Source organism: Cupriavidus malaysiensis (assembly GCF_001854325.1).
GTDB lineage: Bacteria > Pseudomonadota > Gammaproteobacteria > Burkholderiales > Burkholderiaceae > Cupriavidus > Cupriavidus malaysiensis.
The window spans coordinates 2,495,654-2,552,837 of record NZ_CP017754.1 but is presented as its reverse complement, the minus strand read 5'-3'; the positions used below and the strand labels follow the sequence as shown (position 1 = coordinate 2,552,837).

46 protein-coding genes and 3 rRNA genes (2 of these 49 cut by a window edge) are annotated in these 57,184 nt (G+C 68.4%); 28 read left to right on the top strand and 21 right to left on the bottom strand.

Annotation, left to right across the window (positions count from 1 at the left end; translation table 11 throughout):
- The 7 genes from mltG to BKK80_RS11225 all read left to right on the top strand — a co-directional run.
- Window positions 1-991: the 3' portion of an endolytic transglycosylase MltG gene (gene mltG / locus BKK80_RS11255; protein WP_071012801.1), read on the top strand. Its footprint begins 11 nt before the window's first position; the window shows 991 of its 1,002 coding nt (coding positions 12-1,002); its start codon lies off the left edge, out of view; the stop codon is at window positions 989-991.
- Between the two features lie 10 nt (window positions 992-1,001).
- Window positions 1,002-1,616, top strand: coding sequence for a dTMP kinase (gene tmk, locus BKK80_RS11250; protein WP_071012800.1), 615 nt, complete (start codon window positions 1,002-1,004; stop codon window positions 1,614-1,616).
- 151 nt (window positions 1,617-1,767) lie between these two features.
- On the top strand, window positions 1,768-2,772 hold the full coding sequence (locus BKK80_RS11245; protein ID WP_071069441.1) for a DNA polymerase III subunit delta': 1,005 nt from the start codon (window positions 1,768-1,770) through the stop codon (window positions 2,770-2,772).
- Between the two features lie 42 nt (window positions 2,773-2,814).
- The gene (locus tag BKK80_RS11240; RefSeq protein WP_071012796.1) at window positions 2,815-3,258 is read left to right on the top strand and encodes a PilZ domain-containing protein; all 444 of its coding nucleotides are present in this window, start codon (window positions 2,815-2,817) and stop codon (window positions 3,256-3,258) included.
- Between the two features lie 90 nt (window positions 3,259-3,348).
- Window positions 3,349-3,555 (top strand): GNAT family N-acetyltransferase, encoded by a 207-nt coding sequence (locus BKK80_RS37890; protein WP_335582950.1) that lies wholly within the window; start codon window positions 3,349-3,351, stop codon window positions 3,553-3,555.
- 16 nt (window positions 3,556-3,571) lie between these two features.
- Window positions 3,572-4,366, top strand: a complete 795-nt coding sequence (locus tag BKK80_RS11230) for a TatD family hydrolase (RefSeq protein ID WP_071012793.1) — start codon at window positions 3,572-3,574, stop codon at window positions 4,364-4,366.
- Window positions 4,359-5,063 (top strand): ankyrin repeat domain-containing protein, encoded by a 705-nt coding sequence (locus BKK80_RS11225; protein ID WP_084084394.1) that lies wholly within the window; start codon window positions 4,359-4,361, stop codon window positions 5,061-5,063. Before BKK80_RS11230 ends, BKK80_RS11225 begins: the two co-directional genes overlap by 8 nt.
- A gap of 25 nt (window positions 5,064-5,088) precedes the next feature.
- Here the strand turns inward: BKK80_RS11225 and egtB are convergent, their stop codons facing one another.
- Both egtB and BKK80_RS11215 read right to left on the bottom strand, forming a co-directional pair.
- Entirely contained in the window at window positions 5,089-6,378 is a 1,290-nt protein-coding gene (egtB, locus tag BKK80_RS11220) for an ergothioneine biosynthesis protein EgtB (protein WP_071069437.1), read from the bottom strand.
- 320 nt (window positions 6,379-6,698) lie between these two features.
- The gene (locus BKK80_RS11215; RefSeq protein ID WP_071012790.1) at window positions 6,699-7,319 is read right to left on the bottom strand and encodes an FMN-dependent NADH-azoreductase; all 621 of its coding nucleotides are present in this window, start codon (window positions 7,317-7,319) and stop codon (window positions 6,699-6,701) included.
- A 160-nt stretch (window positions 7,320-7,479) separates the two neighbouring features.
- Between BKK80_RS11215 and BKK80_RS11210 the strand changes: the two genes are divergently transcribed.
- Together BKK80_RS11210 and BKK80_RS11205 are read left to right on the top strand one after the other, a co-directional pair.
- Window positions 7,480-8,436: a LysR family transcriptional regulator gene (locus BKK80_RS11210; protein ID WP_071012789.1), complete on the top strand. Its 957-nt coding sequence runs from the start codon at window positions 7,480-7,482 to the stop codon at window positions 8,434-8,436.
- Window positions 8,437-8,605: 169 nt separating this feature from the next.
- The gene (locus BKK80_RS11205) at window positions 8,606-9,019 is read left to right on the top strand and encodes a DoxX family protein (RefSeq protein WP_071012787.1); all 414 of its coding nucleotides are present in this window, start codon (window positions 8,606-8,608) and stop codon (window positions 9,017-9,019) included.
- A 207-nt stretch (window positions 9,020-9,226) separates the two neighbouring features.
- Here the strand turns inward: BKK80_RS11205 and BKK80_RS37185 are convergent, their stop codons facing one another.
- Window positions 9,227-9,382: a hypothetical protein gene (locus BKK80_RS37185; RefSeq protein WP_197523909.1), complete on the bottom strand. Its 156-nt coding sequence runs from the start codon at window positions 9,380-9,382 to the stop codon at window positions 9,227-9,229.
- A 262-nt stretch (window positions 9,383-9,644) separates the two neighbouring features.
- Between BKK80_RS37185 and BKK80_RS11200 the strand changes: the two genes are divergently transcribed.
- Entirely contained in the window at window positions 9,645-10,688 is a 1,044-nt protein-coding gene (locus BKK80_RS11200; RefSeq protein ID WP_231907908.1) for an AraC family transcriptional regulator, read from the top strand.
- Between the two features lie 107 nt (window positions 10,689-10,795).
- Here the strand turns inward: BKK80_RS11200 and BKK80_RS11195 are convergent, their stop codons facing one another.
- The 3 genes from BKK80_RS11195 to BKK80_RS11185 form a co-directional block, all read right to left on the bottom strand.
- Window positions 10,796-11,785, bottom strand: coding sequence for an alpha/beta fold hydrolase (locus BKK80_RS11195; protein ID WP_083384220.1), 990 nt, complete (start codon window positions 11,783-11,785; stop codon window positions 10,796-10,798).
- Window positions 11,786-11,894: 109 nt separating this feature from the next.
- A complete protein-coding gene (locus BKK80_RS11190; RefSeq protein WP_071012785.1) occupies window positions 11,895-12,581 on the bottom strand; it encodes a hydrolase in 687 nt (228 codons plus the stop codon).
- A gap of 363 nt (window positions 12,582-12,944) precedes the next feature.
- Complete coding sequence (locus BKK80_RS11185) at window positions 12,945-14,153, bottom strand: EAL domain-containing response regulator (protein WP_071012783.1); 1,209 nt, start codon at window positions 14,151-14,153, stop codon at window positions 12,945-12,947.
- 163 nt (window positions 14,154-14,316) lie between these two features.
- Between BKK80_RS11185 and BKK80_RS35520 the strand changes: the two genes are divergently transcribed.
- Together BKK80_RS35520 and BKK80_RS11175 are read left to right on the top strand one after the other, a co-directional pair.
- Complete coding sequence (locus BKK80_RS35520; protein ID WP_084545556.1) at window positions 14,317-18,330, top strand: DNA translocase FtsK 4TM domain-containing protein; 4,014 nt, start codon at window positions 14,317-14,319, stop codon at window positions 18,328-18,330.
- Between the two features lie 55 nt (window positions 18,331-18,385).
- Window positions 18,386-18,721: a cupin domain-containing protein gene (locus BKK80_RS11175; protein WP_071012782.1), complete on the top strand. Its 336-nt coding sequence runs from the start codon at window positions 18,386-18,388 to the stop codon at window positions 18,719-18,721.
- Window positions 18,722-18,734: 13 nt separating this feature from the next.
- Here BKK80_RS11175 and sigJ read toward each other — a convergent pair whose 3' ends face one another.
- The 11 genes from sigJ to BKK80_RS11120 all read right to left on the bottom strand — a co-directional run bounded on the left by sigJ (window position 18,735) and on the right by BKK80_RS11120 (window position 31,703).
- Complete coding sequence (gene sigJ, locus BKK80_RS11170; protein WP_071069435.1) at window positions 18,735-19,664, bottom strand: RNA polymerase sigma factor SigJ; 930 nt, start codon at window positions 19,662-19,664, stop codon at window positions 18,735-18,737.
- On the bottom strand, window positions 19,661-20,734 hold the full coding sequence (locus BKK80_RS11165) for an alpha/beta fold hydrolase (protein WP_157903205.1): 1,074 nt from the start codon (window positions 20,732-20,734) through the stop codon (window positions 19,661-19,663). The genes sigJ and BKK80_RS11165 overlap by 4 nt, the downstream gene beginning before the upstream one ends.
- Window positions 20,735-20,929: 195 nt before the next feature.
- On the bottom strand, window positions 20,930-22,096 hold the full coding sequence (locus tag BKK80_RS35515) for a CMD domain protein (RefSeq protein WP_084545554.1): 1,167 nt from the start codon (window positions 22,094-22,096) through the stop codon (window positions 20,930-20,932).
- Window positions 22,097-22,152: 56 nt separating this feature from the next.
- On the bottom strand, window positions 22,153-23,496 hold the full coding sequence (locus BKK80_RS11155; RefSeq protein ID WP_071069432.1) for an acyl-CoA thioesterase/bile acid-CoA:amino acid N-acyltransferase family protein: 1,344 nt from the start codon (window positions 23,494-23,496) through the stop codon (window positions 22,153-22,155).
- Window positions 23,493-25,082, bottom strand: coding sequence for an ABC transporter substrate-binding protein (locus BKK80_RS11150; RefSeq protein ID WP_071069430.1), 1,590 nt, complete (start codon window positions 25,080-25,082; stop codon window positions 23,493-23,495). Before BKK80_RS11150 ends, BKK80_RS11155 begins: the two co-directional genes overlap by 4 nt.
- A gap of 68 nt (window positions 25,083-25,150) precedes the next feature.
- Window positions 25,151-26,197, bottom strand: a complete 1,047-nt coding sequence (locus tag BKK80_RS11145) for an ABC transporter ATP-binding protein (protein WP_071038386.1) — start codon at window positions 26,195-26,197, stop codon at window positions 25,151-25,153.
- Window positions 26,198-26,253: 56 nt separating this feature from the next.
- A complete protein-coding gene (locus BKK80_RS11140) occupies window positions 26,254-27,291 on the bottom strand; it encodes an ABC transporter ATP-binding protein (protein ID WP_232346251.1) in 1,038 nt (345 codons plus the stop codon).
- Window positions 27,288-28,226 carry an ABC transporter permease gene (locus BKK80_RS11135; protein ID WP_071012773.1) on the bottom strand — a complete coding sequence of 313 codons (939 nt, stop codon included), beginning with the start codon at window positions 28,224-28,226 and terminating at the stop codon, window positions 27,288-27,290. The genes BKK80_RS11140 and BKK80_RS11135 overlap by 4 nt, the downstream gene beginning before the upstream one ends.
- On the bottom strand, window positions 28,223-29,197 hold the full coding sequence (locus BKK80_RS11130) for an ABC transporter permease (protein WP_071070791.1): 975 nt from the start codon (window positions 29,195-29,197) through the stop codon (window positions 28,223-28,225). Before BKK80_RS11130 ends, BKK80_RS11135 begins: the two co-directional genes overlap by 4 nt.
- A complete protein-coding gene (locus tag BKK80_RS11125) occupies window positions 29,194-30,690 on the bottom strand; it encodes a flavin-containing monooxygenase (RefSeq protein ID WP_071069428.1) in 1,497 nt (498 codons plus the stop codon). Before BKK80_RS11125 ends, BKK80_RS11130 begins: the two co-directional genes overlap by 4 nt.
- Window positions 30,687-31,703: a LysR family transcriptional regulator gene (locus BKK80_RS11120; protein ID WP_071012770.1), complete on the bottom strand. Its 1,017-nt coding sequence runs from the start codon at window positions 31,701-31,703 to the stop codon at window positions 30,687-30,689. Before BKK80_RS11120 ends, BKK80_RS11125 begins: the two co-directional genes overlap by 4 nt.
- A 232-nt stretch (window positions 31,704-31,935) precedes the next feature.
- Here BKK80_RS11120 and BKK80_RS11115 point away from each other — a divergent pair, with 232 nt between their 5' ends.
- Window positions 31,936-33,567, top strand: coding sequence for a glycine betaine ABC transporter substrate-binding protein (locus BKK80_RS11115; protein WP_236903664.1), 1,632 nt, complete (start codon window positions 31,936-31,938; stop codon window positions 33,565-33,567).
- 24 nt (window positions 33,568-33,591) lie between these two features.
- Here the strand turns inward: BKK80_RS11115 and BKK80_RS11110 are convergent, their stop codons facing one another.
- On the bottom strand, window positions 33,592-35,001 hold the full coding sequence (locus tag BKK80_RS11110; protein WP_071036930.1) for an aminotransferase-like domain-containing protein: 1,410 nt from the start codon (window positions 34,999-35,001) through the stop codon (window positions 33,592-33,594).
- Window positions 35,002-35,178: 177 nt separating this feature from the next.
- Between BKK80_RS11110 and BKK80_RS11105 the strand changes: the two genes are divergently transcribed.
- From BKK80_RS11105 to BKK80_RS11090, 4 genes are all read left to right on the top strand, one after another.
- Window positions 35,179-35,364 (top strand): DUF2970 domain-containing protein, encoded by a 186-nt coding sequence (locus BKK80_RS11105; RefSeq protein WP_071012766.1) that lies wholly within the window; start codon window positions 35,179-35,181, stop codon window positions 35,362-35,364.
- A 121-nt stretch (window positions 35,365-35,485) separates the two neighbouring features.
- Window positions 35,486-36,841, top strand: a complete 1,356-nt coding sequence (locus tag BKK80_RS11100) for a cytochrome c (protein ID WP_071069427.1) — start codon at window positions 35,486-35,488, stop codon at window positions 36,839-36,841.
- A 15-nt stretch (window positions 36,842-36,856) separates the two neighbouring features.
- Window positions 36,857-38,689, top strand: coding sequence for an NAD(P)-binding protein (locus tag BKK80_RS11095; RefSeq protein WP_071069425.1), 1,833 nt, complete (start codon window positions 36,857-36,859; stop codon window positions 38,687-38,689).
- A 183-nt stretch (window positions 38,690-38,872) separates the two neighbouring features.
- Window positions 38,873-40,846, top strand: coding sequence for a methyl-accepting chemotaxis protein (locus BKK80_RS11090; RefSeq protein ID WP_236903662.1), 1,974 nt, complete (start codon window positions 38,873-38,875; stop codon window positions 40,844-40,846).
- A 52-nt stretch (window positions 40,847-40,898) separates the two neighbouring features.
- Here the strand turns inward: BKK80_RS11090 and BKK80_RS11085 are convergent, their stop codons facing one another.
- The gene (locus tag BKK80_RS11085) at window positions 40,899-41,180 is read right to left on the bottom strand and encodes a CppA family protein (protein WP_071016343.1); all 282 of its coding nucleotides are present in this window, start codon (window positions 41,178-41,180) and stop codon (window positions 40,899-40,901) included.
- Window positions 41,181-41,408: 228 nt separating this feature from the next.
- Window positions 41,409-41,660 (bottom strand): GlsB/YeaQ/YmgE family stress response membrane protein, encoded by a 252-nt coding sequence (locus tag BKK80_RS11080; RefSeq protein ID WP_071036933.1) that lies wholly within the window; start codon window positions 41,658-41,660, stop codon window positions 41,409-41,411.
- Window positions 41,661-41,821: 161 nt separating this feature from the next.
- Between BKK80_RS11080 and BKK80_RS11075 the strand changes: the two genes are divergently transcribed.
- The 10 genes from BKK80_RS11075 (at window position 41,822) to BKK80_RS11030 (ending at window position 54,916) form a co-directional block, all read left to right on the top strand.
- Entirely contained in the window at window positions 41,822-42,001 is a 180-nt protein-coding gene (locus BKK80_RS11075) for a tripartite tricarboxylate transporter substrate-binding protein (protein WP_157903204.1), read from the top strand.
- Window positions 42,002-42,891: 890 nt separating this feature from the next.
- Window positions 42,892-43,461 (top strand): hemerythrin domain-containing protein, encoded by a 570-nt coding sequence (locus BKK80_RS11070; protein WP_071069421.1) that lies wholly within the window; start codon window positions 42,892-42,894, stop codon window positions 43,459-43,461.
- A gap of 980 nt (window positions 43,462-44,441) precedes the next feature.
- Window positions 44,442-45,973, top strand: a 16S ribosomal RNA gene (locus BKK80_RS11065).
- A 330-nt stretch (window positions 45,974-46,303) separates the two neighbouring features.
- Window positions 46,304-49,182: ribosomal RNA gene (locus BKK80_RS11060) — 23S ribosomal RNA — on the top strand.
- A gap of 122 nt (window positions 49,183-49,304) precedes the next feature.
- Window positions 49,305-49,418: ribosomal RNA gene (gene rrf / locus BKK80_RS11055) — 5S ribosomal RNA — on the top strand.
- Together the 16S, 23S and 5S rRNA genes form the textbook arrangement of a ribosomal RNA operon.
- A 183-nt stretch (window positions 49,419-49,601) precedes the next feature.
- Complete coding sequence (locus BKK80_RS11050) at window positions 49,602-50,024, top strand: PaaI family thioesterase (RefSeq protein ID WP_071069419.1); 423 nt, start codon at window positions 49,602-49,604, stop codon at window positions 50,022-50,024.
- Window positions 50,025-50,118: 94 nt separating this feature from the next.
- Window positions 50,119-50,694, top strand: coding sequence for a TetR/AcrR family transcriptional regulator (locus BKK80_RS11045; RefSeq protein ID WP_071012753.1), 576 nt, complete (start codon window positions 50,119-50,121; stop codon window positions 50,692-50,694).
- A complete protein-coding gene (gene shc / locus BKK80_RS11040; protein WP_084545553.1) occupies window positions 50,691-52,700 on the top strand; it encodes a squalene--hopene cyclase in 2,010 nt (669 codons plus the stop codon). Before BKK80_RS11045 ends, shc begins: the two co-directional genes overlap by 4 nt.
- 187 nt (window positions 52,701-52,887) lie before the next feature.
- The gene (locus tag BKK80_RS11035) at window positions 52,888-54,258 is read left to right on the top strand and encodes a M20/M25/M40 family metallo-hydrolase (RefSeq protein WP_071069417.1); all 1,371 of its coding nucleotides are present in this window, start codon (window positions 52,888-52,890) and stop codon (window positions 54,256-54,258) included.
- 283 nt (window positions 54,259-54,541) lie between these two features.
- Window positions 54,542-54,916 carry an EF-hand domain-containing protein gene (locus tag BKK80_RS11030; RefSeq protein WP_071012749.1) on the top strand — a complete coding sequence of 125 codons (375 nt, stop codon included), beginning with the start codon at window positions 54,542-54,544 and terminating at the stop codon, window positions 54,914-54,916.
- A 286-nt stretch (window positions 54,917-55,202) separates the two neighbouring features.
- Here the strand turns inward: BKK80_RS11030 and BKK80_RS11025 are convergent, their stop codons facing one another.
- Window positions 55,203-56,663: an efflux transporter outer membrane subunit gene (locus tag BKK80_RS11025; protein WP_071016340.1), complete on the bottom strand. Its 1,461-nt coding sequence runs from the start codon at window positions 56,661-56,663 to the stop codon at window positions 55,203-55,205.
- 88 nt (window positions 56,664-56,751) lie between these two features.
- Here BKK80_RS11025 and BKK80_RS11020 point away from each other — a divergent pair, with 88 nt between their 5' ends.
- Window positions 56,752-57,184: the 5' portion of a TetR/AcrR family transcriptional regulator gene (locus BKK80_RS11020; RefSeq protein ID WP_071012747.1), read on the top strand. It continues 182 nt past the right edge of the window; only the first 433 of its 615 coding nucleotides appear in the window; the start codon lies at window positions 56,752-56,754; its stop codon lies beyond the right edge, outside the window.

The window sequence follows — 57,184 nt, the reverse complement described above, 5'->3', positions numbered from 1 at the left end:
TCTTGTACGCCTGGCCGCGGCCTGCGTGGTCTTCGCGCTTGCCGCCACCGGTGCCTTCGCCTGGTGGGCCAGGCATCCCCTGCCGCTGAGCGGGTCGCCCCTCGAAGTGATCATCCAGCCCAATTCCAGCGTAGCCAGCGTCGGCCGCCAGATCGCGCGCGGCGGTGTCGGCATGGACCCGCGCCTGTTCTTGTTGCTGGCGCGGCTGACCGGCAAGGGCGGCGAACTGAAGGCGGGCGGCTACACCTTCGAGCAGGGCGCCACGCCGCTGTCGGTGCTGGAGAAAATCGCCCGCGGGGACGTCACGCACTACGTGGTGACGGTGATCGAGGGCTGGGAATTCCGCAAGATGCGGGCCGCCATCGATGCCAGCCCGGCACTGAAGCACGACACGCGCGGCATGTCCGATGCGGACTTGATGCGCGCGATCGGCGCGCCGGAAAGTGCGCCTGAAGGCCTGTTCTTCCCGGATACCTACCTGTTCACCCGCGGCAGCAGCGATCTGGAACTGTACAAGCACGCCTACCGTGCCATGCAGCGGCGGCTCGCCGACGCCTGGGCGGCGCGCGCGTCCGGCCTGCCTTACAAGAGCCCCTACGATGCACTGATCATGGCTTCCATCGTCGAGAAGGAGACCGGCCAGGCGGCCGACCGGTCGATGATCGCGGCGGTCTTCATCAACCGCCTGCGCAAGAACATGCTGCTGCAGACCGACCCGACCGTGATCTACGGCCTGGGCGAGCGCTTCGACGGCAACCTGCGCAAGCGCGACCTGCAGGCAGACACCCCGTACAATACGTACACGCGGAGCGGCCTGCCGCCCACGCCGATCGCCCTGCCCAGCCTGGCCTCGCTGGCGGCCGCGATGACGCCGGCGCAATCCGATGCGCTCTACTTCGTCGCGCGCGGCGACGGCAGCAGCCAGTTCTCCAACTCGCTTCCCGAACACAACCGCGCGGTCGACCAGTACCAGCGCGGCAAGACTCGCTGATATCGCATTCATGCGCGGAAAATTCATTACTTTCGAAGGCATCGACGGTGCCGGCAAGAGCACCCATATTCCCTGGCTGGCCGAACGTATCGCAGCGCGCCTGCCGGCGGGCGCGAAGGTGGTCAGCACCCGCGAGCCGGGCGGCACGCCGCTTGGCGAGGACCTGCGCCAGCTGCTGCTGCATCGCAAGATGCACCTGGAGACCGAGGCGCTGCTGATGTTCGCGGCGCGCCGCGAGCATATCGCCGAGGTGATCGAGCCAGCCCTGGCGCGCGGCGACTGGGTGCTGTCCGACCGCTTCACCGACGCCACCTTCGCCTACCAGGGCGGCGGCCGCGGCCTGCCCACGGCGCGCCTCGAAGTCCTGGAGGCCTGGGTGCAGGCCGGCCTGCAGCCCGACCTGACCCTGTTGTTCGATGTGCCGCTGGAGACCGCGGCGGAGCGCCTGGCCGGCGCGCGCGAGCCCGACAAGTTCGAGGCCGAGTCGCGGGCCTTCTTCGCGCGCACGCGTGACGAGTACCTGCGCCGGGCGCACCAGTCGCCGGCACGTTTCCGCATCGTCGACGCCACGCGCAGTATCGAAGCGATTCGCGCGGAGCTTGAACAGATCCTGGCAACGCTTTGATTGCCAAAGGAAAACGATGGCAACGGCCAGCCCGGTACGGGGTGCAGTCCATGGTAAGGTTGGCGCTCCGCCCAGCCGGCCGCGCGCCATCCTTCCCGGCGGACCTGGCCGGGACTTCACCTGAGTTTTCTCCTCCAAGGGCTTGATTCACATGCTTTATCCCTGGCAGACCGAAGACTGGAAACAGCTGGCCGCGTTGCGCGGGCGGCTGCCCCAGGCCCTGCTGATCCACGGCCAGCAGGGCATCGGCAAGCGCGATCTCGCCTTGCATTTCGCCCAGGGCCTGCTGTGCGAGACGCCGCGCGCCGACGGCCAGCCCTGCGGCAGCTGTCCGGCGTGCCATTGGTTCAGCCAGGGCAACCACCCCGACTTCAGCGTGGTGCGGCCGGAGGCGCTGGAAGGCGGCGCCGAGGGTGATGGCGAGGAGGGCGGCCGCAAGAAGGCGCCCAGCAAGATCATCCGCATGGAGCAGGTGCGCGCGCTGATCGAGGCGGTCGGCGTCGGCACCCACCGCGCCGGCATGCGGGTCGCGCTGGTCTATCCGCTCGACGCGCTGCAGACCGAAGGCGCCAATGCCCTGCTCAAGACGCTGGAAGAACCGCCGCCGTCGACCCTGTTCCTGCTGGTCACCGACCGCCTCGACCGCGTGCTGCCGACCATCCTGTCGCGCTGCCGCCAGTTCGCCGCGCACCGGCCGGCGCCGGCCCAGGCGCTGGCCTGGCTGGAAGCGCAAGGCGTGCCGGACGCCCAGGCGCAGTTGGCGCTGGCCGGCGGCGCGCCGCTGACGGCGCTGCACGCCGCCGAGGCGGAGGAGATGCCGTTGCAGCGCTGGCTGGTCGGCCAGCTCGGGGCGGGCGCTGGCTTCGACGCGCTGGCCGCCGCCGAGCACCTGCAGAAACTGCCGGTGCCGGCCATGCTTGGCATCGTGCAGCGCTGGACGTACGATCTGCTGAATCTGCGGCTGGCGCAGGGCGTGCCGCGCTACTTCCCGAAGGAAGGCGCTGCGCTGGCCCGCTGCGCGGCGGCAACCGATGCGCATCGCCTGCAGGGTTTCCTGGGGCACCTGGCCGGCCACCGCCGCAGCGAGAACCATCCGCTGGCGGCACGGCTGGTGATGGAAGCGGTATTCCTGGACTACCGCCAGCTCTTTCAATAAGGCCTGCAGCAAAAAGGGGCCGCGATGAACAAGGGGTCAAACATGAACGTGGCTGCCGCGGCGGCCGCGCCGGAAGGCGCGCCCACCGGAATCAGGGCGACAGGAGGGACGACGGCCGGGGCGGCAGGAGGGACGCAAGGCAGTCCCCAAGGACGCCCGAACGTGCTGTCCCTGTCGATCAAGGACCAGGCGGGCCTGTATGCCGCCTACATGCCGTTCCTGGCGCGCGGCGGCATCTTCGTGCCCGCCAACCGTGCCTTCCGGCTGGGGGAGACGGTGTTCCTGGTGCTGTCGCTGCTGGACCGGCCGCAGCGTTTCCAGATCGCCGGGCAGGTGGCATGGGTCACGCCGCCGGGCACGCCGATGAAGACCCCGGGGGTCGGCATCCATTTCCCCGACGACGACAACGGCCGCAATCTGCGCCGGGCCATCGAGGAAATCCTCGGCAAGGCGATCGTGTCGGGGCGGCCCTCGCAGACCTTGTAAGCTTGTCAGCGGGCCGCCACGATGGCGGCCCGCCGCCTCACCGCCTCACCTTTGCTTTCTATGACGCAAGCCGGCTTTACCATGCTTACCATGCGTATGGCGCGACAGGACGACCCGGCCGCCATCGCCGAGATCCACAACGGCACCGTGCCCGCGCGCATGGTGACCGCCGGCACCGAACCGGTCAGCGCGGCTTCGCGCCAGGCCTGGTGCGAAGCGCAGCTGCCGCGCGCCGCGCTGCCCGGCAGTGTCGAGCGCGACCTTCTTATCCCCGGCCACCGCCTGATGGCGGACTGACCAGCGCCTGTTCATCATGTTCGTCGATTCCCACTGTCACATCGATTTCCCCGACCTGTCTGCGCGCCTGCCCGAGCTGCTGGAGAACATGCGCGCCAACCAGGTGTCGCATGCCCTGTGCATTGCCGTCACGCTGGAGGATTTCCCGCGTGTGCTCGCGCTGGCCGAGCAGCATCCCAACCTGTACGCCTCGGTCGGCGTGCACCCCGACTACGAGGAAGGCGAGGAGCCCACGCTGGAGCGCCTGCTCGCGCTGTCGGCGCACCCGCGCGTGGTCGGCACCGGCGAGACCGGGCTGGATTACTACCGGCTCAACGGCCGCAGCATTGCCGACATGGAATGGCAACGCGAGCGTTTCCGCACCCATATCCGCGCCGCGCGCCAGACCGGCAAGCCGCTGATCATCCATACCCGCTCCTCGGCCGACGACACCCTGCGCGTGATGCGCGAAGAGGGCGCGCGCGAGGCCGGCGGCGTGATGCACTGCTTCACCGAGACCTGGGACATCGCTCGCCAGGCGCTGGACGAGGGCTTCTATATCTCCTTCTCCGGCATCGTTACCTTCAAGAGCGCGGCCGATCTGCAGGAGACCGCGCGCAAGGTGCCGCTGGACCGCATGCTGATCGAGACCGATTCGCCGTACCTGGCGCCGGTGCCCTACCGCGGCAAGACCAATGAACCGGCCTGGGTGCGCCACGTGGGCGAGTTCATCGCCAAGCTGCGCGGCGTGCCGGTGGAAGAGGTGGCGGCGCAGACCAGCGATAATTTCTTCCGCCTCTTCAAGCACACTAAAAGGAATCCCGATGCCTGACCTGAAGATATTCCGGCGCGCCGTCGGCGCCATGCTGCTGACCGGCTCCCTGGTGGCCTGCGCCACCGCCACGCCGGTCGACGACATGCGCAAGGCCGTGGTCTTCGACGACGTCAACGCGGTGCAGAAGCTGCTGGCGCGCGGCATGGACCCCAACCAGGTGGATGCCAAGGGCGATCCGATGCTGGTGGTGGCGGTGCGCGAGAAGTCGGCCAAGGTGATCAAGACGCTGTCGGCCGCCAAGGCCATCGACTTCGACAAGGCCAATGCCGCCGGCGAGACGCCGCTGATGATGGCCTGCCTGCTCAACGAGCCGGACGTGGTCAAGCTGCTGGTGGAGCAGTACGAGGTCGAGATCAACAAGACCGGCTGGACGCCGCTGCACTACGCGGCGACCAATGGCAACACCGGGATCGTCAAGTACCTGCTCGACCATTCGGCCTACATCGACGCCGAGAGCCCGAATGCCACCACGCCGCTGATGATGGCGGCGCGCGGCGGCCATATCGAGACGGTCAAGCTGCTGCTCGACGAGGGCGCCGACATGCGCCTGCGCAACCAGCAGGGCATGACGGTGATCGATTTTGCCGAGCGCTACCATCAGGACGAGATCGCCGCGGGCCTGAAGTCGCGCTGGCAGAAGCTCTATCCGGACCTGCCGATGGCGGCCCCTGCCAAGGCGGGCGCCGGCAAGTAAGGCATGGCGCCGCCCGGCCGGCGGCTCACAGGTCGTCGGCCAGGCGCAGTCCCGTGAACTGCCAGCGCTGGTGCGGGTAGAAGAAGTTGCGGTAGCTGGCGCGGATGTGCGATTCCGGCGTGACGCAGGACCCGCCGCGCAGCACCATCTGGCCGCTCATGAACTTGCCGTTGTATTCGCCCACCGCGCCGGCCTGGGGCCGGAAACCCGGGTAGGGCAGGTAGGCGCTGCCGGTCCATTCCCACACGTCACCGAACATCTGCCGCAGCACGCCCGAGGTATTCTGGCGATCGGGCAGCGGCCGCAGCGCATGGCTTTCCGCGAAGTTGCCGGTGGCCGGCAGCTTCTGCGCCGCGTGTTCCCATTCGGCCTCGGTCGGCAGGCGCCGGCCGGCCCAGCGGGCGAAAGCCTCGGCCTCGTAGAAGCTGATGTGGGTGACCGGGCTGTCGGGGTCTACCGGATGCATGCCGCGCAGGCTCATCTGCCACCAGGCGCCGTCCCGTTCCTCCCAGTACAGGGGTGCCTGCACGTCCTGTTCGCCGACCCAGCGCCAGCCGTCCGACAGCCACAGGCCGGCGCTCTGGTAGCCGCCATCGTCGATGAATTCGCACCATTGCTGGTTGCTGACCGGATGGGAGCAGAGCTGGTAAGGCACCAGCAGCACGCTGTGGCGCGGTCCCTCGCAGTCGAAGGCGAAGTCGTCGCCGGCATGGCCGATCGACGCCACGCCCCCTTCGAAGGCGATCCACTCGGGGGCCGGGCGCGGATCCGCGACCACCGCCGCTGCCAGTTCGTGCGCATAGGCCGGGCGCAGCGGATTCTGCGCGAACAGGTGCAGGATGTCGGTCAGCAGCAGTTCCTGGTGCTGTTGTTCATGATGCAGGCCCAGTTCGATCAGCGCCGCCTCGGCATCGGTCTGCGCCGTCGCCAGCAAGGCCGTCATGGCGTCATCGACCGCTTCGCGGTAGGCCAGGACTTCATCCAGCGTGGGGCGTGTCAGCAGCCCGCGGCGCGGGCGCGGATGGCGCGCGCCGACCGCCTCGTAATAGGAGTTGAACAGGTAGCGGAAGCGCTCGTCGTAGGGCGCGTAGCCAGGCAGGCGCGCGGCCAGCACGAATTCCTCGAAGAACCATGCGGTGTGGGCCAGGTGCCATTTGGCCGGGCTGGCATCCTCCATCGACTGCACGGTCGCGTCGGCATCGCTGAGGTCGGCGGCGAGCGTCTCGGTGGCGGCGCGGATATGCCGATAGCGCGCCAGCAAGTGCGCTTCGTGCGGCGGAGGGATGGCGCTGGCAGGCAACAGGGCGGATGGCATGCGGGCTCCCGGACTCGGACTTGGCTGAGGGCCAGCGGCAGAAGCGATGGCCGCCATGGCCAGGCCGCTGTAACGAAGGCGCGCGGCGCCCGCCGCGTGCGGGCGCCGTGCCTGGAACGGACGCTGGATTGCCTGCTGGGGTGCGCCGCGGCAGGCCCCGCCCGTGATGCCGGCGGGGCAGCGGCAGGCGCGCCGCCGTCTCTTGGCTCCATCATAGACGCGATCCCCCGCGACCGCGAGCCGCGGTGGCGGGGGATCGGAGAGGGGTGCGGCTGCCCGGAGAGGGCCGGCGCGTGCCGGCCGGGCGGCAGCTGCTGGCGTCAGGCAGCCAGCGCGGCGCCGTCGTTCAGGGCCTGCACTTCGGTGCGGGCGGCGGCGATGCTGGCCTCGCGGGCTTCCGGGCCGAAGGCCAGGCCGTGGGCGCGGACGAAGGTGATGTCGGTGATGCCGAGGAAGCGCAGGACCACGTCGACGGTCTGTTCGTGCAGGTCGAGCTTCGAATCGTCCTGGCGCACGCCGCCGCGCGAGGACACTACGATCACGCGCTTGCCGCCGGCCAGGCCGACAGGGCCGTTCTCGGTGTAGCGGAAGGTGCGGCCGGCCTGCGCGATGCGGTCGATCCAGGCCTTGAGCTGGCTCGGGATGCTGAAGTTGTACTGCGGCACGCCGATCACCAGTACGTCGGCGGCGAGGAATTCAGCCAGCCAGGTTTCGGTACGTTCGAGTTCGGCTTGTTGCACCGCGTTGAGGCCGTCCTTGGGGCCGCCCAGCACGGGCAGCAGGTTGCCGGACAAGTGGGCGGGTGCGTCCTGATCCAGGTCGCGCACGGTCAGCTTGGCGTCCGGGTGGCTGGCACGCAGGTCGGCCACCACCTTGGCGGTCAGGCTGCGCGAAACGGAATGGTCGCCGAGGACGCTGGAATCGATTTGCAGGATGTTCATGATTTGGCTCCACAAGGTGGTCGGGGTTGGATGTAGGAAAGATAGAGCCTCGCCATTGATGCCGGTAGTGAGGCAAAATGGAAATTATTGTTCTATCAATGGAACGGGAAGCCAGGCTGACCGGGGAGAGACGAGGCATGAGCCGACGAGGAGCCGACCAATGCAGGACCTGAACGACCTGTCGCTGTTCGCGCAGGTGGTGCGCCATGGCAGCTTTTCCGCGGCCAGCCGGGCTACGGGCGTGCCGAAATCGCGCCTGAGCCGGCGCATCGCGCAACTGGAGAAGGAACTGGGGATGCAGCTGCTGCGCCGTACCACCCGCCAGGTCCGCGTGACGCCAGTGGGCGAGGCCTACTACGAGCGCTGCAATGCCATGCTGAAAGAGGCGGAGGCAGCACGCGAGGTGATCGAGCTGGCACGGGAGCAGCCTGGCGGGACCTTGCGCGTCAGTTGCCCGGTGCCCATCGCACAGAGCCTGCTGGCGCCGGCCATCGGCCGTTTCATGCAGGCCAATCCGGCGGTGCGCATCGAACTGGAGGCCACCAACCGCCGCGTCGACGTGATCGGCGAAGGCTTCGACCTGGCGCTGCGGGTGCGCGAGGTGATCGATGATTCCAGCCTGGTGGTGCGCACCTTCGGCGAGAGCCCGGTGATGCTGGTGGCCAGCCCGCGCCTGCTCGACGGGATCGGGCGGCCGCGCACCCCGCAGGCGCTCAATGGCGTGCCGGGAGTGGGGCAGCAGCCGCATGACGGCAAGCATGTATGGACGCTGTCCTGCGCCGACGGCCAGTCGATCCAGATCAGCTACGATCCGCGCCTGGTCACCGACGAGTTCGCGGTACTGCGCGAGGCGGCCATCGCCGGTGTCGGCGTCGCCATGCTGCCGCGCATGTTCTGCCGCGAAGCGATCGAGCACGGCGATCTGGAACTGCTGCTGCCGCAGTGGGCGATGCCGGTCGGCACCCTGCACGCGGTATTCTCTTCACGCAAGGGCATGACTCCCGCGCTGCGCCGTTTCCTGGATTTTCTGGCCGAAATCCTGCCGGAGACCGCATACCGGGCCGGCATGCAGCCGATCGGCGGGCCGCCGGGCATGCACCGCCCCATCGATACCTGAGACGTGGCGCCGCCACCACGCTGCGACGCCGGCGTGGGCGCCTGGCGTCTTTACCTTCACGCCATGCCGCATTAAGGTACAAGGGCGTCTGTCAGCGTGCGCCCGCGAGCGCACGCCGGCCGGCGCCAACCGGTCCATCGCCGCCCTGAGCGGGCAAGGAGAGCAGGCCATGAGCAGTTCGCAAGCTTCCCAGGATCTTGGCAAGGCGGTGCTGCGCATCGTGCTGGGCGCGCTGATCCTTTGCCACGGCATCAGCAAGCTGATCAGCGGGCCTGGCTTCGTCGTGCAGATGGTGCAGCAGGCGGGTTTGCCGCAAGCGGTGGCCTACCTGGTCTATATCGGCGAGGTGGTGGCGCCGATCCTGCTGATCCTTGGCATCTGGACCCGCCTGGCGGGCCTGGTCGTGGTGATCAACATGCTGTTCGCGCTGGGCCTCGTGCACATGAAGCAGTTCGGCGAGATGTCGCCCACCGGCGGCTGGGCGCTCGAACTGCAGGCGCTGTACCTTGCCGGCGGAGTGGCCGTGCTGCTGCTGGGCGCCGGCCGTTTCAGCTTCGGCGGGGCCGCGGGGCGCTGGAACTAGTGCGCGCTGGCGGCCGGGCCGTTGCGCGCACAGCTTGTGCGGGTGCTCTGACCGGGCCTGCCCGCCCGGCCATCGAGCCGCCGATCGGGCCGCCCATCGAGCCCATCGACTAGGACCTTCCGCGCATGCTCGGGCGCCTCCCTGATCGAACGGCAGATCGTTTTGTGGAACCGGTCCCGTGCCTGTGTCGCGGTGCCAAGCACCCCCTCACGTTTCCCGCATGACCAGGATTCGCACACTGTCGGGGTGGGTCTGGCTCATCGACACGGCATTCGGAAACAGCGGCCGCCCCAGCCGCGCCAGTGCGTCCCCAGGCGGCATTTCCACCGCCAGGCGCCTATCGCAGGCGATCGCCAGCAGCATCGTCTCGTGCCGGCGCACGGGTTTCGCAAGGTTGTGCGCCAGGTCATCGGCAATCGGCGGTCGGCGGTCGGCGCCGGCGCGGTGACCTGTACGACGCCGCGCGCTTGCGCCGCCTTGGCGAGCGTCCGGTTGCAGGAACTGAGGGCAGTGGCAAGCCCGAGGTTCACCCCTCCGGCGGTTACCAAGTGTGCCATTTCCGATGGGGAGGCCTGTACCAGATGCGGCCCACGCCAGGGTAGCGCTTGGAAAATGCGGGTACCGTATGCCGCAGCCGACCCGGCGGCTCTCCGCGGGCAGGTCGAGCGTGCAGGGAGCATTCTTTCGCCAGCATTCCGAGACGTGGCAGCTTCCGGCAATATGGCAAAATCTGCTGCTTTTTTTGCAACGAGAGATGCACACCGAAGAGCACGGTTCCGGCTGGAGGCATTCCGAGTACATGCCGGGGGAGACCAAGCAATCGATCGTCACCCGCTCACTGCGCTACACGCCGATCGGAATCTCCAGGGTCCGCAGTGATCACCGTAATTCCGGCCTCACTGACCGCTACGAACATGAGCATGCTTACCTTGCGGTTCTCCAGCTTCGTCCATTTGGTGAGCAGCGGCTTTGGGTGGCTGGCAAGGAGGCCCCGTATATCGAATATGGCGCAGGATACCTGGCCATCCATGACCTCGAACGCCTGTGGATGGCGGATCTGATCGGTCCCTATGACTGCATGCAGTTCTATATACCGCAGAGCGCTCTTCGAGAGACTTCCGCGGATCTGGGTATCAAGGAGGTGGAGCACCTCCGCTGCCCGCCGCACTTGAGTGTCGCAGACCCCGTTGTCCATCAGCTGAGCCTCGCGCTGCTTCCTGCCCTTGAACATCCCGAGCGGGCATCGACGCTTTTCGTGGACCACATGGCCTTGGCCTTGCGGGTCCATCTCGTCCATTACTACGGGGGGGTGCACGTCGCCAGCCGGAAGGTGCATACGCGCCTGGCGCCGTGGCAGGAGGCTCGAGCGAAGGAGATGATCATGAATAACCTGGAAGGCGACATCTCGCTTCAGCTGCTGGCAGAAGCGTGCAACTTGTCGCGCGCGCATTTTGCTCGGGCTTTCCGCAGTTCTACCGGCATGCCGCCCCACAGATGGTTGGTGCTCCAGCGCGTGGAGCGGGCAAAACAACTTCTCGAGAAGCCGGCGTTCCGGCTCGGCCAGATCGCCCTGCTATGCGGATTCGCGGATCAAAGCCACTTCACCCGGACGTTCACCAGGCTCGTGGGCACGAGTCCCGGGGAGTGGCGCCGCTGCCGGGGCCACTAGGCTGGCCGAAGCTGCGAGGAAAGCCGGCCATCCGCCGCCGTAGCGGCGAGGACGAAACCGGCCTTCACCTGTACTGCCAGCACGGCCAAAGGACCGAAAATGGCAGCTTAGGCGTTCAGGAAGGCGAGCAGGTCGACATTGACCTGATCGGCGTTGACCACGCACATGCCGTGCGACGCTCCCGGATAGACCTTGAGCGTGCCATTCTTGAGGATCTTGGCCGAGAGGCGGGCCGAATTGTCGATGGGCACGATCTGGTCGTCGTCACCGTGCAGGACCAGCGTCGGCACGGTGATTCTCTTCAAGTCCTCGGTGTAGTCCACTTCCGAGAACTCCTTGATGCAGGCGTACTGGCCCAGGATGCCACCGGTCATGCCCTGCGCCCAGAAGGCATCGATGGTGGCTTGCGAGACCTTCGCGCCGGGCCGATTAAAGCCGAAGAATGGCGTGGCCAGGTCTCTATAGAACTGCGAGCGGTTTTCCGCCACGCCCTTGCGGATACCATCGAATACTTCCATCGCCAGGCCGTTCGGATAGGCCGCGGTCTTGAGCATGATCGGCGGCACCGCGCCGATCAGAACCGCCTTCGCCACACGTTTCGTGCCATGACGGCCGATGTAGTGCGCCACTTCACCACCGCCGGTGGAGTGGCCGACCAGCGTTGCGTCCTTGACGTCGAGCGCATCCAGCAGCGCGGCCAGGTCGTCGGCGTAGGTGTCCATGTTGTTGCCCTGCGCGGGCTGGTCCGAACGTCCATGGCCGCGACGGTCATGGGCGATCACGCGAAAGCCCTTCTGCGCCAGGAACAGCATCTGGGCGTCCCAGGCGTCGGCATTGAGCGGCCAGCCGTGCGAGAACACCACCGGGCGGCCTGCACCCCAGTCCTTGTAGAAGATGCGCGTGCCGTCTTTGGCCGCAACGTAGTGGCCCTGCTTCGTGGCACGGCTGCCGGCTGGCGCGGATTCCGCGGCGGTGGGCGTCAGGGCGGCAATAGAAGCCACTGACGCGGCCGCGACGCCGACGGTGCTGCCGACCAGCAGCTGCCGGCGCGAGGTATGGATGTGTTGAACTGAGTCCTGGGTGTCTTCTTTTTGCATGGTCAGGGCCACCTGTAGGTTGGCTCGAAATCCTGGATGAATGAGATGGATGAGATGGCTGGACACCGGCACCACGCCGTTGAGACGTGGGCTGCCGGCGGCGCGGCGATCAGCGTGCCGGCACCGGCGCGATGGACTCGTGGGTGGTGGCGGTACGCTGGGGTGCCTTGTGCACCATGGTGTAGGCATAGTCCACGCCCATGCCGTAGGCGCCGGAGTGCTCCTTGACGAGCTGCATCACGGCGTCGTAGGTGTCGCGGTGCGCCCAGTCGCGCTGCCATTCGAGCAGTACCTGCTGCCAGGTCACGGGCACCACGCCGGCCTGGATCATGCGCTGCATGGCGTAGTCGTGGGCTTCCTTGCTGGTGCCGCCGGAGGCGTCGGCCACCATGTAGATCTCGTAGTCGGTGTCATGCATGGCCGACAGGGCGAAGGTGAGGTTGCAGACCTCGGTCCACAGGCCGGAGACGACGATCTTCTTGCGGCCGTTGGCGGCCAGGGCATCGCGCACCTTCTGGTCGTCCCAGGAGTTCATCGAGCTGCGTTCCAGGGTCTTCTGGCCGGGGAAGACATCGAGCAGTTCCGGGTAGGTGAAGCCGGAGAAGGACTCGCTCTCGACCGTGGTGATGGTGGTCGGGATGTTGAAGATCTTGCCTGCCTTGGCCAGGCCCACCACATTGTTCTTCAAGGTCTGGCGGTCGATCGACTGGACGCCGAACGCCATCTGGGGCTGCTGGTCGATGAAGATCAGCTGGCTGTTCTGCGGGGTCAGGACTTCAAGCTTCGGGTTCGACATGGAATGGCTCCTGTTGCGGACGAGAATAGGGTTGCTGCCGGCACGAGCTGTTACGGCAGCGCCGTGTCGGGGCGGCCCGGAACAGGGGCCGACGATCGGTGTCTTCGTCCGGATGGCAACCTGGAGCGAGCATAATGGGCGCTGTCGTCAGCGCCCATTGGCACTTCGTGTTAGTCGACCGCTGCCTTGGTCTTATCGAGACGCCAGGCGATTGCGTCAGAGAAACCGTCCCCGAGCGGCGGTGCCTCAAGGTCGCGGGTCAGGCGCAACGCGCAGCCATCGCACGGCGATGGCGAGCCTTGGCAACGTCGCCTGCGGCCCGAAGGCGCTGTCGATCGGGGGACTTTCGCATGAGGCGGTGGATCAGCGTCTGCTCAGGACGTCACCGACGAAGGCATCCTCCGACAGCGGCCGCGACCACAGGTAGCCTTGGCCGACAGGACAGCCAAGCGCCAGCAGCGCTTCCCGCTGGGCCTCGGTTTCCACGCCTTCCGCGACGCACTCGAGGTTCAATTCGCGCGCCAGCGCGATCATGCTGCGGCAGATCAGCGCCCGCTGGCTGTTGCCATCGACGTTGCCGACGAACGAGCGGTCTAGCTTGATCTGCGTGAAAGGCAGGTCGGCAAGCAGCTTGAGGGTGGTGATGCCGACGCCGAAATCGTCCATGGCCACGCCATAACCCATCAGGCGCAGCCGGTTGAGCGCCACCGACAGCGTGACGGCGTCGTGCACGGGGAAGGTCTCGGTCAGTTCGACGGTGAGCAGCCCGCGCGGGATGCCGCTGGCGGCGACCTGGGCATCGAAGCGTTCAAGCATGCCGCTGCTGCATAGCGTCTGTGCCGAGGCATTGATGCTGAGCGGCACGCTGGCGCCGCCGGCTTGCAGGCGGGCCTGCACCGCCAGGCAGCGCTCGGTGACCAGCGAGAAGATGGCGTCGGTCTCGCCAAGCGCTTCGAGCCGCGCGATGAAGTGGTCGGGCGGGACCAGCCCGAAGTCCGGGTGCTGCCAGCGGCACAGAGCTTCCGCGCCGGCCAGGGTGCCTGTGTCGATCCGGACCTGGGGCTGCAGCAGGATGAAGAAGCCGCTTCGCGTGCGCAGAGCGTCCAGCAATTGCCGGTCGTCCGGCAGCTCAGGCGGTGCGCCGGACGCATCCTGGCTGCGCAGCGCCACGGCATCCTGCAGGATGCCGTCGAGCGATTCCGCGCACAAGGGCTTGCGCAGGGCATGCACGCGCGGCAGCCCGATCGCGCCTGCCAGGTCGGCATGCGAAGCCAGGATGCCCTCGTCGACGGCGCTCATCCACGACCAGGCCGGCGCCCGTCCGGCGAAGGCCTGCGCCCCGCGCCGGCTCAGTTCGCTCATCAACTGCGGCCCGTTGAGGCGAGGCATGTCGATGTCGCACAGCACCAGGTCGAAGGGCAGGGTGGCCAGCAGGTCGACGGCTTCGCGGCCGTCCGCGGCACAGCGGACGTCGGTAACGCCGAGGCGCTGCAGCAGGAGCTCGGCTGCGGCGCGCTGGAAGGGGTGGTCGTCGACGACGAGGACGGCAAGGGTGGCGTAGGGGTTCGGCATGGGGGAGGGATGGGCCGGCGCCGCGGGGCGGGGTACCCCCCGGCGGCGTTGTCGTAGCCTCTATTCTGCGATATTTCATACCCAGCATAGGCGAGGTCCGGGCAGCCGCCTGCCTATACCCGCTACAATCGCTGCCCGTAGTTCTGAAGAAGACAAGGTAACGATGGTGTTAGGCTGGTTCGGATTCTCCATCCTGTGGCTGCTGCCGCTGCTCTGGCGCCTGGGCGCCCGCGCACTGGCGCGTGAGCGCGTGTTCGGTCCCGGTTCGCTGCGCGTGGCCGTCGGTACCTCGATCGTGCTGTGCGCCAGCGCTTCGCTCGAAGCGCTGACGGCGGCGCAGGGCAGCGAGACCGGCGGTGGCGCCGCCGGCCACGCGCTGGCAGGGCTGGCCAGCCATGCGGTTGGCTGGACCGGCGCGCTGCTGCTGATGCTCGGTGTGCTGGCGCTGGCCGCGCCGATGGTGTTCGGCGAAAGCTGGCGCAGCCTGTTCCTGCGCCAGCCCAGGCCCGCGCGGGTCGAGCCGGACGAACGGCCGGGGCCCGCGCCGCGCGAGCCGGACTACCGCGAGTCCGGCAATGCGGGCGGCTATGTGCCGTCGGCGGCAGATCGCGCGCCGGGCTGGAACGAACCGACGCAGCGCCACAAGAGTTTCGAGGCGGTCTCCGCACGCCGTCAGCCGGTCTGGCAACCGCCGCCGCGCACGCGCGAATCGCCGCCGCAGCCGGGTGAGATCTGGCTGCAGCAGGCGCCATCGCCTAGTGCCCCCGGCACCGGCGAGCGCGCCGCGGCAGGTGGGGTTGCACCCGGAGTGCGCGCGCCTACGCGGCTGAAGCCTGCCGCACCGCCGACTTCCCAGGCTGCGGCCCCGGCTGCCATAGGTGCCGCGACCGCACGCGCGGCGCTGGCGCCGCGCAACGCGGCGGCTGCGCAAGTCCAGGGCCAGGCGCGCAAGCCGGCGCAGACTGCCCAGCCTGCGCGGGCATCGCAGGCGCCGGCAGCCGGGCAAGCCGCCAAGGCTCCGATCACCCGCCCGGCGCCGACGACTGCGCAGCCCGCCACGCGCGGCACCGTGGTGAGCAGTCCCTTCCACCAGCCTCAGCTCGGCCTGCAGGGCCGGGCCACTACCCTGCCCGGGGCGCAGGCAGCGTCCGCGGCAAGCACCGCCAGCGGCGCGGCTGCCTCGGCCGCTGTTGCTGCGGCGGCAACGGTGGCAACGGCCGAGGCGCCGGCTGCGGACCGCATGGCCGAAAACCAGGTCCCCGCCGCTGCCGCAACGATAACCACCGCCGCGACCACTGCCGCTACCAAGTCGGCGAGCGACGCGTCCGATGGTGCGGCCGCGCCTGAGAGCCCGGCGGGCCAAGGCGAGCCGGTCGGGCAGGACACATCCCCGGCGACCGGTGCGGCCGGCACCGGGTCCGCAGGCCAGGCTGCCGCGGTACCGGCAGCACCAGACGAAGGCGCGGCAGCCACCGACGATGGTCCCGCCTTGCCCGACCCCGCTGCCCTGGCTGCCATCCGCCAGGAGGCCGAGACCCTGCTGGCAGAACTGCGTGCGCTTGCCGCCGGATCGGGGCAGCCACATCCGGTGACCGCGCAGCCGCTCCCCCATGCCGACAGCATGGTGTCCGCGCCGGTGCCGGCGGAGGCCACGGCGGCGGAGCCGGCCGTGACGCCGGAAGCGGCTGCCGTGACACTCGGGCCGGCCGAGGCACCGGTGGTGATCGAGCCGATCCTGCCGGACGGGATGGCGGCATCCGTCGAGGCGCCGCCGGCCACGACTGCCGATGCCGTCGCCAGCGCGGCGCCGGGCGGGGTAGGCGAGGCGGACAAGGCAGGCGTGGTGTCGCCGCCGGCTCCGGAACCGGAACCGGCGCCGGAGCCTGTCGCAGTCGACAGCACTACCGCACCGGCAGTCGTGTCGGCGTCAACCGAGCCGGTATCCGCCGAAGTGCATCCCGACGCGCAGACGGCGCCGGCCGATGCGGCTCCGGCCGACCCGCACGAAGCAGCGCAGATGCCGGCCGTCATCGACGCGGCCGCGCAGGCGCCGGATCCGGACGACGCCGTAACCGTGCTCGATCTGCTGCCAACGATGGCTGCCGAGAATGCGACCACGGCGGGCGTCGCGATGGCCGACCAGATGCTGGCGGCGGAAGCCGAAGTGGCGCTGGAGGCCGAAGCGGCCGAGCAGGCGCTCGAGGCGCCGGGCGCTACCGCAGAGCCAGTCACCGAACCCGCCGCGCAACAAGCCGCGGAACAAGCCGTGGAACAAGCCGTGGAACAAGCCGCGGGAGCGCACGCGGCCGAACAGGCGGCGCAAGCCCCGGCGCCAGCGGATCCGGCCGAAGCACCCGAGGCGGCCGAGGCGGCCGAGCCGTTGGCACCGGTAGAAGCGGCCGATCCGATGGCGCAGGCCACCGGCGATGAAGCAGCCGATGTCGCAGCGGCCGAAGACGAGGCCGAAGACGAGGCCGAAGACACGGCCGAAGACACGGCCGAAGATTCCACCGCCGATGCGGCCGGCAACGAGGAGGCCGAACCCTTCGACGCCAATGCCCTGCTGAGCCAGGCCAGCGCGCCGGCCGGCAAGCCGCGCATCGTGCTGCCGGCCGTGGTGGGACGGGTGGTCTCGCTGCAACCGCCGGCGCCGCCGGTGCCGCCGCCCCCTCCCGCGCCGCCCCGCGTGGTCGACTACCGCCTGCCGCCGGCGGAGCTGCTGGAAGCCGCCGGCGATGATATCGAGCACGTGCCGCAGGCGCGCCTGGACGAGACCCGCGGCCTGATCGAGCAGCGCCTGGCCGAGTTCAAGGTGCCGGTGGCGGTGGTCGGTGCCTCGGCCGGGCCGGTGATCACGCGTTTCGAAGTCGAGCCGGCGATGGGCGTGCGCGGTGCGCAGGTGGTCGGCCTGATGAAGGACCTGGCGCGCGCGCTGGGCGTCACCTCGATCCGCGTGGTCGAGACCATCCCGGGCAAGACCTGCATGGGGCTGGAGCTGCCCAATGCGAAGCGCCAGATGATCCGGCTGTCCGAGGTCGTGCGTGCTGCCTCCTTCCAGTCGCACGCCTCGCGGCTGGTGCTGGCGATGGGCAAGGACATCACCGGCAATCCGGTGGTGACCGACCTGGCACGCGCGCCGCACCTGCTGGTGGCGGGCACGACCGGCTCCGGCAAGTCGGTGGCGGTCAACGCCATGATCCTGTCGATGCTGTACAAGGCCACGCCGGAAGACGTGCGCCTGATCATGATCGACCCCAAGATGCTGGAGCTGTCGGTCTACGAGGGCATTCCCCACCTGCTGGCGCCGGTGGTCACCGACATGAAGCAGGCCGCGCACGCGCTCAACTGGTGCGTGGGCGAGATGGAAAAGCGCTACCGCCTGATGTCGGCGCTGGGCGTGCGCAACCTGGCCGGCTACAACCAGAAGATCCGCGCCGCGGCGGCGGCCGGCGAGAAGGTGCCCAATCCGTTCTCGCTGACGCCGGATGCGCCCGAGCCGCTCAATCCGCTGCCGCTGATCGTGGTGGTGATCGACGAACTGGCCGACCTGATGATGGTGGCCGGCAAGAAGATCGAGGAGCTGATCGCGCGCCTGGCGCAGAAGGCGCGCGCCGCCGGCATCCACCTGATCCTGGCCACGCAGCGTCCCTCGGTGGACGTCATCACCGGCCTGATCAAGGCCAATATCCCCACGCGCGTGGCCTTCCAGGTCTCCTCCAAGATCGATTCGCGCACCATCCTCGACCAGATGGGTGCCGAGACGCTGCTGGGCCAGGGCGACATGCTGTTCCTGCCGCCGGGCACCGGCTATCCGCAGCGCGTGCATGGTGCTTTCGTGGCGGACGATGAGGTGCACCGCGTGGTCGAGCACTGGAAGCAGTTCGGCGAGCCCGACTACGACGAGACCATCCTCGCCGGCGACGCGCCGGAGGGTGCCGCCGACCTGTTCGGCGAAGGCGGGCAGGGTGGCGACGGCGAGAGCGATCCGCTTTACGACGAAGCCGCGGCCTTCGTGCTGACCTCGCGCCGCGCCTCGATCTCGGCGGTGCAGCGCCAGCTGCGCATCGGCTATAACCGCGCGGCCCGCCTGATCGAGCAGATGGAGGTGGCGGGCCTGGTCTCGCCGATGGGCCGCAACGGCGCGCGCGACGTGATCGCGCCCGGCGGTGGCGACTGAGTGAGCGGAAGGCAGCGATCGGCCGGCCGGCGCGCCGGCCCGGGGAGAGCAAGCGATGGACGCAGACCAGGGCAACCTGTTCGCCGGCGTGCCGGTCGGCGCGGCCGATGAAGTGTTCACGGCGCTGCTGGAGCGCCGCGGGCTGAAGATCGAGCGCATCGTCTCGAACGGGCAGGCCAGCCCGCCGGGCTTCTGGTACGACAGCCAGCAGGAGGAATGGGTGCTGCTGCTGGAGGGTAGTGCGGCGGTGCAGATCGAAGGCGAGGCCGCGCCGCGCCTGCTGCAACCCGGCACCTGGCTGCGCCTGCCGGCACATTGCCGCCATCGGGTCGCGTGGACCGAGGCCGGTCGGCCGACGGTCTGGCTGGCGGTGCACTACGACGGGTGCTGAAGCGGCCGCCTTCTCAGCCGCGGGCGCGCAGCTTGTCCGGATTGCGCACCAGGTAGACGCGCGCCAGGCGGCTGTCGGCCCGCCAATGCAGCGCGGCCGCCAGCGCCAGCCCGCCGCCGGCGTCGCGTACCACGAAGCCCGGGTTGCCGTTGATCCGCGCGCGCCGCATCACGCTGGCCGGTTCGCGCCGCCGCCAGGCATCGAACAGACCGCACAGCAGGCGTGCCACCGTGACACCGCCATGCACGGGGCGGGGAATGGCCGCCGCGCGTCCGCCGCCGTCGCTCATCAACTGGACGTCCTCGCACAGCAGTGCCGCCAGGGCATTCGGATCTCCCGCCTGCAGTGCGTGCTCGAAGGCCTGCATCAGGGCTTCCGTGCTGGCATGGTCCAGTTCGCAGCGCACGTAGCCACGCCGGACGTGGCTCCTGGCCCGCGCGGCAAGCTGCCGGCAGGCCGCGGCATCGCGGCCCAGGCGGGCCCCCACCTCCTCGAAGGGCAGGTCGAAGACGTCGTGCAGCAGGAAGGCCGCGCGCTCGAGCGGCGTCAGGCGTTCGAGCGTCAGCAGGAAAGCCGTGGAGACATCCTGCGCATAGGACAGGCGTGCCGCGGGATCCGAGCTGTGCGGATCGTCCGGCGCGAGCAGGTCCGCCTGCTCGATCACCGGCTCGGGCAGCCACACGCCCACGTAGTGCTCACGCTGGCGCCGCGCGCTGCGCAGTTGGTCGATGCAGGCATGGGTGGCCATGCGGGTCAGGTAGGCGGCGGGCTCTTCCAGGCCGGCCAGCGAGGTGCCCTGCCACTGCAGCCACAGCGCCTGCACCAGGTCCTGCGCCTCGCTGCGCGAGCCGAGCATGCGCCAGGCCAGTGCCAGCAGGCGGGCGCGCTGGGCTTCGAAGAGGCCCAGATGCGCATCCGCTGCCCCGGCCAGCGGCGTGCTCATCGGCTGGCTCCTGCTTGCTGCCGGCGTGCCGTCTCGCGCCAGGCGGAGAGTTCGGCGACGACGCGGCCGGGCTGGTCGACGTGCAGGTAGTGGCCGCTGCCCTCCAGCAGCACGCGTGACACGCCTGCTTCCCGCGCGATGCTTTGCTGGTTGGCTTGCCAGGCGGCGCGCATCGCGGCATCTTCCAGTCCGGCGGGAAAGTCACGCATCACGTCGCTGCTGAGCACCAGCGTAGGCACGTGCGGCAGGGCGGGCAGTTGGCGCGCCTGCTGCAGTACCGTGTCGAAGCCCGCGTTCTCCTCGCGCAGCGTGTGGTAGTGGCGTGCCGAGAAGGACCAGGCCACGGCGCTGGCGCGCGTGCCGGTGGGCAGGCGTGCGGCCACCAGCGATGCCGGCAGGCCGAGCCAGCGCGTCAGCCCGAACGGCGCCAAGGCATCGCTGAGGGCAAGCAGGCGGTCGAGGCCGCTGCGGAAGCGGGCATAGCGCTCGGGCGGGAACTGCGCGGCGTAGTCGCGCCCGACCGCGTCGATCAAGGCGAGTCCGGCCACATCGGCCGGATGCTGGCGGGCGTGCATGCCGGCCAGCAGGCCGCCCATGGAATGGCCGGCGAGCAGCCAGGGCGGTGCTTCGCCGGCGGCGCGCAAGGCCTGGCGCAGGTCCGCCACGGCATCGAGGCCGAGGCGTGGCGACGAGGCTGCATCCGACCAGCCGTAGCCGGCCCGATCGTAGCTGCAGACCCGGCCGCCGGCCGACAAGCGATCCTGTACCCAGGCCCAGTCCTGCGACCAGCCGGCCATGCCGGCTTCCAGTACCAGCGTGGGGCTTCCCTGTCCGGTGCAGTGCAGGTGGATGGACCTGCCGGAGACCGCCACGCGCTGGCCAGGCGGCGGCCAATGCGTGGCGATGGCGCCATCCTGCCGCTGCTGCCAGGCCCGGCTGCCTGCAGCGAGGACGGCAAGGGCGCAGGCGCCGGCGACTGCAGCGGCGGCTGTGCGGGCAGCGCGGGTGCGCCAACGGGGAGCGGGCCGCCGCGTCGGCGGCGGGGTGGTAAAGGCGGGCGATCGGGTCATGGATTCGGGTACCTGGGAGGGATCGGAGCGGTGCAGCCGGCACCTGTGCCGGCGGCCTCGTCCCGCTGTCTGCCGCAACGATGCCGCTGCGACACCCTGATGACGGATCAGCCGCGCCCGATGTGACATCGAACCGTCAGGCGGCGGCATCCGCGCCCCCCCGCTCCTCCCCCGCGCCCCATGCGCTGGCCTGCGTCAGCGGGCCGGTGCCGGAAACACCGGCTCGCCCAGGTTCAGCATCAGCCGGTTGGCCCAGGCGAAGATGGCGATGGAGTGGACCAGGTCGAGGATCTCCGCCTCGCCGATGCCGGCCTGGCGCAGCGGCACGAGGTCGTCGGCGCCGACGCGGTCGGGGCGTTCCGTCAGGGCGATGGAGAAGGCGCTGATCGCCTGCTCGCGGGCACTGGTGCCGGCCGTGCGGGGGTCCTCGAACACCTGCACGATGGCGTCGTTGCGCTTGGCGAGCTGTTCGAAGCGCTGCGCGTGCACCGAGGCGCAGTAGACGCAGCCGTTCAGGCGCGATACCACCGTGCTGGCCAGCTCGCGCTCGGCGCGCGGCATGCCGCCGGGCGCGTACATGATGGCGTTGAAGGCGGTCGAGCGCTGGCGCAGGATCTCGGGCTGGTGGACCAGGAACAGGTAGTAGTCGGACACCTTGGCCTTCGGATGGCTCTCCTCCAGCACGGCGATCTGCTCCGGCGTGGCGCGTTCCAGCGCCACCACGTCCAGCCACGCTTTCCAGTCCAGCACCTCGTTGGTGAAGCCGTGGCGCTGGATCACCGCGCCCGCCACGCTGGCCGGCACCGGCGCCGCCGCAACGAAGGCAGGTGCCGGCGGGATCTCGCGGCCCGCCAGGGCCTTCATGGCCTTCAGCCCCGCCACCAGGCGCACCTGGTAGGACAGGAAGGCGATCAGCTGCGCCAGCGTGACCACCTCCGGCGTCGACAGGCCAGCGGCCGGCAGGGCGCGCAGCGCCGCCGCGTCGCCCTCGACCGGGCGCTCGATCAGCTTGCGCGTGAAGGCCAGCATGGCGCCCAGGCGGCCGCTGGCAGCCGCGGTGGCCTCGGCATCGCCCTCGGCGACGGCCTGCACCAGCTTGGGCTCGGCGCCGGCCTGCTGCAGGCGGGCGCGGTAGTGGGCGGCCAGCTCGGCGCTGGGCGTCAGGCGCGCGGCATACAGCGCCACCAGCAGCCGCTCCGGCAGCGTCAGGCCGGGCAGGGCGGGATCGAACAGGCCGGCATAGCTGCCCTGGGTGGCCTCCACCACCTTGGCGCGCGCGTGGCGCAGCGTATGCGTGGCGCTGCCGGCTTCGAGGCCGGCGAGGTGGTCGACGAGATCGGGGGAAGCGTTGTCTTGGCTCATGGCGGTGTTTGTGGTGGTGTCTTCTGCGTCTCGAATGCAAGGTCGGGGATACCGTCTCACGCCGGCCGGCGCGTCGACGACGATGCCGCGGCAGCCTTGGCCGCCACGGCACGCACCAGGAAGGCGTGCACGCCGCTCCACGAGCCCTCGTCGGCGGCGGCGTTGGCGGCCGGCGTGCCGCCGGTGGTGCTGATGCGGCCGGAGACCGGATGGGCGTAGACCATCTGCGTGGTCGGCACGTAGGGGAACAGGATGGCATGGCCGGCGGCCGCGAAGTCGAGGTGGGCGACTTCGTGCGGATGGCCGTGCGCGGCCAGGCGCTCGGCCACCATGCGCGAGTACAGGCTCGACGGCCAGGAGCCGTCGTCGGTGCCCGACAGCAGCATGACCGGACCGCGGATCCGTTCCACGGCGATGCGGGCGCGTTCCACCGCGTCCGGGTCCTGCAGCGCGGTCAGGATGGCACGTTCATGCCGGTGCGGTGCCGGGCCTTCGTCGTACGGTGCCCAGGTGGCCGTGCGGTTGTGTTCCCACAGATGGGGAAGCGGCTTGCCGCCCAGCAGCCAGGCCGCGCCCTCGCGCCCGATGGCGGGATCGGCGGCGTTCTGCGCGCTGTGCACCACGGCGCCGGGTACGTAGCCGACCACGGCCGAGACCAGCTCGGGGAAGGTCGCCCCCAGCAGCAGCACCAGCTCGCCGCCGCGCGACTGGCCGGACAAGGCGACGAAGCCGTGGGCCGGGCGCAGCCTGGCGTGCATCCAGCGCAGGCCGCGCTCGAAGTACTCCAGCGGCGTGTTGGAGATGTAGTCGGACAGCCCCGGCGCCTTGAAGTAAGCCAGCGCCAGCGCGGCATAGCCGTGCGAGGCGTAGAGCGCGGCGCGCGGCTCGTTGATGCCGCCGCCGGAGCCGTTGAGGATCATCACGGCCGGGTGCGGGCCCGGGCCCGGCGGCAGGTAGAGCGTGCCCACCAGCCCGTCCTCGCGCAGTTCTTGCCGTGTCACGCCGGACGCCGCCAGGCGCTGCACCAGTTCGGCGCGGGCCTCGCCGCCGCCGGCCTCCGCCACCAGCTGCGTGCGCAGCGGCTCGGTGGTGTCGGCATGGAACAGTTCACGGCTGGGTACGTCGAGCGGGCACTGCGACCACAGCAGGCCCATCGGTGCCACGCCTGCGTAGCTGCCCGACAGCGGCGCGTCGCGCCCCAGGTCGACGGTGCCGTCGCCGTCGGCGGCGAAGACCGCCTGGCTGGCCCAGACGACGCCGCGGCCGCGCGTCGTCTGGGCGGTCAGCGTGACGTGCTCGCCGGCACGCAGCCCGTGCACGACGATGCGGCGGGGTTGGTCGATCAGCGCATCGGCCGGGGTGACCTCGAGCACCGGTTCCTGCAGGCCGCCTTGCCTCATTTACCGGCTCCCGCGCTGCGCGTCACCATCATGGCGACGGTACGGTCGCTGGTCATGGGCGCCACCTTCAGGCCCTTCTTGGCGGCCCAGATGTTCTGGTAGTGGTAGAGCGGCAGCACGCCGGCATCATCGCTGACCGCCTTGGCGGCGCCGCGCAGGATGGCCTCGCGCCGGGCCGCATCGAACTCGGCGGTGGAAGCTTCCAGCGCCTTGTCCACGGCGGGATTGCTGTAGTGGCCCCAGTTGGAGGCGCCCAGGCCCTTGGCGGCATTGACGGTGGCGAGCACATTGACCATGGCGTAGCTGGCCTCGCCGGTGCCGTTGCCCCAGGCGAGCATGCTGACGGCGTATTCGTTCTTGTTGGCGCGGCCCGAGTAGACCGACCAGGGCACCACCTCCACCTGTGTCTTGACGCCGATGCGGGTCCAGAACTGCGCCACCGCCTGCGCGGTCTCGGGGCCCTGCGGATAGCGGTCGTTGGGCGCGTGGATGGTCAGCTTGAAGCCGTCCTTGTAACCCGCCTCGGCCAGCAGCGCCTTGGCGCGCGCCGGGTCGTAGGCGATGTCCTTGACCTCCGGGTTGTAGCCGAAGGTGCCGGCCGGCATCCACTGGTTGGCCACCGTCGCGGTGCCTTGCAGGATGCGGTCTACCAGCGCCTTGCGGTTGATCGCCAGCGTCAGGGCCTGGCGCACGCGCACGTCGGTGAGCGGGTTCTTCTCCAGCGGCTTGCCGGCGTTGTCGGTGATGTAGGGGTTGGGGCCGGGACGGAAGCTCGGCTGCAGCAGCATCACGCGCAGGCCCGGATAGGCGTAGACGCTGACGTTGGGCGCCTGCTTCAGCTTGGCGAGGTCGGCCACCGAGACCTTGTCGATCACGTCCACGTCGCCCGACAGCAGCGCCGCGGTGCGCGCCGCGCCATTGTTGATGTAGCGGTAGTTGACCTGCTGCCAGAGCGGCTTGGCGCCCCAGTAGCCGTCGTTGCGCGCCATCATCACGCGCTCGCCCGGGACATAGGAGACGAACTTGTACGGGCCCGTGCCGACCATGGCACGGCCGGCGTTGTAGTCCTCGGTGGCGGCCTTCTCGCCCACGTGCTTGCTGACGATGTGCACCGACGCCAGGTTCAGCGGCAGGTCGGGGTTGGCGATGCGGGTGCGGATGCGCAGCGTGTAGGGATCGGGCGCGCTGACCGACTCGACCGTGCGCAGGTAGCCGGCGAAGGGCGCCACGCTGCCCGGCACGCTGCGTGCGCGCTGGTAGGAGAAGATCACGTCCTCGGCGGTGAAGGGCTTGCCGTCCTGCCACTTCACGTCGCGGCGCAGCTTGAACTCCCAGGTCTTGTCGTCGAGGGCCTTCCACGACTGGGCCAGGCCGGGCTGCAGCTTGTTGTCGCGATTCTCCACCAGCAGGTCCCAGAAATGCAGGTCGACGGAGCGGTCGCCGGCATGGTTGTTGAGTTGCGGGTCGAGCGAGGACAGCGGGTCGGCGAAGCCGATCGACAGCGCTTGGGCGCCGGCATGGCCGGCGCAGAGCAGGGCGGCGGTGGCAATGGCGATGGCGCCGGTGGCGCGCAGCAGGCGATTCATGGGGCGGACTCCGGTTGCGGGGGCGTGTTGGGTGGCGTGGCGGATCGTGGATGGCGAACGGCGCGGCATCAGGTGGCGTCGTTCAGGTGGCAGGCGGACAGGTGCTGCACGGCGATGCCGCGCAGGCGCGGCACTTCGACGCGGCAGCGCGGCAGCGCATGCGGGCAGCGCGGATGGAAGTGGCAGCCCGAGGGCGGCGCCAGCGGGCTCGGGATCTCGCCCTGGATGGCGGCGAAGGTCTTGCGGCGCGCATCCAGGCGCGGTACCTCGGCCAGCAGCGCGCGTGTATACGGATGGTTGGCGCGCGCGAAGATCTCGCGCGCCGGCGCGCTTTCCACCACGCGCCCGAGGTACATGATGACCACCCGGTCCGACATGTGCTCGACCACGCCGAGATCGTGGCTGATGAACAGGTAGGTCAGGCCGAGCTGCTCGCGCAGGTCGAGGAAGAGGTTCAGGATCTGCGCCTGGATGGACACGTCCAGTGCCGCCACCGCCTCGTCGCAGACCAGCAGTTCTGGCTGCACCGCCAGCGCGCGGGCGATGCCGATGCGCTGGCGCTGGCCGCCGCTGAACTGGTGCGGATAACGCTGGCGCAGCGCCGGATCGAGCCCGGCGCGCTGCAGCTGCGCGCTGACGTAGTCGTCGAAGCCGGCGCCGTCGACCAGCCCGTGCAGGCGCGCGCCCTCGCCGACGATGCGGTCCACCCGCAGGCGCGGGTTCAGGCTGGCGTACGGGTCCTGGAAGATCATCTGCACCTTGAGGCGCAGCGCGCGCCGCGCGGCGGCGTCGAGCGTTTCCAGCGGGCGGCCGCGGTAGCGGATCTCGCCGGCCGACGGCGGCATCAGGCCGGCCACCATGCGGCCGAGCGTGGACTTGCCGCAGCCGGATTCGCCGACCAGCCCGACCACCTCGCCACGCCGGATCTCCAGGTCGACCCCGTCCACCGCGTGCGTGACCGGTGCCGGCGCCGACCAGCCCGCGCCTTGCAACCAGCGCTCGAGCGGGCCGGCGCGGCGTTCGCCGAAGCGCTTGGCGATCCCGCTCAGGCGGACCAGTTCTTCGCTGTCGGGCCCCGGCGCGGCGGCCGGGGCATGTGCTGCCGTACTTGCCATGTCCTGCTTGACTCCCGTGGCGGCCTGCGCCGCCATGCTCTGTTGGCTTGCCGCGTTCATGCCAGCTCCGTCGCGGCCGGCTGTCCGGCATGGAAGCAGCGCACCTGGCGCAAGGCACCCTGTGCAGCGGCCGGGCCGGCCGCCTCCAGCTCCGGCTGGCGTGCGCATGCCGCCGAGGCGCGCGGGCAGCGCGCGGCGAAGGCACAGCCCGGCGGCAGCGCCAGCAGGTCCGGCGTCATGCCGGGAATCTGGCGCAGGCGCCGGCGCTCGCGGTTCAGGCTGGGGAGGCTGCCGATCAGGCCGGCGGTGTAGGGATGCAGCGGCTGGTCGAGCACGGCGTCGACCGGCCCGTGCTCGACGATGCGGCCGGCGTACATCACGGCCACGTCGTCGGCCAGGCCCGCCACCACCGACAGGTCGTGCGTGATCCAGATCAGCGAGGTGCCGTGCTGGCGCACCAGGCGCTGCACCTCGGACAGGATTTGCGCCTGGATGGTGACGTCCAGTGCCGTGGTGGGCTCGTCGGCGATGATCAGGTCGGGCCGGTGCAGCAGCGCAATGGCGATGGCCACGCGCTGGCGCATGCCGCCCGACAACTGGTGCGGGTAGGCGCGCAGCCGTTCCTCGGGGCTGGGAATGCCCATCAGGCCGAGCGTGTCGCGCGCCAGTTCGCGCGCCTGCGCCTTGCTGGCGCCGCTGTGCGCGCGCACCGCCTCGATCATCTGCGCCTCCACCCGCATCACCGGGTTCAGCGTCATCATCGGGTCCTGGAAGATCATGGCGATGCGGTTGCCCTGCAGGCGCCGCAGCTCGGGCGCGGGCATGGCGACCAGGTCGCGGCCCTGGAAGCGGATCTCGCCGGCGGCGATGCGCCCGGGCGGGTCCACCAGGCCCATGATGGAGAAGCCCGTGACCGATTTGCCCGAGCCGGACTCGCCGACCAGGCCGAGGATGCGGCCGCGCTCCAGCGTGAAGGAAACGCCGTCGACCGCCGGCAGCACGCCGGCGCGGGTATGGAAATGGGTGCGCAGCCCGCGCACCTCGAGCGTCGGGGCCGCCGTCGCGGCGGGGTTGGGCATGGCGCTGGCGCTCATTTCTGCCACCTCGGGTTGAGCACCTCGCGCAGGCGGTCGGCCACCAGGTTGATGGCGACCACGGTCAGCAGCAGCGCGATGCCGGGGAAGAAGCTGATCCAGTAGGCGTCGGACAGCATGAACTGGTAGCCGTTGGCGATCAGCAGGCCGAGCGACGGCTCGGTGACCGGCACGCCCAGGCCGAGGAAGGACAGCGTGGCCTCCAGCGTGATGGCGCGCGCGACCTGCAGCGAGGCGATCACGATCAGCGGCGGCAGGCAGTTCGGCAGGATATGGCCGGTGACGATGCGCCAGCCCGGGATGCCCTGGCCGCGCGCGGCCTCGACGTACTCGCGCCGGCTCTCGACCAGCGCCTGGCCGCGCGCGGTGCGGGCATAGTAGGCCCACTCCAGCACCACCAGCGTCAGGATCACGTTGCCGATGCCCTTGCCGAGGAAGGCCAGCATCATCATCGCGACCAGGATGGCGGGAAAGGACAGCAGCAGGTCGACCGTGCGCATGATCAGGCTGTCGACGCGGCCGCCCGCGTAGGCCGCCAGCAGCCCCAGCAGGGTGCCCAGCACGCCGGCGATGGCGGCCGAGCCCACGCCCACCGTCAGGCTGATGCGCAGGCCGTAGAGGATCGCCGACCACAGGTCGCGGCCCTGGCCGTCAGTGCCGAGCCAGTAGGTGTAGGTGCCGGCGCCGTTGGGTGTGCCCGGCGCCAGCCGCGCATCGAGCACGTCGAGCTGGAGCAGGTCATAGGGGTTCTGCGGCGACAGCAGCGGCGCGGCCAGCGCGGCCAGCAGCAGGGCGGCCAGCAGTACCAGTCCGCCCAGGGCCAGGCGCGAGCCGAAGAAGTCCCCGGCCACGCGGCGCCAGGGCGCCTGCTGCCGTGCCGGCACGGCGGCGGCCGGCGGCGCCGCCGGGGAGGTTGTCGTTTGCGGCGTGCTCATGGCGTGGGCTCCAGCCGCACGCGCGGGTCGAGCAGCTTGTAGAGGATGTCGACGATCAGGTTCAGCGTCACGAACAGGCACACCACCACCATCAGGTAAGAGACGATGACCGGGCGGTCGAGCGCGTTGATGCTGTCCAGGATCAGCTTGCCGGCGCCGGGCCAGGCGAAGATGTTCTCGGTCACCACGGCGAAGGCGATGGTGGAGCCGAACTCCAGGCCCAGCACCGTCACCAGCGGGATCAGGGTGTTGCGCAGCACGTGGCCCAGCACCACGCGCAGCGGCGACAGGCCCTTGGCGCGGGCGAAGCGCACCCACTCCTGCGGCAGCACCTCGCGCACGCCGGCGCAGGTCAGGCGCAGCACCAGCGAGACCTTGAACAGCGCCAGGTTCAGCGCCGGCAGCACGAGGTGGCGCAGCCCGTCGGTGGTCAGCCAGGACCACTGCACGCCCAGCCACTGCGCGGTCTCGCCGCGCCCGCCAGAGGGCAGCCAGCCCAGCTTGACGCTGAAGGCCATGATCAGCATCAGGCCGACCCAGAAGGTCGGCAGCGAGAAGCCGACGATGCTGCCGGCCATCAGCAGGCGCGACAGCGGATGCTGGGGATAGAGCCCGGCGAACAGGCCGAGCGGCACGCCCAGCACCACCGCCAGCAGCAGCGCCGCCACCGCCAGCTCTAAGGTGGCCGGCAGGCGCTGCAGGATCAGCTCCACCGCCGGCACGCTGTAGACGAAGCTGTTGCCCAGGTTGCCGTGCAGCGCGCCGGTGACGAAGGCCAGGTATTGCCGCCACAGCGGCTGGTCCAGCCCGAGCTGGGCGATGATGCGGGCACGGTCGGCCTGGTCGGCGTCCTGGCCGATCAGGATGTCGACCGGATTGCCGATGGCGTGCAGGCCGGCGAAGACGATCACCGTCATCACCAGCACCACCAGCAGGGCCTGCGCCAGGCGGCGCGCCAGCCAGCGGCTCACGAGGCCTGCTCCGCGACGCCCGGCGCGGGCGCCGGTGTCCATTCGTCGCCGAACACCTCGGGCTCGGCGAAGGCCTCCATGGCCGCGTAGTGCAGTTCGATGTCTTCCTGGTAGAGCAGGCCGGCGATGCCTTGCCCGAGCCGGCGCGCCCCCTCGCTGATGGCGGGGATGTCGCCCGAGACGGTGCCGTGCGACAGCGCGGCGGGGTAGCAGAAGCAGTGGATGCGCGACAGGCCGGGGCAGGCGCCGGGCCGGTTCTCCAGGAACTCGAAAGCCGGCCCCAGGTCGGGCGAGTCGGACAACTCCTGGTCTTCCTGGCCCGCGCGGGGCGTGTAGCGGTCGCGCCAGAAGCGGATATGGGGTGCGATCGCGGCGAATTCGGGGCGGGTTTCCAGGGCGATGCGGAAGCCGGTCGAGAAGATGAGGAAATCCAGCTCGAACACGCCCTTGGGGGTTTGCACGCGCAGGCCGGCGCCGGCGGGCTCGAGGCCCTCGATCGGGCAGCCCAGGTGGAAGCGCGCGTTGGGGTGGCGCGACACGCGCAGCGTGCTGCCGCGCGGGGGCGGCACCTGCTGGCTGTTGATGTAATGGCGGATGCGCCATTTCCATGCATCGGACAGGCCCGGATGGCCGTGCGTCAGGCCCGGGCTGCCGGCCCCCTTGCCCTTGTTGACGCGCGGGATGTCGGCGCGGCGGATCAACAGGTCGACGCTGGCGGCGCCGGCCTCCAGCGCGGTGGCGGCGCTATCCATGGCCGAGGCCCCCGCGCCCACCACGCCGACGCGCTTGCCGCGCAGGGTGGCGTAGTCCATCGCGTCGGACGAGTGCGCCCACAGCGCGCGCGGCAGCGCCTGCGCGAACGGCGGCACATAGGCACCGCCGAGGCCGTCGCGGCCGGTGGCGAGCACCACGCGGCGCGCCAGCACGGTGCGCTCGCCCTGCGGCGTGCCCAGGCGCAGGGCCACCAAGCCGTCGGCGCGGGGCTGCACCGCCAGCACGGTGTGTTCATTGCTGAGGTCCAGCGCCAGCACGCGGCGGTACCAGCGCAGGTAGTCCATCCACTGCAGGCGCGGGATCTTGTCGAGCGCTTCCCACGCCGCCGTGCCGAACTGGGCCTCGTACCAGGCGCGGAAGGTCAGCGCCGGCAAGCCCAGCGCGGGGCCGGTCAGCTGCTTGGGCGAGCGCAGCGTTTCCATGCGCGCGGTGGTGGCCCAGGGGCCCTCGAAGCCTTCCGGCGAGCGGTCGAAGATGTGTGCCGTGATGCCCAGGTGCTTGAGCGTGGCCGCCGCCGCCAGGCCCGCCATGCCGCCGCCGACGACGGCGACATCGAGCACTTCGGCGCCTTGCTCGTGGCGCGGCATGGTCCAGCGCCTGGCCGGCAGTTCGAGCCAGGACAGGTCCTGGCGCAGGCGCGCTTCCAGCGCGGCCAGGCCGTCCGGCGCGTCCGCGCTGGCAGGGCCCGGGGTGAGATCGTCGGCGCAAGTCTGGGTCATGGTGTCTTGGGTTCGGGTTCCGGATCGTTGGGGGTGGCGCCGTCGGCGTCTTCGGCATCGGCATCGGCCACGCCGTCGCCATAGAGGCTCTGCAGCAGCGTGCCATGCTGTTCCGGGCCGCGCAGCACGAAGTCGGGCAGCAGCCCGCGCGCGGCTTCGGCCAGGCGGGCGATCAGCGCCTGCGCGGCGGCGTCCGCCGGTCGCGCCTGGGGCGTGATGACGCCGAAGTAGAAGGGAATGTCGGCATCGATCGGGCGCACCACGATGTCGGCCAGCGGCACGCCGCGCGCCGTCACCGGCTCCAGCACGGCGATGCCCAGCCCCGCGCGCACGGCGCTGAGCGCGTTCAGCGAGGAGTTGGTGTCGATCAGCGCGGCCGGCACCACGCCGGCGCGCGCGAAGGCCGCGTCCAGGCGGCGGCGCAGGCGGAAGGGATTGTGCATGGTGACGATGCGCCGGCCCGAGCAGGCCGCCAGCGGCACCACCGCATGCGCGGCGAGCGGATCGTCGGCACGCAGGGCCACCACGCAGGCGGCCTGGCCGATCCAGTGCACGGTCACGCCGCGGTGTTCGAGCGGCAGGCTGGTGACGCCCAGTTCGGCGGCGCCGGTCAGCACCGCATGGACCACCTTCTCCGGCGAGACGCTGGTCAGGTGGACCTGGCCGGGCGCATCCCCGCCGGCCAGGGCGGCGGGCAGCAGGCCGGCGGCCAGCGCCGGGGTGGCCGCCACCCGCAGCGAGCGGCGTGCCTCCTGGGCCAGTTCGGCCGCGCGGGCGCGTACCTGCTGCAGGCCGGCGAGCGCCTGCTCGACCTCCTCATAGAGCAGGAAGCCCCGCTCGGTCGGACTGACGCGGGGGCCGCTGCGGGCGAACAAGGCGAAACCCAGTTCGCTTTCGAGTTCCTGGATCAGCCGGGTGATGGCGGGCTGGGAACGGCCGAGCAGACGCCCGGCGGCTGTCACGCTGCCGCTCGTCATCACCGCCGCGAAGGCTTCCAGTTGCCGGATCTCCATCCCGTCGCCTTATCCCGTTCCGTATTCCGTCCCGCCACCACGGCCGGCCGCCGCTGGCGGGAGCCGTCGTCGGGCATCCCTTGGCACGGGGGCGGCACAGGTGGTCCTGTGTGGTCTATGCGTTTTCTGGATTCTTATCCAGCAAGCATGCGAAATGCAAATACTATTTCGGTATGTGCTCATGCGGCGTATCGGACAGGCCATGGCTCGCGGCGTTCTGCGGCGGCGTATCATGCACGGCAAGCCCGGCGCCATGCGTGGTTCGGCAGCCGGCCCCGCCCATCCAGCCGACGAGGTGTTCTGCTTGGATTCCCGCCCGCGAAGTCCAGCGCCGTGCCACGGGACCCGGCTCGCGGTCCTGCTGTGCGTCCTGCTGTGCCCGCTGCTGCTGTGCACGGCCGCCCTGGGGGAAACCCTGAGGATCGGCTCCAAGCGCTTTACCGAGTCCTACCTGCTCGGCGAGATCCTGGCCCGCACTGCCGCCGCCGCCGGGCCGGCCGAGCACGTGGCGGGCCTCGGCAATACCGCCATCGTGTTCGCCGCGCTCGCCTCCGGGCGCATCGACCTCTATCCGGACTACACCGGCACGGTGGCCGTGGAGATCCTCGGCCTGCCGCCGGATGCCGGGCTGGAGCAGATCAACCGCGCGCTCGCGCCGCGCGGCCTGGGGGCGGCCATTCCGTTCGGCTTCGAGGACGGCTATGCGCTGGCCGTGCGCGACACCATGGCGCAGCAACTGGGCCTGCGCACGCTCGGCGACCTGGCCCGCCATCCCGCCTTGCGCTTCGGCCTGACGCACGAGTTCCTCGGCCGCGCCGACGGCTGGCCCGGCCTGGCCCGCCGCTACGGGCTGCCGCAGCGCCCGCTCGGGCTCGACCACGGCATCGCCTACGAGGCGCTGGCGGCCGGGCAGGTCGACGTCATCGACATCTACTCGACCGATGCCAAGATCCGCCGCTATGGCCTGCGCGTGCTGCAGGACGACCGCGGCTTCTTTCCGCGCTACGCCGCGGTGGTGCTGTACCGCCTGGACGTGCCGCGGCGCTTTCCGCGGGCCTGGCAGGCCTTGCAGGGTTTGTCGGGGCGCATCGACGCGGCGCGCATGATCGGTATGAATGCGGCGGCGGAACTGGACGGGCAGTCGTTCGCGGCCATCGCCGGCGCCTTCGTTGCCACGCTGCCGGGCCATGCGCCGGCGTCCGCGGCGACGGCGCGCCACGAGCGTGCCGGCCTGGCCGGCACCCTGCTGGACGCGGAGACGCTGCGCCTGACGCGGCGCCACCTGGCGCTGGTGGCGGGCGCGGTCGGTGCCGCCGTTGCGGCCGGAGTGCCGCTGGGCATCGTCGCCGCACGCCGGCGCAGGCTGGGCCAGGTGGTGCTGGCGCTGGTGGGCATGCTGCAGACGGTGCCGTCGCTGGCGCTGCTGGCCATGCTGATCCCGCTGCTTGGCCGCATCGGCTTGTGGCCGGCCCTGGTGGCGCTGTTCCTCTATGCGCTGCTGCCCATCGTGCGCAATACCTGCACCGGCCTGCAGCAGGTGCCGCGCGGCATGTCGGAGGCCGCCATGGCGCTGGGTTTCACGCCCGCCCAGTGCCTGCGCTACGTGGAACTGCCGCTGGCCCTGCCGGTGCTGCTGGCGGGCGTGAAGACCGCCGCCATCATCAGCGTGGGCACCGCCACCATCGCCGCCTTCGTCGGCGCGGGCGGCTACGGCGAGCGCATCGTCACCGGGCTGGCGCTCAACGACACCGTGCTGCTGCTGGCCGGGGCGATCCCGGCGGCCGTCCTGGCGCTGCTGCTGCAGGGCGGATTCGAGGGGCTGGAACACTGGCTGCAGCGGCGCCTGCGCGCGGCGCCTCGCTGACCGGGGACAGCGTTCGCGGCAAGGCTACTGCGCGGCGGCCAGCCGGCCCAGCGTGGCGATCGCCGCTTCGCTGCGGGGGCTCCACAGCTGCCCGAAATTGAGCCGCACGCAGTGGCGGTGGCCCTGGCGCGCGGAGAAGATCGGACCGGGCGCGATGCCGATGCCTTCCTCCAGCGCGGCCCGGTGCAGCGCCAGCGCATCGAAGCCGGCCTCGAACTCCACCCAGAGGAAATAGCCGCCGTCGGGGCGGGAGACACGGACCGAGGCGGGGAAATGGCGTGCGATGGCCTGGCGCATCTGGCCCTGCTGCATCTCCAGCACATGGCGCAGGCGGCGCAGGTGCTTGTCGTAGCCGCCGTGCTGCAGGTATTCGGCGAGCGCCTGCTGGGCCGGGACCGCCGCCGACAGGGTGGTCATCAGTTTCATGCGCTGGATGGGCTCGCCGAAACGGCCGGGCGCGACCCAGCCGATGCGGAATCCGGGCGCCAGCGTCTTGGAGAAGGAACTGCAATGCATCACCAGGCCCTGCGTGTCGAAGGCCTTGGCCGGCAGCGGGCAGCGGCTGCCGTAGTAGAGCTCGCCGTAGACGTCGTCCTCGATCAGCGGTACCTGGTGGCGCGCCAGCAGCGCCACCAGTTCGCGCTTGCGCGCCTCGTCCATGCTGGCGCCCATCGGGTTCTGGAACTGGGTCATGAACCAGCAGGCGCGCACCGGATGGCGCCGCAGCGCTTCGGCAAGCGCGGCGAGGTCGATGCCCTGCTGCGGGTGCACGGGAATCTCGACCGCCTTGAGCCGCAGCCGCTCCAGTGCCTGCAGGGCGGCGTAGAAGCCGGGCGACTCGATGGCGATGACGTCGCCCGGCCGGGCCACCGCCATCAGGCACAGGTTGAGCGCTTCGAGCGCGCCGTTGGTGACGATGATGTCCTCGGCCGCCTGCGGCACGCCGGCGCCGAGATAGCGCAGCGCGATCTGCTGCCGCAGCACGGTATTGCCCGGGGGCAGGTCGTCGACGGACTGCCAGGGATCGATCTCGCGGCCGGCGCGCGCCAGCGACTTGCCGAGCCGTTCCCAGGGAAACAGCTCGGGAGCCGGGAAGGCCGAGCCGAACTGCACCATGCGCTGGTCGGCGGCAGCCTCCAGTACGGCGAAGACCAGCTTGGACACGTCCACCTCGGTGGAGGCGCGGCGCGTGCGGCGCGCGGCGGGGCGCGGCAACGGCAGGCCGGCGGCGCCGGCCACGTAGTAGCCGGAACGCTCGCGCGCGCGCACCAGGCCACGCTCTTCGAGCCGGTAGTAGGCCTGGAATGCGGTCGACGGGCTTACGCCGTACTGCGCGACGGTCTTGCGGATCGACGGCATGCGGGTGCCGGGCGGCAGGTTGCCGGCGCGGATATCGCGGGCGAGAATCTCGGCCAGTTCCTCGTAGCGCTTCATGGGAGCAAGGGGGGGCGGAGCAGGGGACGACGAGGCGCCCTGCCTGCGATCTGATACGCAAGATTATGGCAGAACTGATTCTGTTCCCGAGGCCGGCGGCGCGGCAGAATAGCGCGCAGGGGCGTATCCGTATCCGTGCCCTGCGGACGGTCCGCCGCATTGGAACAAGGAGCCGTCATGCATCCGTTGAGACTGGTCAGCGCCGTACTGTGGGGATTTCTCGGCCTGCGCCGTGGCAGCGAACACCAGCGCGACCTGCAGAGCCTGAAGCCTGTGCACCTGCTGGCCACGGGCATCGCCCTGGCCGGCGTGCTGGTGCTGTGCCTGCTGATGCTGGCACGCTGGGCGGTGGCGCACGCCTGAGGGCGGCCAGCCGCATCCCTGCGGCATGCGGCTGGCGGTCCGGAAGGCGGCAAGAGAAGACGACAAGATAACAAGAAGAACCGGGGGCAGAGACAACTCCATGGCAAACCGACCGCGGCGCATGCCATCGCTGCGCGCCTTGCTGCGCAAGCATTTTCCTGACGCCCTGCTGGTGCTGCTGCTCGCCCTGCTGCTGGCGGCGCCGCAGGCGCAGGCAGGCGACGGCGCGGCCGCGGCGCCCGCCGATGCGGTGGCGCAGGTGGCGCGCGGCCGCTACCTGGCGCGCATCGCCAACTGCGCGGCCTGCCACACGGCGCCGGGCGGCGCGCCGTTTGCCGGGGGGGTGGTCCTGCGCACGGGACTCGGCACCATCCCGTCGACCAATATCACGCCAGACGCGGACACCGGCATCGGCGCCTACTCGCTGGCCGAGTTCGACCGAGCGCTGCGCCAGGGCGTGGCGCGTGGCGGCAAGCGGCTCTATCCGGCCATGCCCTATCCCTCCTACGCGCGCATGACGGCCGAGGACGTCGCGGCGCTGTACGCCTACCTGCGTGCCGAAGTGCGGCCGGTGCGCCAGCGCCAGCCCGCGCCGCAGCTGCGCTGGCCCTTCGGCATGCGTTCCCTGCTGGTGGTGTGGAACCTGTTCTTCCTCGAAGCGCCGGCGGACAGGGCGTCGCCACGCGCGGCCGTCGCGGGCGGCGATGCGCAATGGCGCCGCGGCGCCTACCTGGTGCAGGCCGTGGGACATTGCGGCGCCTGCCATACGCCGCGCGGCCTGCTGCATGCGGAACAGGGCAGCGACGAGCGCAGCCAGAGCTTCCTCGCGGGGGCCAGCGTCGAGGGCTGGTCCGCCGGCAACCTGCGCGGCGACAAGCTGAGCGGCCTGGGCGGCTGGTCGCGCGAGGAAGTCGCCGAATACCTGCGTACCGGGCGCAATATCCATGCGACATCCTTCGGGCCCATGTCGGGCGTGATCGCCGCCTCCACCCAGCATATGACGCCGCAGGACCTGGACGCGATGGCCGCCTACCTCAAGAGCCTGCCCGGCGTGCGCGGGGAGAGCGCGCCGTTCCGCTACGATCCTGCCACCGCGCAGGCGCTGCTGCAGGGGCGCTTCGACGCGCCGGGAGCGCGGCTGTACGGGCAGTACTGCATGCCCTGCCACGGCGCCGGCGGCAAGGGCTTCGCGCGGGTGTTCCCGCCGCTGGCGGGCAATCCGGCGGTACTCGACCCCGATCCGTCCTCGCTGGTCAACCTGCTGCTGGGCGGCGCCGTGACCGCGGCCGTCGACACTGCCGCGACCGACTACCACATGCCCGGCTACGGCTGGGCGCTCAACGACCAGGAACTGGCCGACGTGCTGGGCTTCGTGCGCGGCGGCTGGGGCAACCGCGCCGCGCCGGTGCGCGACAGCGAGGTCGCGGCGCGGCGCGCTGCCCTGGGCATCCGCCTCGAAGCCGAAGCCAGCCGCTGACACCCAAGCCGAGCCATGACCATCACGCGACGAGACTTTCTCAACGGCAGCGCGCTGGCGCTGGGCACGGCGTTCACGCCCGGCTGGCTGCGCGCGGCCCAGGCCGGTGACGGCGGGGCCGGCTATCCCCCGGCCTTGACCGGCCTGCGCGGCAGCCAGCCCGGCAGCTACACGCTGGCGCACAGCCTGGCGCGCGAAGGGGTGCGCTATCCCGGTGTGATGGCGCGCGAGGCCTATGACCTCGTGGTGGTCGGCAGCGGCATCAGCGGGCTGGCGGCGGCCTGGTTCTACCAGCGCCGCCACGGACCCGGCGCGCGCATCCTGATCCTCGACAACCACGACGACTTCGGCGGCCACGCGCGCCGCAACGAGTTCACTGTGCGCGGCCGCCTGCTGGTCAGCTATGGCGGCAGCGCCGAGGTGCCGGCCGGCGCCGCCGGCAGCGCCGCGCTGCGCACGCTGCTCGATGGCATCGGGCTCGCCCCGGGCGCGGGTGCGCCCGCGGCGGAGCCCTGGCAAGGCTCGGGACTCGGGCGGGCGGTGTTCTTCGATCGCGAGCACTTCGGCGCGGATCGCCTGGTGGCCGGGGATCCCTTCGGCCAGCCCTTCGGCGGGGCCCCGGCCGCGCAGGGCGGGCCGCCGGCGCCCGACGCGGTGCGCCGCTTCCTGGCCGCCGCGCCGCTGCCCGCGGCAGAGCTCGAGGCCCTGGCACGGCTGGCCGAAGGGCGCACCGACTACCTCGCGGGCATGGCGGCCGACGACCGGGCAGGCTATCTGCGCCGCACGCGCTATGCGCTTTTCCTGCGCGACAAGGCGGGCCTCGGGCTGGCGGGCGTGCGTTTCCTGCGCAGCCGCAGCAACGACAGCTACGCGCTCGACGCCGATGGCATCTCCATATGGGATGCGCTGGGTATCGGCCTGCCCGCCGGGGCCGGCATGCCGGCGGTGACGCCGGACGCGCGGCTGGGCAAGTCGCCCGCATCCCGGCTGCTCCATGCCGATGGCAATGCGTCGATCGCGCGCGGCCTGGTAAGGGACCTGATCCCCGCAGTCGCGCGGGGCGCCGGGGCGCTGGCGCAGGCCCGCTTCGATTATGACCGCCTCGACCGCGATGGCGCGCCGGTGCGGCTGCGCCTGAACAGCACGGCCGTGGCGGTCGAGCCGGGCAGCCACATCGCGCGCGTCACCTATGGCTGGCAGGGCAACCTGCACCGCGTGGAGGCGCGCCATGTGGTGCTGGCCGGCTACAACATGATGGTGCCCTTCCTGATGCCCGGGCTGCCGGCCGCGCAGCGGGCGGCCCTGCGCGACGAAGTCAAGGCGCCGCTGGTCTACACCAAGGTGGCGCTCGACAACTGGCAGGCCTTTGCCGCGCTCGGTGCCGGGCGTATCCATGCGCCGACGCTGCCCTACAGCGACCTGTGGCTGGAGGCCGGCCCCGGCGCGCGACCGCAGGACCCGGTGGTGCTGCACATGCTCTATGTGCCGACGGTGCCGGACAGCGGCATGCGGGCACGCGAGCGTTTCCGCGCCGGACGCGCGCTACTGCTCGGCACGCCGTTCGTGGAGCTGGAACGCGCCATCCGCTCCCAGCTCGACCGGCTGCTCGCGCCTGCCGGCAGCAGCGCGGCGCAACTGGTGCGGGCCATCACCGTCAACCGCTGGTCGCACGGCTACAGCTACCGGCCTTCCAGCGTCGATGGCGATGATGCGGGCACGGCCGCGCAGCAGGCGGCGCGGGCAGGCGTGGGCAATGTCGCGCTGGCCGGCGCCGACAGCGGGGGCAGCCCGTCGCTGGTCGCCGCGGTCGAGCAGGCCTGGCGCGCGGTGGAATCGCTGCCGGCCTGAGTCCGCCAGGCGCTGCGCCGGATTGCCGAAAATCCAGGTGGCGCACGCACCTGGATGGGGATTCATGCCCACAAATCGGGATGTGTTTGCACCATCTTGACGATTTCTGAAATGTGTGGGTGAAACTGCTTCAATTCGTTCCGATGCTGCCGATACAAGCCACGACGATGGCTTGATCAAGGCATGACGATGACCCGATGGTTGAATCCCGCGGTGCGCCTGATGGCGGCACTCAGCATCTCGCGCAAGCTGCTGTTGCTTGCACTCTTGTTCCTGTTGCCGCTGGCCGGCGCCATGTCGCTGGTCTTCCAGGCCTCGCTCGCCGAGCTGAAGACCGCGCGCGCCGAGGTGCGCGGGCTCGCCGCGGTCGAGCGTGCGCTGGAGATGATGCGCCAGGTGCAGATCCGGCGTGGTGCCGCCGCGGCGGTGCAGGCAGGCAACGCTGCCTTCCGGGCCACCTACGAGGCAGCCGACGCGCGTGCCGGAGAGCAGGCGGCGCAGCTCGCGGCCGACGCGCGCGGCTTCGGCCTCGATGCCCAGGCCGGCGCCCTCGAAGAGGCATGGCGCACCCTCAAGACCGAAGGCCTGCAGGCACCGGCGTCCACCCTGTTCGCGCAGCACAGCGCACTGGTCAGGCAACTGCGGCTCTATGTGGGCGATCTCGGCGACCGCTCGGAGCTGGCGCTGGACCCGGATGCGGGGTCGTACTACCTGATCAACCTGATGCTCGGGACCATGCCCAGGCTGGCGGAGTTCACCGCGCTGGCGCGCGGCCGCGGTACCGCCATCATCAGCCAGGGCGGTTTCGCCGAGAGCGCGCAGCAGGCCGGGCTGGGCGCGCTCAGCGAGCAGATACAGGAGGCGGTGGAGACGGTCAGGCGCGACGCCGAGCGCGTGAGCGCGGCCGCGCCAGGCTACCGCGCCGAGGTGGAGGCGGCCAAGGCGCGCCTGGCGGCGGTCGATGGATTCTCGGTGACCCTGAAGGACAGGCTGCTGGGCCGCGACGGTATCCGCATCGAGGCCAAGGCGTATTTCGACGAGGCCACCGCTGCCATCGACGCCATCGGCGCGACCAATCGCGCCTTCGGCGCCAGTGCCCATGCCATGCTGGAAGCGCGTATCGGCGCGGTGCAGGACAAGCTGGCGTGGATGTGCGCGCTGGCGCTGCTCACCGTCGGCGCCGCTTTCTACCTGTTCGCGGGCTTCTGCCGTGGCGTGGGCGAGGACCTGCGCGGGATCGCCGCCTGGGTCGAGCGGATCGGCGCGGGCGACCTGCGCGCCGAACTGGTGGTGCGCGGGCGCGACGAATTCAGCGATATCCGGCGCCACCTGCAAGTCCTGCTGCGCTCCTGGCAGGACACCGTGCGCGAGACGCGCGCCGGCGCGGAGCAGGTGCTGGTGGCTGCGGGAGAGATCGCGCAAGGCAACCTGGACCTGTCTCAGCGCACCGAGCAGCAGGCGGCCTCGCTGCAGGAGACCGCGGCCAGCATGGAACAGCTGACCGCCATCGTGAAACAGAATGCCGGCCATGCCGGCGAGGCCAGCACGCTGGCGGCCGAGGCGGCCGGCGTCGCGGGCCGTGGCGGCGACGCGATCCGGCACCTGCTCGACACCATGCGGCACATCGCGGCCGACTCCCACCGCATCGAGGACATCACTGGCGTGATCGACGGCATCGCCTTCCAGACCAATATCCTGGCGCTCAATGCCGCCGTCGAGGCGGCCCGGGCGGGCGAGCACGGGCGCGGCTTCGCCGTGGTGGCGGCCGAGGTCCGCAACCTGGCACAACGCGCGGGTACCTCGGCCAAGGAGATCGCCGCGCTGATCGCGCAGTCGGCGCAGCGCGTGGCGCACGGCGCCGGACTGGTCGAGCAGGCCAGCCAGACCATCGGCGAGGCGATCACGGCGGTGTCCCGCGTCGACACCGTCATGACCGAGATCAGCCGTGCCTCGGCCGAGCAGAGCGGCGGCATCGCCCAGGTCAACCAGGCCGTGGTGCAGATGGACCAGGCGACGCAGCAGAATGCCTCGCTGGTCGAGCAGGCAGCCGCCGCCGCCGCGATGCTGAAGGAGCAGGCCGAGCGGATGGAGGCGCTGGTCGGCCGCTTCCACCTCGATCACGCACCGGTACCGGTTGCGTCACCGCTGCAGGCCTGACACCGGATGCCGGGAGCACGGCACGGGTGCCCGATTGGCGCCCGATTGGCGCTCAATGGGCCCGTGAGGCCTGTCCGGATGCGCCGAGGATGGTGCGGATGCGCGCCAGGTAGCGCTCGCCGACGGCGAGGTCGGCACGCCGCGCCTCAGCGCGCAAATCCACGCGTGCGGGTGGCCGGATCGACAGCGCGCGGCAGAGGCTGGACAGATATGGCTTGCGTTCGCCGCCGAGCCGCCTGGCAGCCTCGGCCAGCGCCGCGTCGCCGATGCGTCGGCGCAGCCAGGCCAGGACCTGGCGGTCATATTCGTTCTGCACCCGGACCAGATGTTCCATGATGGCCTCGCACATGTATATCCATACAGTACCTGTAAATATATACAGTATCGAGGCGAAATCAAGCACGACAAGGCGCGCTGCTGCCAGTTTCGGCAGGCAGCGTGAATGGCAATGACGGCAACAGGATGCCCGCGGAGCGAGGTCGATGCAGGCGATGTCCTACGGCGATATAGGCTGCAGCTCCTCCGCGCGACGGAATCGCGCTGAGGCCGGCGCCGGTGGCGCCTAGGCCCGTTTGATCAGCCGGAGGAGGAAGAGCAGTACCACGGCGCCGATCACCGCCGTGATGATCGAGCCGATCATGCCGCCGCCGAACGAGATGCCCAGCAGGCCGGCCAACCAGCCGCCGACGATGGCGCCGACGATGCCGACGAGGATGTCGACCAGCAGTCCGAAGCCGCCGCCCTTGACCAGCACCCCCGCCAGCCATCCGGCGACCGCACCGATCACCAGCCAAGCAATCAGACCATGTTGCATCGTTGTTCTCCTGGCTGTTGTCCATGTGGCACCGCATCAGACATCACTCTAGGTGAATTTGTGCGGGCCGGTGGCGGGATCTGGCGGGAATGAGGAGACCTCCCGGTCTTCGTCGTAGATTGGTGCCGCTGTTCGCTCCGGCTGGCACGCCAAGGGATCTGGTGCAGAAACTGAACGCCGCGATCGCCGATGCCCTCCGGCAGCCCGATGTGATGGCGAAGATGAGGCTGCAGGGGCTGGAACCCTATGGCAATTCGCCGGAGGAGTTCGCCGCCTGGATCGAAGGGCAGGCGCGGCTGTGGGCGCGCGTGATCCGCGATTCGGGTGTGAAGCCCGAGTAAGGGAAGAAGAGCGGGGCCGGGTGCTCAAGCGGGATGCGCGAGGCACCGCGGCCTCGATCGTCATAGCCGCAGGACGTGCTGGGGGATGCTGAGAGCCCATCGGCGGTCGTGGCAACGATGATGGATCTCTCGATCCGTGCCAATAGTTAGACAGAAGCATAATTATGTCTAAAGATTGTTTCGAAAAGTATTAAACAATACGTATTACGTAGTAATAAATGATCATTCTTGGTGCGAGGATGCCAGGGATCGAGGGATGCCATCGTCGCTGCCGCGCAGAAGGGGAAATCGCTGCCGTGTGTGGGTGGGGGCGTCGGAGCCGCCAAGGTTGGGGATGTCCACGTGCCGCCTGAGTGGAGGGCGGATCCACGCAACCACCCGGCCAGCCGTGCTTGCCACGAGGTTGCGAACGAACGGCGCGCTGCGCGAGATCGACCAGCGACCCGGTGCCCGCCAGGCGCCGGCGCGGTGGCGGCCAACCAGCGTGGCGAGCCGACGGCACGCCAGGGGCAGGCCGCAGCAGGTGGCCCGGCGCAATGGACCTGTCGTGGAGTGGCGGGTCTCCGGGTCTCGAGACGATGGTGTTTCATTGCACTACGCGAGCCCGCGAGCCTGGCGGCGCGGCCATTGTCCTTTGCCCCATTCGCGGCCCGCGGGCGGAAGATGCTGTTGCGCCCGCGGCTTGCGCTGGAAGCCTTCGTCAGTTCGATATGCCTGTCGACATTCGAGCAAGGGGCAACGCGCCAGCGGAAGTGAGCGGGGAATGAGCGAAGCCCACTGTTGATCTACATCATCCTCAAAACTTGGCGGGGGACTACTGTTGAAATCGGGGTTTGTTGAGTTAACTTCGAGCCGGATCGCTTACCTGACCAGTCTCCCTGGAGCACGCCATGACCGACCAACTTGCCGTTTGGCATGCCGATCACATCCATTTCTCCACGCTGCTCGATCTGCTGGAAGAGCAGGTGATCGCCTTTCACCGGGGAGCGCAGCCGAACTATGGTTTGATGGGCGAGATCCTCTATTACATGCGGAACTTTGGCGATCGTGTCCACCATCCGCGCGAGGATGTCGCGTACGCCCTGCTCGTCGAGCGGGATCCCGGCATGCAGATCGTGGTCAGCCGGCTTCTGCAAGAGCATCGCGTGATTGCCACGGTGGGCGAGGAATTCCTGAGCCGTCTCAATGAAGCGGAGCGGGATATGATCACGTCGCGCGCGGCCCTGGAAGCGGCTGTGGCCATGTATCTCGTGTACTACCGCAATCATCTTTCCACCGAGGAAAGGCACGTCATGCCGCGCGCGGCGCAACTGCTGACCGAGCAGGACTGGGCGGAAGTCGCGGCTACCGTTCCAGGCAGCCCCGATCCTCTTTTTGGGGAGGGTGTGCAGGAGCGCTTCACGGCATTGCGCAAGCAGATCGAGCGTGATGCGAGAGCGCCCATTCAGGAAGTGCACTAGGGCCTTGATCGCGTGAAAAGAAGCCTGGCATCAATTGAAAGGCCCGATGAACGCCTCTGAATCATAGGAGCCGGGAGAATGATCCTGGCGGAGTGCATTGCTCCTTCAGGTCGACTCTTCAGATATTGAGGCGGTACTCGACCGGATTCAGCTTCCTGCTCTTTGAAACGTCACGCAGGAGCCGATGCTGCCGATGCCGATAGGCAATGATGTGCTGTCAGCCTTTCCTGGCGGATCCGTCGCTTCGGCGACGGGGTACGGCGGCAGCGAGCAGGCCGAACTCGGTGTCGTTCAGGCCGAAGGCTGCTTCAGGGGGGGGCGATGACGCCGGACATCATCCAGACCATGAAGCAGACGGTGAAGGCCAGCGTGCAGACGACGAGAACGCGCCAGGCTTGCCGGGCGTCCTGTCTCGGACGGAAGTGGAAACCATGTCCTCACAGTGCTTGTTGGCGTCGGATACATCCAGCCGGCGCCGTTCTCACCCCGGATCGGAGCCCCGGCGTTCAAGTGTCAAAAGCGACGCTTTTCATTTTTCGGCTTGCAAGTCAGTCATCGAGGGACTAGTATTCGCTCCCTCGCTCGCAGCGCACCGCGTGACGGGGAGGGAATGGCAGGATTGGCGCGGCTCGAATGAGTGCGGCGTCCGAATAAAGAAATTCTCGAAATCGCTTGATTGATCTCGAAAAATTCTTTATAGTCTCGTTCCTTCGCTGCAGACATAACGCAGCGGCAACGCAAACCGGCAAAGCCGGATGCGGCCCGAGAGGGTGGTTCTTTAACAAACAAACACCGATAAGTGTGGGTGCTTGATAATGAATGCGGAAGACCCCGGTCTTCTAGCTTGCAAATTATCAGTGCTCGCACAGTAAACATGTTTGGTTTCGTCTTCGGACGGAGCCAGTCAGTTTTCTGAGAGTGAGCGACCGCTCGAAAGAGCGAGGTTTGCGCAGGCAACTGCGCGGAACCACACAGAGATTGAACTGAAGAGTTTGATCCTGGCTCAGATTGAACGCTGGCGGCATGCCTTACACATGCAAGTCGAACGGCAGCGCGGACTTCGGTCTGGCGGCGAGTGGCGAACGGGTGAGTAATACATCGGAACGTGCCCTGTTGTGGGGGATAACTAGTCGAAAGATTAGCTAATACCGCATACGACCTGAGGGTGAAAGCGGGGGACCGTAAGGCCTCGCGCAATAGGAGCGGCCGATGTCTGATTAGCTAGTTGGTGAGGTAAAGGCTCACCAAGGCGACGATCAGTAGCTGGTCTGAGAGGACGATCAGCCACACTGGGACTGAGACACGGCCCAGACTCCTACGGGAGGCAGCAGTGGGGAATTTTGGACAATGGGGGCAACCCTGATCCAGCAATGCCGCGTGTGTGAAGAAGGCCTTCGGGTTGTAAAGCACTTTTGTCCGGAAAGAAATCCTTTGGGCTAATACCCCGGAGGGATGACGGTACCGGAAGAATAAGCACCGGCTAACTACGTGCCAGCAGCCGCGGTAATACGTAGGGTGCGAGCGTTAATCGGAATTACTGGGCGTAAAGCGTGCGCAGGCGGTTTTGTAAGACAGGCGTGAAATCCCCGGGCTCAACCTGGGAATGGCGCTTGTGACTGCAAGGCTAGAGTGCGTCAGAGGGGGGTAGAATTCCACGTGTAGCAGTGAAATGCGTAGAGATGTGGAGGAATACCGATGGCGAAGGCAGCCCCCTGGGACGTGACTGACGCTCATGCACGAAAGCGTGGGGAGCAAACAGGATTAGATACCCTGGTAGTCCACGCCCTAAACGATGTCAACTAGTTGTTGGGGATTCATTTCTTCAGTAACGAAGCTAACGCGTGAAGTTGACCGCCTGGGGAGTACGGTCGCAAGATTAAAACTCAAAGGAATTGACGGGGACCCGCACAAGCGGTGGATGATGTGGATTAATTCGATGCAACGCGAAAAACCTTACCTACCCTTGACATGCCACTAACGAAGCAGAGATGCATCAGGTGCCCGAAAGGGAAAGTGGACACAGGTGCTGCATGGCTGTCGTCAGCTCGTGTCGTGAGATGTTGGGTTAAGTCCCGCAACGAGCGCAACCCTTGTCTCTAGTTGCTACGAAAGGGCACTCTAGAGAGACTGCCGGTGACAAACCGGAGGAAGGTGGGGATGACGTCAAGTCCTCATGGCCCTTATGGGTAGGGCTTCACACGTCATACAATGGTGCGTACAGAGGGTTGCCAACCCGCGAGGGGGAGCTAATCCCAGAAAACGCATCGTAGTCCGGATCGTAGTCTGCAACTCGACTACGTGAAGCTGGAATCGCTAGTAATCGCGGATCAGCATGCCGCGGTGAATACGTTCCCGGGTCTTGTACACACCGCCCGTCACACCATGGGAGTGGGTTTTGCCAGAAGTAGTTAGCCTAACCGCAAGGAGGGCAATTACCACGGCAGGGTTCATGACTGGGGTGAAGTCGTAACAAGGTAGCCGTACCGGAAGGTGCGGCTGGATCACCTCCTTTCCAGAGCGTGCATTCCGAGTCGAGCACTCACACTTATCGGTTGTTTGTTGTTGCGGCCAGGATATGGCCAAATGCAAGTGCTTGATATCGAGCGCTTGCATTTGGCATTGCCAAGCGAAGAAATTCGGCTGTTCTTTAACAATATGGGATGTAGTAAAGGTGTCGTGAAGCCTTGATGAGAGGCTGAAGTAACCAACACGATACCGGGTTGTGATTGTATCAACCAAAGTATTTAAGTGATCGAAAGATGACTTGGAATACGGCACAAATGCGAGAACTCAACCTGTAATGAAGCGTTTCAGGCGCGAGCTTGAGACACACTCGTTATAGGGTCAAGCGAACAAGTGCATGTGGTGGATGCCTTGGCGATCACAGGCGATGAAGGACGCGGTAGCCTGCGAAAAGCTTCGGGGAGCTGGCAAACGAGCTTTGATCCGGAGATGTCCGAATGGGGAAACCCGGCCCGTATGGGTCATCCCTTGCTGAATACATAGGCAAGGGAAGCGAACGCGGCGAACTGAAACATCTAAGTAGCTGCAGGAACAGAAATCAACCGAGATTCCCAGAGTAGTGGCGAACGAAATGGGAAGAGCCTTGTACTCTTTAGCAGCATTGTTAGCAGAACGGGATGGAAAGCCCGGCCATAGCAGGTGATAGCCCTGTATGCGAAAACAGCGTTGTGGAACTAGGTGTACGACAAGTAGGGCGGGACACGTGAAATCCTGTCTGAAGATGGGGGGACCATCCTCCAAGGCTAAATACTCGTGATCGACCGATAGTGAACCAGTACCGTGAGGGAAAGGCGAAAAGAACCCCGGGAGGGGAGTGAAATAGATCCTGAAACCGCATGCATACAAACAGTCGGAGCCTGGAAACGGGTGACGGCGTACCTTTTGTATAATGGGTCAGCGACTTACATTCAGTGGCAAGCTTAACCGATTAGGGCAGGCGTAGCGAAAGCGAGTCCGAACAGGGCGTTCAGTCGCTGGGTGTAGACCCGAAACCAGATGATCTATCCATGGCCAGGTTGAAGGTGCGGTAACACGTACTGGAGGACCGAACCCACTAGTGTTGAAAAACTAGGGGATGAGCTGTGGATAGGGGTGAAAGGCTAAACAAATCTGGAAATAGCTGGTTCTCTCCGAAAACTATTTAGGTAGTGCCTCGTGTCTCACCTTCGGGGGTAGAGCACTGTCATGGTTGGGGGGTCTATTGCTGATTACCCCGCCATAGCAAACTCCGAATACCGAAGAGTGCAATCACGGGAGACAGACATCGGGTGCTAACGTCCGGTGTCAAGAGGGAAACAACCCAGACCGCCAGCTAAGGTCCCAAAGATTGGCTAAGTGGGAAACGAAGTGGGAAGGCTAAAACAGTCAGGAGGTTGGCTTAGAAGCAGCCACCCTTTAAAGAAAGCGTAATAGCTCACTGATCGAGTCGTCCTGCGCGGAAGATGTAACGGGGCTAAGCCAGTCACCGAAGCTGCGGACGCGCGCAAGCGCGTGGTAGGAGAGCGTTCTGTAAGCCTGTGAAGGTGTCTTGTAAAGGATGCTGGAGGTATCAGAAGTGCGAATGCTGACATGAGTAGCGATAAAGGGGGTGAAAGGCCCCCTCGCCGTAAGCCCAAGGTTTCCTACGCAACGTTCATCGGCGTAGGGTGAGTCGGCCCCTAAGGCGAGGCAGAGATGCGTAGCTGATGGGAAGCAGGTTAATATTCCTGCACCGTCGTATGATGCGATGGGGGGACGGATCGCGGAAGGTTGTCCGGGTGTTGGAAGTCCCGGTCCCTGCAGTGGAGAAGGCGCTTAGGCAAATCCGGGCGCGGGATTCAAGGCTGTGGGGCGAGCGACCATGTGTCGCGAAGCAATCGGAAGTGGTTCCAAGAAAAGCCTCTAAGCTTCAGTCATACGAGACCGTACCGCAAACCGACACAGGTGGGCGAGATGAGTATTCTAAGGCGCTTGAGAGAACTCGGGAGAAGGAACTCGGCAAATTGGTACCGTAACTTCGGGATAAGGTACGCCCTGGTAGCTTGACTGGCCTGCGCCAGAAGGGTGAAGGGGTTGCAATAAACTGGTGGCTGCGACTGTTTAATAAAAACACAGCACTCTGCAAACACGAAAGTGGACGTATAGGGTGTGACGCCTGCCCGGTGCCGGAAGATTAAATGATGGGGTGCAAGCTCTTGATTGAAGTCCCGGTAAACGGCGGCCGTAACTATAACGGTCCTAAGGTAGCGAAATTCCTTGTCGGGTAAGTTCCGACCTGCACGAATGGCGTAACGATGGCCACACTGTCTCCTCCCGAGACTCAGCGAAGTTGAAGTGTTTGTGATGATGCAATCTCCCCGCGGCTAGACGGAAAGACCCCATGAACCTTTACTGTAGCTTTGCATTGGACTTTGAACCGATCTGTGTAGGATAGGTGGGAGGCTTTGAAACCGGGACGCTAGTTCCGGTGGAGCCGTCCTTGAAATACCACCCTGGTTTGTTTGAGGTTCTAACCTTGGCCCGTGAATCCGGGTCGGGGACAGTGCATGGTAGGCAGTTTGACTGGGGCGGTCTCCTCCCAAAGTGTAACGGAGGAGTTCGAAGGTACGCTTGGTACGGTCGGACATCGTACCTAAAGTGCAATGGCAAAAGCGTGCTTAACTGCGAGACCGACAAGTCGAGCAGGTGCGAAAGCAGGACATAGTGATCCGGTGGTTCTGTATGGAAGGGCCATCGCTCAACGGATAAAAGGTACTCTGGGGATAACAGGCTGATACCGCCCAAGAGTTCATATCGACGGCGGTGTTTGGCACCTCGATGTCGGCTCATCTCATCCTGGGGCTGTAGCCGGTCCCAAGGGTATGGCTGTTCGCCATTTAAAGAGGTACGTGAGCTGGGTTTAAAACGTCGTGAGACAGTTTGGTCCCTATCTGCCGTGGGCGTTGGAATCTTGACGGGGGCTGCTCCTAGTACGAGAGGACCGGAGTGGACGTACCGCTGGTGTACCTGTTGTCTCGCCAGAGGCATCGCAGGGTAGCTATGTACGGAAGAGATAACCGCTGAAAGCATCTAAGCGGGAAACTCGCCTGAAGATGAGGATTCCCTGGAGGCTTGACCTCCTTGAAGGGTCGTTCGAGACCAGGACGTTGATAGGCTGGGTGTGGAAGCGCAGTAATGCGTTAAGCTAACCAGTACTAATTGCCCGTAAGGCTTGATCCTATAACCAGTGTGTTTCACTGGTTGACGTATCGCGTGTGCCCAGGACGGTGCCGATACCTCACAACCAAGACTACATCCCTATTCGCTGCGACGGCTCAACCCCGGCGCAGCAACCCCTTATGCCTGGTGACCATAGCGAGTCGGAACCACCCCTTCCCATCCCGAACAGGACCGTGAAACGACTTTGCGCCGATGATAGTGCGGACTACCCGTGTGAAAGTAGGTCATCGCCAGGCTCTCCCTCCCGCAAAACCCCTCGACAGCAAACGCTGCGAGGGGTTTTGTCTTTGCAGCGGCCGGAATGCTCCATGCCGCCCATCCCCGTGCGCGACGGCGCGCCTCGAACGGGCGAGGGCGGCTAAGATACGGGCTCCCGGTGCCCGGTCGGGCCCGTTTCCTACGTTCCGCAGTGCAGACTCATGTCCGATTCACACGCCCCCAGCATCCCCTACGCCCTGGAGAATCCCTATCTCGAGTCCCTGGCAGTCGCGATTGTCGACTGGCAGCCTGACCTCGTCCGCCTGTCCTTCACCCCGCAGGCGAGCCATCTCAACAATACCGGCGTGGTGCAGGGCGGCATCCTGGCCACGCTGCTCGATGCGGCCGCCGGCTATGCCGGCCTGTTCCCGGAGAACGGACAGCGGCGCGCGGCGACCACGATCTCGCTGAACGTCAACTACGTCGCCTCGGCCCGGCTCGAGCCCATGCAGGTGGTGGGACGGCGCGTGGGCGGCGGGCGGCGGGTCTTCTTCTCCAATGCGGAACTGACGGACGGGCAGGGCACGCTGATCGCCACCGCCCAGGCTTCCTTCCGCCGCAAGGATCCGGTGACGGCCGCTTGATCCTGGCGCGTGTTCCGGTGCGGCCGCACCGGCGCATGTCATCGCTTCGTCCGCAATGGTGAAACAATCCGTCCGGATGGTATGATCGCGCGCTATGACCGAAGCCCACCGCAGAAAGAAGCAGCCGGACGTGCTGCGCCCGCAGTTGCTGCAGTCGGCCGCGCAACTGGCCCTGGAAGCCGGCCTGCGCGCCGTCACCCTGGATGCCGTCGCCTCCCGCGCCGGTGTCAGCAAGGGTGGCTTGCAGCACCATTTCCCCAGCAAGCAGGCCCTGTTGGACGCGCTCTTCGACGAGGCCGTCGACACCTTCAGCCAGGATGTGGCCACCGCCAGCGAGGCCGATGCCGAGCCCGCCGGCCGAGCCGCTCGGGCCTATATCCACGCCACCCTGCATGACGCGGCGCAGGCCGCCACGGCCAGCTATCTGCACCTGCTGCTGGCGCTGATGCTGACCGACGCCGACACCCGCGAGCGCTGGCTGCCGCGCATCGCCGAGATCACGCGCCCCGATCCCTTGCCGGACGCCCAGGCGGCGCAGCTGATGATCTGCCGGCTGGCGGCAGACGGGCTGTGGCTGTCGGACCTGCTCGGCAACCAGTCGATGCCGCCATCGCTGCGCGCCGAAGTGCTGCGCCAGCTCGACGGGATGACGCGGGGAGGGCAGCAATGAGCGCGACCCTGGAACTGGCGCGTGAGCCGGTGCGCGGGCCGGCGAGCGCAGGCCATGGCGGCGAGGCGCGCGCCGAAGCCCGCCTGGACGCGGCCATCGACGCCGGGCGCGAAGCCCTGCTGGGCCATCAGCAAGACGACGGACACTGGTGTTTCGAACTGGAATCCGATGCCACCATCACGGCCGAGTACATCCTGATGATGCACTTCGCCGATGAAATCGACACCGACCTGCAGGCACGCATGGCGGTCTACCTGCGCGCCATCCAGCGCCGTGACCGCCACGGCGGCTGGGACCAGTACCACGATGGCGCGCTCGACATTTCGTGCAGCGTCAAGGCCTATTTCGCCTTGAAGGCGGCCGGCGATGCCGCCGACGCGCCGCACATGGTGCAGGCGCGCGAGGCGATCCTCGCCGCCGGCGGGGCGGCGCGCGCCAACGTCTTCACGCGCATCCTGCTGGCCACCTTCGAGCAGGTGCCCTGGCGCGCCACTCCCTTCGTGCCGGTCGAGCTGATCCTGTTCCCCCGCTGGATGCCCGTGCACCTCGACAAGATGGCCTACTGGGCGCGCTCGACCCTGGTGCCGCTGACGGTGCTGTGCTCCATGCGGGCCAAGGCCGCCAATCCGCACCGTGTCAGCATCCGCGAGCTGTTCGTCACGCCGCCGGAGGAGGAGCGCCGCTATTTTTCGACCCAGGGGCTGGTGCGCAAGGCTTTCCTCGTGGTCGACCGGCTGGCCCGCTGCATCGAGCCGATGATCCCCGCCGGGCTGCGGCGGCGCGCCATCGAGCGCGCGCAGGCCTGGTGCGTCGAGCGCATGAACGGCGAGGACGGCCTCGGCGGCATTTTCCCGCCCATGGTGTACTGGTACGAGATGATGGTGCTGCTCGGCATCCCGAAGTCGGACCCGCGGCGCGCCACCTGCCTGGCGGCCATCCGCAAGCTGGTGGTGCACCGCCCCGACGGCATGGCCTATTGCCAGCCTTGCCTGTCGCCGGTATGGGATACCGCGTGGAGCATCATGGCCCTGCAGCACGCCGGCGGCGGCGAGCGTACCCGCGATGCCATCCAGCGCGCCTACGACTGGCTGGCGCAACGGCAGGTGCAGGACCTGCGCGGCGACTGGGCCGACCACGTCCCGGCCACGGTGCAGCCGGGCGGCTGGGCCTTCCAGTACGCCAACCCGTACTACCCGGACATCGACGACAGCGCGGTGGTCGCCGCCATGCTGGCGGTGCACGGCCGGCGCCTGGGCCAGCCCGAGCGCTATGCGCAACAGGTCGAGCGCGCGGTGGAGTGGATGGTCGGCCTGCAGTCGCGCAACGGTGGCTTCGGCGCCTTCGACGCCAACTGCGACCGGGAGTACCTGAACCGCATTCCCTTCGCCGACCACGGTGCCTTGCTGGACCCGCCCACCGAGGACGTGTCCGGCCGCGTGCTGCTGGCCCTCGGCCTGAGCGGGGAGCGCGCCCGCCATGCCGACGCGGTGGCGCGCTGCGTCGACTACCTGCGCCGGACCCAGCGCGCCGACGGATCCTGGTGGGGCCGCTGGGGCACCAACTACCTGTATGGCACCTGGAGCGTGCTGGCGGGCCTGGCCCTGGTTGGCGAGGACGTGCGCCAGCCCTATATCCGCAAGGCCGTGGACTGGCTGTTGCGCGTGCAGAACGCCGACGGCGGCTGGGGCGAGACCAACGACACCTACTTCGCCCCGCATCTGGCGGGGACCAACGGCGGCGAGAGCACGCCTAATTGCACGGCCTGGGCGCTGCTGGCCCTGTTCGCCGTGGGCGAGGCGCATGCGCCGGCCGCGCGGCGCGGCATCGATTACCTGCTCGGCTGCCAGCAGAAGGGCGGGCTGTGGTGGCACCCCTCGCACAACGCGCCGGGCTTCCCGCGCATCTACTACCTGAAGTACCACGGCTACACCGCCTACTTCCCGCTGTGGGCGCTGACGCGCTACCGGCAACTGGTGAAGCCTGCGCTGCCGCGCGCGGCGCACTGAGGCGCGCTGAGGCGACTTAGGGGGGCGGTACGGACTTGTCAGGGCCTGTACCGTCGGCGCAACGGTGTGGCGCCGGCGCCGCGCCGAAGCGGCTGGCTGCGGCAGAATAGGCGGGTACCGGCAGGGCCCGCCACCAGGGTTCGCCGGCGTGTCGTCGCCATTCCCCACCCTGGAGCCGCCGCCCACCATGCCTGCCTGCCCCCGCATCGCCCCAGCCACTTCCCGCCGCGCGCCGGCCCTCGCCGCGCTCGCCATGCTTGCCGTGCTCGTGCCCGCGGCGCAGGCGCAGAACATCCCGCTGGCGCCGGTCTCGCCGGCCGTGGAGAAGACCTACACCACCCTGAGCGCGGCGCCGCTGCTCAAGCAGGTGCTGGCGGACGTCAAGGCGGACGACGCGCGCACGTTGCGCGAATTGACCACCCTGACCGAGATCCCGGCGCCACCGTTCAAGGAGCACGCGCGTGCCGAGTATTTCCTGTCGCGCCTGAAGGCACTCGGGCTGGCCGATGCCCGCATCGACGCCGAAGGCAATGTGATCGGGGTGCGCAAGGGCGTCGGCAACGGCCCCAGGCTGCTGATCTCGGCCCATCTCGACACGGTCTTTCCCGCCGGCACGGACGTCACCGTCAAGCCGCGCGACGGCAGGCTCTATGCGCCCGGCATCTCGGATGACACGCGCGGCCTGGCCGTGCTGCTGTCCTGGCTCAAGGTGCTCAACGACAACCATGTCCGCACGGTGGGAGACCTGGTCTTCGTCGGCAACGTCGGCGAAGAAGAGCTGGGCAACCTGCGCGGCATGAAAGCGGTCTTCCGCGACTACCGCGACCTGGATGGCATGGTCGGTCTCGAGCCGGGCGAGGGCGGCCGCGTGCTGACGCTGGGCACCGGCAGCCACCGCTACGAGGTCACCTTCCGCGGCCCGGGCGGGCACAGCTTCGGTGCCTTCGGCCTGCCCAGCGCCATCCACGCGATGGGCCGCGCCATCGCCCGCATCGATGACGTGCGGCCGCCCGAGGATCCCAAGACCACCTTCACGGTCGGCACGGTCGGCGGCGGCACCTCGGTCAACGCCATCGCCGGCGACGCCCAGATGCGCATCGATATCCGCTCGAACGGCATGAACGCGCTGCTCGAGACCGAGAAGCAGATCATGGCCGCCATCGCGGCCGGCGTGGCCGACGAGAACCAGCGCTGGCAACCCGGCAAGGCCTCGGACCGGATCACCGTCCAGACGCGCCTGATCGGCGACCGCCCGGCCGGGCACACGCCCGCGGACGCCGTCATCGTGCAGGCGGCGGTGCGTGCCATCCAGGGCAGCGGAAAGTTCGAGCCGACCCTGCGCGGCGGCAGCACCGATGCCAACGTGCCGATGTCGCTCGGCATCCCTGCCATCATCCTCGGTAGCGGCGGCAAGAGCGGTGGCGCGCATTCGCGCGACGAGTGGTTCGACCCGGCCCGGGCCTGGGAAGGCGCGCAGGTCGCCCTGACCACCGTGTTGTCCCTGGTCGGCGTGGAAGGGGTGAGCGAACCGCTGCTGGCCCGTCGGGCGGCGCGCTGAACGTTTGGGGCGATGCCTGCGGGCACGCCCCTCCGCTGCAGCATCGCTGCATTGTCTTGCTCTTGCGCCTGGCCGGTTGAAGCGGTGCAAATGACAACAAAGGAAAATTCAATACGGGGGGCGGTGGCGCCGTAGCAGAATGGCGCACGGATGTGCCAGGCAGCCCTTGGGGCCGCCGGCGCTTCCGCACGGCCGGGCCTGGTGCGGCCGGCTGCCCGCCAATCCGCCAGGGCTGGCATCAGGGTGGATGGCGCCATCACGGAAAAGCCAAGAGGAGATCGACATGATCCTGCGACAACTGCCCATTGCCGGCCTGGTACTGGCCGCGGCATTGGCCTGTGCCAATGCGGGCGCGCAACAGCCGGCCGCACCCGCGGCGCCCGCGCCTGGTGCCGGCGCTCCACCGCCGCCCCAGCAACCGATGACGGCAAAGGAAGCCAAGGCAAAGTTCGCCGAACGTTTCAAGGCTGCCGATGCCAATCACGACGGCAAGCTGACGCGGGAAGAGGCCCAGGCCGGCATGCCGGATGTCTACGAGCATTTCGACCAGATCGACCGCAAGAAGCGTGGCTACGTCACCCGGCGCCAGATCGGCCAGTGGTGGGCGCTGCAAACCAAGGAGCAGGCCAAGCGGAAGGATCCTGGCAGCCTGAACTGAGGCTGTCGCCGGGGAGGGCGCGCCTGCGCGGAGCGCGGCGCCTTCCCGCGCCGGCGGCGCCCGTTGATGCCGCCAGAGGGGCTGCATCGCCTTTGAGCTTGCGTGATATCGCCGAGAACCTGCGGCATGAGCAGCGCAAGGTGATCCGATGCAACCTCTTGGATGCGAATAAGGCCATCCTCTACAAGGTCCAGTGGAGGGGCCCGTCGCCACCGAACATCAACCGCTGCGCGAAGTCGTTGAACAGCTCGCTCTTATTTGTCGCGGCATGAATCGTGTGGGAGCGCTATCTGCCTGCAACAGCGGTCGATTCATCGGGCTGCCAGCCACCGCCTAGCGCCTTGAATGCCGCGACGGCGGCCCGCGCCGATTCCGTTTGGGCCTGAGCTTGCGCGTCGGACGCGCGCAACAGGCTGTCATCCGCTTGCAGGACTTCGATCAAGCTGACGACGCCTTTCTGGTAGGCGGCGAACGAAGCGTTTCGCGCGCGGCCGAACGAATCCACGCCTTGCGCGAGCGTGACCGCCTGCTCCTCGCGCTTGACCAAAGCCGAGAAGGCGTCCTCCACGTCTTCCGTGGCGCGTAGCACGGCGAGCCGGTACGCGGCGAGCATTTCCGCTTCTTGTCCTTTGGCCTGAGCGATTTGTGCGTCGATACGGCCGAAGTCGAACAGGCGCCAGCGCAGGCCGAGGGCGCCGACGAATTGACTGGCCCCGCCGCCGAACAGACTGCCGGCGCCCACCGATGTGGCGCTGCCCAGCAGGCCACTGAACGAGAATTTCGGGTAGTACTCCGCAATGGCGACACCGATGCGCGCGTTGGAAGCCGCCAGGCGTCGCTCGGCAACGATGAGGTCAGGGCGTCGCCTCAGCAATTCGCCGGGCGATGCGCCGATCGCAATGCGAGGAGCAGCCGGGATGTCGCCGCCTTGTGCAAGCTCCTCCCGGTGGGTGCCCGGCAGCGAGCCGAGCATCACATCCAGCGCGTTCATCGCTGCATCGAGCCCGACCTCGATCGGTGGGATGGAAGCGCGAACCTGAGCGAGCGCGCCTTCGGCCTGCCGGACTTGAAGCTCGGCCGCGAGTCCCTTGCCATACAGCCGGTTGATGGTGGAGAGCAACTCCTCTTGCGTCTGCACCTGGTGGCGGGCCACCTTCAAGCGCGTCTGTAAGCCGCGGATGGTGATGTAGATATCGGCGGTCTGTGCGGCCACGGCCAGCCGTGTGGCAACTGCACCCGCCTGTGAGGCCTGGTAGTCGGCAAGCGCCGCCTCGCGGCCACGACGCAGGCCGCCGAATACATCCAACTCCCAGCTTGCATTGAGATCGGCCTCAAAAGCATTGCCGTAACGGTCGAAGCCCGGCCGAGCATTCAAGACGCGCCCCAAAGGGGTTTCAACGGACTGGTGCGCGCGCGCGGCCTGGCCTGCGACATTGCCGGAGGGCAGCAATGCGGCATTGGCAGCGCCAAGGCCCGCTCGGGCTTGCGTGACGCGGGCGAAGGCCTGTGCAAGGTCCAGGTTCTGCTCCAGTGCGAGTTGTACGAACCGCGTGAGCAGTGGGTCACTGAAGCCGGCCCACCATGCGGGCAGGTCGGCTGCGGTGTTGGCCACCCGCTGCTCGACCGCCGCCTGGCCCTGGAATCGCTCGGGAAGCGGCATATCGGGTTTCACATAGTCCGGGCCGACGGCGCACCCGGATGCCAGGCTAGCAACGCAGAGGGCGGCAAGGGAAAGCTTTGGCGACATGAGGGCGTCTTCCATCGAAATTTCTGTGACTATAGTACAAATTGGTCACTCGTTGTCCAATAATCGCGACTCGCGTAAGCTGGAGCCCATGAAGACCACCCCTTACCCCGTTTCCGCCCGCGGCCCGGCGGACCACGACGTGCGAGACCAGATCGTCGCGGCCGCCACCGAGCACTTCCGCCGCTACGGCTACGAGAAGACCGCCGTGTCCGATCTGGCCAAGGCCATCGGTTTTTCGAAGGCGTACATCTATAAGTTCTTCGAGTCCAAGCAGGCCATTGGCGAGATGATCTGCGCCAACTGCCTGCGCGAGATCGAGGCCGACGTGAAGGCCGCCATGGCGGAGGCCGACTCTCCGCCAGAGAGGCTGCGGCGTCTGTTCAAAGCCATGACCGAGGCCAGCCTTCGGCTGTTTTCCCACGACCGCAAGCTGTACGAGATCGCAGCCTCGGCAGCAACCGAGCGCTGGCAGGCCGTGCTCGCCTATGAAGAGCGCATCCAGACGTTGCTGCGCGATGTGC

Coding starts and splice junctions, on each gene's coding strand:
- BKK80_RS11105 (WP_071012766.1), top strand. CDS start 35,179: ATGCATCCGTTGAGACTGGTCAGCGCCGTACTGTGGGGATTTCTCGGC.
- BKK80_RS11140 (WP_232346251.1), bottom strand. CDS start 27,291: ATGAGCGCCAGCGCCATGCCCAACCCCGCCGCGACGGCGGCCCCGACG.
- BKK80_RS11225 (WP_084084394.1), top strand. CDS start 4,359: ATGCCTGACCTGAAGATATTCCGGCGCGCCGTCGGCGCCATGCTGCTG.
- BKK80_RS11110 (WP_071036930.1), bottom strand. CDS start 35,001: ATGAAGCGCTACGAGGAACTGGCCGAGATTCTCGCCCGCGATATCCGC.
- BKK80_RS35515 (WP_084545554.1), bottom strand. CDS start 22,096: ATGAGCCAAGACAACGCTTCCCCCGATCTCGTCGACCACCTCGCCGGC.
- BKK80_RS11210 (WP_071012789.1), top strand. CDS start 7,480: ATGCAGGACCTGAACGACCTGTCGCTGTTCGCGCAGGTGGTGCGCCAT.
- BKK80_RS11070 (WP_071069421.1), top strand. CDS start 42,892: ATGACCGACCAACTTGCCGTTTGGCATGCCGATCACATCCATTTCTCC.
- BKK80_RS11030 (WP_071012749.1), top strand. CDS start 54,542: ATGATCCTGCGACAACTGCCCATTGCCGGCCTGGTACTGGCCGCGGCA.
- BKK80_RS11145 (WP_071038386.1), bottom strand. CDS start 26,197: ATGGCAAGTACGGCAGCACATGCCCCGGCCGCCGCGCCGGGGCCCGAC.
- BKK80_RS11195 (WP_083384220.1), bottom strand. CDS start 11,785: ATGCAAAAAGAAGACACCCAGGACTCAGTTCAACACATCCATACCTCG.
- BKK80_RS11120 (WP_071012770.1), bottom strand. CDS start 31,703: ATGGAGATCCGGCAACTGGAAGCCTTCGCGGCGGTGATGACGAGCGGC.
- BKK80_RS11080 (WP_071036933.1), bottom strand. CDS start 41,660: ATGCAACATGGTCTGATTGCTTGGCTGGTGATCGGTGCGGTCGCCGGA.
- BKK80_RS11230 (WP_071012793.1), top strand. CDS start 3,572: ATGTTCGTCGATTCCCACTGTCACATCGATTTCCCCGACCTGTCTGCG.
- BKK80_RS11125 (WP_071069428.1), bottom strand. CDS start 30,690: ATGACCCAGACTTGCGCCGACGATCTCACCCCGGGCCCTGCCAGCGCG.
- BKK80_RS11200 (WP_231907908.1), top strand. CDS start 9,645: ATGCCGCAGCCGACCCGGCGGCTCTCCGCGGGCAGGTCGAGCGTGCAG.
- BKK80_RS11095 (WP_071069425.1), top strand. CDS start 36,857: ATGACCATCACGCGACGAGACTTTCTCAACGGCAGCGCGCTGGCGCTG.
- egtB (WP_071069437.1), bottom strand. CDS start 6,378: ATGCCATCCGCCCTGTTGCCTGCCAGCGCCATCCCTCCGCCGCACGAA.
- BKK80_RS11190 (WP_071012785.1), bottom strand. CDS start 12,581: ATGTCGAACCCGAAGCTTGAAGTCCTGACCCCGCAGAACAGCCAGCTG.
- BKK80_RS11035 (WP_071069417.1), top strand. CDS start 52,888: ATGCCTGCCTGCCCCCGCATCGCCCCAGCCACTTCCCGCCGCGCGCCG.
- BKK80_RS11155 (WP_071069432.1), bottom strand. CDS start 23,496: ATGAGGCAAGGCGGCCTGCAGGAACCGGTGCTCGAGGTCACCCCGGCC.
- BKK80_RS11085 (WP_071016343.1), bottom strand. CDS start 41,180: ATGGAACATCTGGTCCGGGTGCAGAACGAATATGACCGCCAGGTCCTG.
- BKK80_RS11175 (WP_071012782.1), top strand. CDS start 18,386: ATGGACGCAGACCAGGGCAACCTGTTCGCCGGCGTGCCGGTCGGCGCG.
- BKK80_RS11240 (WP_071012796.1), top strand. CDS start 2,815: ATGAACGTGGCTGCCGCGGCGGCCGCGCCGGAAGGCGCGCCCACCGGA.
- BKK80_RS11050 (WP_071069419.1), top strand. CDS start 49,602: ATGTCCGATTCACACGCCCCCAGCATCCCCTACGCCCTGGAGAATCCC.
- sigJ (WP_071069435.1), bottom strand. CDS start 19,664: ATGAGCACGCCGCTGGCCGGGGCAGCGGATGCGCATCTGGGCCTCTTC.
- BKK80_RS11115 (WP_236903664.1), top strand. CDS start 31,936: ATGCACGGCAAGCCCGGCGCCATGCGTGGTTCGGCAGCCGGCCCCGCC.
- BKK80_RS11205 (WP_071012787.1), top strand. CDS start 8,606: ATGAGCAGTTCGCAAGCTTCCCAGGATCTTGGCAAGGCGGTGCTGCGC.
- BKK80_RS11215 (WP_071012790.1), bottom strand. CDS start 7,319: ATGAACATCCTGCAAATCGATTCCAGCGTCCTCGGCGACCATTCCGTT.
- BKK80_RS11090 (WP_236903662.1), top strand. CDS start 38,873: ATGACGATGACCCGATGGTTGAATCCCGCGGTGCGCCTGATGGCGGCA.
- BKK80_RS11135 (WP_071012773.1), bottom strand. CDS start 28,226: ATGAGCACGCCGCAAACGACAACCTCCCCGGCGGCGCCGCCGGCCGCC.
- BKK80_RS37890 (WP_335582950.1), top strand. CDS start 3,349: ATGCGTATGGCGCGACAGGACGACCCGGCCGCCATCGCCGAGATCCAC.
- BKK80_RS37185 (WP_197523909.1), bottom strand. CDS start 9,382: ATGCTGCTGGCGATCGCCTGCGATAGGCGCCTGGCGGTGGAAATGCCG.
- BKK80_RS35520 (WP_084545556.1), top strand. CDS start 14,317: ATGGTGTTAGGCTGGTTCGGATTCTCCATCCTGTGGCTGCTGCCGCTG.
- BKK80_RS11100 (WP_071069427.1), top strand. CDS start 35,486: ATGCCATCGCTGCGCGCCTTGCTGCGCAAGCATTTTCCTGACGCCCTG.
- shc (WP_084545553.1), top strand. CDS start 50,691: ATGAGCGCGACCCTGGAACTGGCGCGTGAGCCGGTGCGCGGGCCGGCG.
- BKK80_RS11045 (WP_071012753.1), top strand. CDS start 50,119: ATGACCGAAGCCCACCGCAGAAAGAAGCAGCCGGACGTGCTGCGCCCG.
- BKK80_RS11185 (WP_071012783.1), bottom strand. CDS start 14,153: ATGCCGAACCCCTACGCCACCCTTGCCGTCCTCGTCGTCGACGACCAC.
- BKK80_RS11150 (WP_071069430.1), bottom strand. CDS start 25,082: ATGAATCGCCTGCTGCGCGCCACCGGCGCCATCGCCATTGCCACCGCC.
- BKK80_RS11245 (WP_071069441.1), top strand. CDS start 1,768: ATGCTTTATCCCTGGCAGACCGAAGACTGGAAACAGCTGGCCGCGTTG.
- BKK80_RS11165 (WP_157903205.1), bottom strand. CDS start 20,734: ATGACCCGATCGCCCGCCTTTACCACCCCGCCGCCGACGCGGCGGCCC.
- BKK80_RS11025 (WP_071016340.1), bottom strand. CDS start 56,663: ATGTCGCCAAAGCTTTCCCTTGCCGCCCTCTGCGTTGCTAGCCTGGCA.
- tmk (WP_071012800.1), top strand. CDS start 1,002: ATGCGCGGAAAATTCATTACTTTCGAAGGCATCGACGGTGCCGGCAAG.